Consider the following 55,534-nt stretch of genomic DNA (forward strand, 5'->3'; position numbering starts at 1 on the left):
ACGCCGCGATCTTCGCGGGCGTGGTCTCCGGCAGCGGCACGCTGCGCCAGGAAGGCACCGGCACCACCGTGCTGACCGGCGCCAACACCTACACCGGCGGCACCACCATCACCGCCGGTACCTTGCAGCTCGGCAACGGCGGCACCACCGGCAGCATCCTCGGCAATGTCGCCAATGCCGGCACGCTGGCCTTCAACCGCAGCGACACCGTGACCTTCGCGGGCGTCGTCTCCGGCACCGGCGGCGTGCGCCAGGACGGCACCGGCACCACGGTGCTGACCGGCGCCAACACCTATAGCGGCCGCACCCAGGTGAATGCCGGCATCCTGCGCGCCGGCGCCACGAACACCTTCAGCCCGGCCTCCGCGGTCAATGTCGCGGCCGGCGCCGAGCTCGACCTCGCCGGCTTCGACCAGACCGTCGCGGGGCTCACCAATGCCGGCCTGGTCTCGCTGCGCGGCGCGCCGGGCACCCGGCTGACGGTCGCCGGCAACTACGCGGGGCAGGGCGGCATCCTGTCGCTCAACACCTTCCTCGGCGGCGACAATTCGGCCTCCGACCGGCTGGTGATCCAGGGCGGCACCGCGACCGGCGACACGCGCGTCCGCATCACCAATATCGGCGGCCCCGGCGCGGAGACCACCGAAGGCATCCGGGTGGTGCAGGTCGCCAATGGCGGCACCACGACGGCGGGCGCCTTCCGGCTCGACACCCGCGTCGCCGCCGGCGCCTTCGAGTACCAGCTCTTCCGCGGCGGCAGCAGCTCCAGCGACGACTGGTTCCTGCGCTCCTTCTCGCCGCCCGGGACCCCGCTCTACCGTCCCGAGGTCGCGCTCTACGCGCCGATCGCGGCGATCGGTCGGCAGATGGGCCTCGCGACCCTCGGCACCCTGCATGAGCGCGTCGGCGAGGAGGAGAATATCCGCGACCTCGCCGGCGGCAGCGCCTATGGCAACGGCGCCTGGGCCCGCGTCTTCGGGGAGCGCCGGCGCGACCGCTGGAACGGCACCGTCGATGCCAGCGCGGTCGGCAACCTGGTCGGGCTGCAAGCCGGCTTCGACATCCTCCGCACCCAGCCCTATGCCGGCGGCCACCGCGACCATGTCGGCGTCTATGTCGCCTATACCGACTACAACGCACCGAACGTCTCCGGCGTCGCGCTTGCTCAGCAGCAGCGCGTTGGGCGGTTGCTGATGAGCGGCCCGGCGGTCGGTGCCTATTGGACGCATTTCGGGCCGAGCGGCTGGTATGTCGACGCGGTGTTCCAGGCCAATTGGTTCGATGTGATGGCGGCCTCCGACACCAATGGCCGGATGCACACCAGCGGCGTCGGCTATACGGCGTCACTGGAAGCGGGCTACCCGATCCGCTTCGGCCAGGGTTGGCAGATCGAGCCGCAGGCCCAGGTTATCTGGCAGGGCGTCTCCGTGGACCGCACGCGTGACACCTTCTCGCCCGTCGATTGGGACGAAGGAACCGCGGTGACCGGCCGCCTCGGTGCGCGGCTGCAATACACGGCGCGCGACGCGCGCACGCTGTGGCAGCCCTATGCCAAGGTGAACCTGTGGCACGCCTTCTCGGGCACCGACCGGGTCAGCTTCGGCAGCGGCGCGCCGATCGACAACCGCTACGGCGACACCGCGCTCGAAGTCGGCGGCGGCGTCACCGCGCGGGTCAACCAGACCACCAGCTTCTACGCCCATGCCGATTACCGCTGGTCGCTCGACAGCGGGCGCGCCCGCCAGAACGTGGTCCAGGCGTCCGTCGGTATCCGCTTCAACTGGTAGCAGGCGATCGGCGAACGGCCTCCGGTGGGGGCCGTTCGCCTGGGCGGCCTCTCTTCCGCCGCCCTTCCGGTCGCATCGCTCGGACGAGCAGGCCCGGAGGAACAACGCGTCATGACCGAAGCGCGCTCACTGATCTACGACCTCGGCGTCCATCGCGGCGAGGACACGGAATTCTATCTGAAGAAAGGCTTCCGCGTCGTTGCCGTCGAAGCGGATCCGGATTTTTGCCGGGCGGCGGCGGCGAAGTTCGCCGGCCCGGTCGCGGAGGGGCGGCTCGTCATCGTCAACAAGGCGATCGCTCCGCGGCGCGGCCGCATCACCTTTTTCGTGAACCAGGCCGTTCCGGTCTGGAGCACCGCGGATCCCGACTGGGCGGCGCGCAACCAGCGCCTCGGCGCCCCCTCGACGGCGATCACCGTCGATGCCGTGCCGCTCAGCGACCTGATGGCCGAATTCGGCGAGGCCCATTACGTCAAGATCGACATCGAGGGGATGGATCGCACCGCGCTGCAATCCATCGGGGCCACGGCGGCGCGGCCCGACTACATCTCGATCGAATCCGAGAAGGTCTCCTTCGCGAAGCTGCGCGAGGAGTTCGAGACCTTCCTCGAGCTCGGCTATGACCGCTTCAAGATCGTGCCCCAGCATCTGGTCCCGCGGCAGCATCCGCCGGATCCGCCGCTGGAAGGGAGCCGTGCCGAGCATGCCTTCACCAAGGGCGCGAGCGGCCTCTTCGGGGAGGAGGCGCCGGGCCGCTGGATGACCGCGGATGAGGCGATCCAGACCTACAAGCGCATCTTCCTGCTCTATCACCTCGCCGGTGACGAACCGCTCATCCGGAGCTGGATCCTGCTGAAGCTGTTGCGCAAGTTCGGCCTCGGCCGGCGCTGGTACGACACCCACGCAAAGCGCGCGGATCTCGTGGCTGAGCGGTGATGGATCGGGCCGCGATCTCGGACATCATCCAAGGTCACGATTTGCTTACCAAAAATTAAACTTCAAGCAGATGTAACGTCCGTTCCTCATTTCCGCCGGCCTGGGCGTGGCAGGGTCGGCTCGCGCCGGGTGGCCCCACGTCGCCACCCACAGCGTGTCCGTCCCCGTCCGGGGCGCGGGCTGGCCGGGGATTGCAGCATCATGACCTTCCGGAAACGCCCGCCTGCCGGTGGCGCGATGGGTCGTGCCTGCGCGGGGAGGGTTTCTTCATGGTCACGACCACGGGCGCCGCGGTCGCCGCGCCGATCCTCGACATGCTGGTCCGCGAGGGCGCGGCGTCGCGCAGCATCGACCTGACGCAGGTCTTCGGCTTTGACGATCTCACCTTCACCGTCGAGACCTCGAATGGCGAGGTGATCAAGGACGCGCGCATCGACGCCAATGGCGTGCTGACGCTCGACTTCGATGCGCTCGGCCATGCCGATATCCGCGTGAAGGCGACGAATGCCGCCGGCGAGGTCGCCGAGGATTATTTCCGCGTCCGCGTCGCCGGCGAGAATGCCTATACGATCGCGGTCCTGCCCGACACCCAGGACTACACCGATGCGAGCCTGACCAACGGCCCGCCCGAGACCTTCTACGCGATGACGGAATGGCTGGTCGCGAACAAGGAAGCGCACAACATCCAGTTCGTCGTGCATGTCGGTGACATCACGCAGAACAACCTCGCCTCCGAATGGGTGGTGGCGGAGCGCGCGCTGCGCACCCTCGACGGCGAAATCCCCTACTCCCTGCTGCCCGGCAACCACGACCAAGCGCTGGGCGGCAGCGCTGCCGATCACAGCTCGGTCTTCCTCGACAGCCTGTTCTCGCCGGAAAAGCAGCGCGCCACCAATCCCGGCACCTTCGGCGGTGTCTATGACCAGGAGCCGGACAGCAGCCGCAACAACTACCACACCTTCACCGCGCCGGACGGCACCAAGTGGCTGGTGCTGTCGCTGGAATTCGGGCCGCGCGACGACGTCATTCGCTGGGCCGGCGACGTCATCGAGCAGCATCTCGACCACCGCGTCATCCTCAACTCGCATTCGCTGACGAGCTTCGCCGGCCGTCAGGACCCGCTCGCGGCACCGGTCTATGACGAAGGCGCCGGCTATGACTACGGCATGGGCCGCGACCCGCAGGGTGCGAATGACGGCGAGACGATCCATCGCGAGCTGGTGGCGAAATATCCGAACGTCGCCTTCACCTTCTCCGGCCATATCTTCGGCGACGGCGCCGAGACCGATGTCACCACGTCGCAGCACGGCACCCAGACCTTCGAGATGCTGGTCAACTACCAGAACGGCATCTCGACCGAGATCACCGGCAATGGCGACGAGGCGCTCGGCACCCGCGGCGGCAATGGCGCGATCCGCCTGGTCGTGATCGACCCCGAGAACGACACGGTCTCGACCGAGACCTATTTCGTCGCTCTCGGCGACTATCTCGACGGCTACCGCGTCAAGGAGGAGCTCGACCGCGAGGGGCTCACCGGGCCCTATCGCGGCCATCAGGAGGTCTTCGAGAATGTCGACCTGTCGACGCCGGCGCTGCGCGCCCAGGCCGATGCCGGCGACGACCTGACCGCGGTGGCCGCACCCGGCGCCGACAAGGCGGCGATCCGGCTCGACGCGACCGACTCGCTCAACCCGAAGGACGAGACGCTGACCTATCGCTGGCTCGATGCCGGCGGCCGCGAGATCGCGACCGGCGCGACGCCGACCGTCCAGCTCAGCCAGGGGCCGCATGTGCTGACCCTGGTCGCGTTCGACAGCCAGGGCCGCAGCACGAGCGATGAAGTGCGCGTCACCGTCACCGGCGATCGCACCCTGCTGGTCGAGGATTTCGATGACGGCGTGGCAGACGGCTTCGCGCGCCCGGCATCCGAGGAACTCGTGACCGTCGGCACCGCGGCGGAGTTCGGCATCCCCGCGCTGCCGGGCGGCACCGACGGCGTGCTCGAGGTGCCGGCCTTCGGCCCGACGGAATCGCTGCTGCTCAGCCCGAATCTCGGCGCGCCGGTCGGCACGCTGGTGCGCTCCTATTCGCTCGTCTTCGACATCCTGGTGCCAGCCGGGCAGGGGAGCTGGACCTCGCTCATCCAGACCGATACCGGCAATGCGAGCGACGGCGAGCTGTTCATCCGCAACAACGGCAATGGCACCGGCGGCATCGGCATCGGCGGCAACTATCCGGGCGCTTTCCAGTACGGGCAGTGGCAGCGCGTCGCCTTCACCTTCGCCGAGCAGCCCGACGGCTCGGTCACCCTGACGAAATACATCGAGGGGGCGAAGGTCGGCAGCCAGACGGTCTCCGGCGACCGCTTCGCCCTCGATGTCGGCCGCGGCGCGCTGCTCTTCTCCGACGAAAGTGGCGAGACGTCGAAGCTCTATGCCTCCAGCGTGCTGGTCACCGACAAGGTCTACACCGAGGCCGAGATCGCGACGCTCGGCGGTGCCAAGGCCGGTGGCATCGCGGCGATGCCGCCGACCCCGCTCTCGACCCAGTTCGATTTCTCGAACGGCTCGCTAGCGCCGAGCTTCGGCACCGCGTCGCTCGGCGCGGGCGGCGGCGGGGATCTCGGCAGCTTTCTGGTCAAGGGCACGGTCTTCTCGCGGCCGGATGGCGGCGCCGGGCTCGAAGCGCCGGAAGGCGCGCTCTATGACCAGTCCGACGCCGAGGACAACCTGCTCGTCTATGGCGAGGAGGCGGCGCTCGGCTGGAAGGACTACGTCCTCGACGCCACGCTGAAGTCGATGGACAATGACGAGATCGGCCTGGTCTTCTACTTCCAGGACATCGACAACCACTACCGCTTCACGCTGAACGGCGAGACCAATGAGCGGAAGCTGGTCAAGGTCTCGGGTGGCGTCGAGACGGTCCTCGCCTCGGACGCGTCTGGCTACCGCTTCAACACCAATCTCGAAGCTCGGATCGCGGTGGTCGATGGCGAGATCACGGTGCTGCTCGATGGGCGCGACGTCTTCGGCGGCCCGGTGATCGATGCGACCGATCCGCTGGAAGGCGGTACCATCGGCGTGATCTCGAGCGAGCAGCGCAGCTCGGTCTTCGACAATATCCACGTCACCGAGGTCGCGCTGACCGCGGTCGCCGGCGCTGACCAGCGCATTACCGACTTTGACGGCGATGGCTCGGTGCGCGTGCTGCTCGATGCCGGCTCCAGTTTCGGCCCGGACGCGATCGTCAAATACCGCTGGAGTGTCGACGGCAAGGTGGTGGCGACCGGCGCCGAGGCCGAGATCCGGCTCAAGACCGGCACCGAGCAGGTCGCGCTGACCGTGACCGACGCCGCCGGCAAATCCGCGACGGATGTGGTCGAGATCGAGGCCGTGGCGCAGGCGGATGTGCTGCTGCGCGAGGGCTTCGGCTCGGCCCGCGCACTGCAGGACTGGACCATCGTCGATGAGGGCGAGACCGACGGACTCGGGGCTGACGGCACCCGCTCGAACTGGGTCATCACCCGCGACGGGCTGACCCAGACCTCCGACCTGCAGAGCCGCCAGCTCACCTGGAACGGTGCCAGCAACCCGGATCTCTGGCAGCGCGGCTGGAGTCCGCTCGGTGACGGCGTCAACGTGCTGCGCAAGGGCACCTATGCGGTCTACGACGACCCCGAGGCGGCGTCCTGGACCGACTACTCGGTCGAGATGAATGTAAAGACCGCCGACAATGACGCGCTGGGTCTGCTCTTCCACTATCAGGACGAGAACAACTACTACAAGCTGGAGCTCGACGCCGAGGGTGTGCTGAACCGCAATCCCGGCGATCCCGCGAAGGGCAGCTTCTTCCATCTGATCCGCATGAAGGACGGTGTCGAGGAGCTGCTCGGCCAGGTGCCGCGCCGCTACGAGACCGGCGAGAGCTTCAACCTCCGGCTGGACATCGATGACGGCCGCATCCAGGCCTTCATCGACGGCGAGGCGATCTTCTCCGGCCCCATCACCGACCATGGGCTCGAGGCCGGTACCATCGCGCTCTATTCCTGGGGCAGCGAAGGCGTCTCCTTCGACGATGTCACGGTACTGAACCTCGCCGAGGTGGTGCCGGACTTCGTCTATTCGCATGGCATGGGTCAGGATGGGCCGATCGCGACTGAAGCGCAGGTCGATGGCTTCATCGATATCGACCGCGACGCCAGGGTCGCGGGCCAGGAGGTCACGCTGGTCGAGCAGACCGGCACCTGGAACGCGATCAAGAACATCCGCTTCGACGCCGCTGCCTATGAAGCCGGCATGGACACCAACTACGTGTTCATGAACTTCGTCGATGCCCGCCTCGACTTCAGCCAGGCCGAGGAGGACCTCGCCGTCACTGTGGTCGGCCTGAAGCGTGGCACGATCAGCGGCGGCGCTGGCGATGACGCGATCACCGTCGTCGCTCACAGCAATGACGGCAATGCCGGCACCGAGATCGTCATCGACGGCCTCGGTGGCGATGACGCGATCGAGGTGACCTCGGCCAAGGCTTCGACCCTCGACAACAAGCTGCTCGCCGACAATGACGTGCGCGGCAATGGTCGGCTCTGGAACAAGCAGTATGACGGCCACTTCACCAAGGCGGTGGTCGATGGCGGTGAGGGCGACGACGAGATCGTCGCGCGTGACGCCGTGACGCTGCAGGCCGATGGCGGCGCGGGCGATGACGCGATCGAAGGTGGGGCTGGCGATGACGTCCTCATCGGCGGCGCGGATTCGGATGTCCTGACCGGTGGCGCCGGCCGCGACCGCTTCGTCTTCGATGCCACCTCCGGCGTGGATGCGATCACCGATTTCAGGGCCGGCCGCGGGTTTGGCGACGTGATCGAGTTCCAGGGCCTGTTCGGCAGCTTCCAGGAACTGCGCGCCACGGCGCACCAGACCGCCGCAGGGGTCGTCATCGAAAGCGAGGACTTCAGCCTCCTGCTCGAAGACGTGCGCCTGTCGCGGCTCGTCGAGGATGATTTCATCTTCGGCTGACGCGATCGCGGCGGCGCCATCGGCGTGTGAGGCGAAGGGCGGCATCCTGGGTGCCGCCCTTCCGCATTCAGGGCCGGAGGATCACTCAATCGACATAGCCGAACGCCACGCCGGGCTCGGCCGCGGTCTCCACCCAGACGCTCTTGGTCTGGGTATAGGCGAGCAGCGCCTCGCGGCCGGAGGAACGGCCGAAGCCGCTCCGCCCGAAGCCGCCGAAGGGCGAGGCGACGTTGATCGTCTTGTAGCTGTTGATCCAGAAGGTGCCGGCGCGCACTGCGGCCGCCACGCGATGCGCGCGGCCGACATCCTGCGTCCAGACCGCGCCGGCGAGGCCGTAGGGCGTCGCATTGGCCAGCGCGACGGCCTCCTCCTCCGTGTCGAAAGGCAGCACGGCGAGGACAGGTCCGAAGATCTCCTCGCGCGCGATGGCCGCGTCCGGCGCCACGCCGTCGAGAATGGTGGGCGCGTAGAAGAAGCCGCCGGTGCCACGGAGCGCCTCGGGGCAGCCGCCGCCGGTCGCGATCCGCGCGCCGGCCGCGGCCGCCGCCGCGACCATGCCGCCGATTCTGTCGAATTGCCGGCGATTGTTGATCGGGCCGATCTGGGTCCGCGGATCGGTCGGCTGGCCGAAGGGGATCAGCGCCGCGACCTGGGCCAGCCGTTCCACGAACTCCGCATGGATGGCGCGCTCGACCAGCAGACGGGACCCCGCGACGCAGCTCTGCCCGGCACCGCCGAAGATCGCCGCCTGCGCGCCGAGCAGCGCCCGGCGAGGATCGGCATCGGCGAAGACGATATTGGCCGATTTGCCGCCAAGCTCGAGGATGCTCGGCACGATGTTGCGCGCGGTGGATGCTGCGATCTGCGCGCCGGTCTCGGCCGAGCCCACGAAGACCACGAGGCGGGTGTCGCGATGCCCGACCGCGGCGGCGCCGGCGGTCGGGCCGGCGCCGGCCAGCACCGAGACCAGCCCGCGCGGCATGCCCGCCGCCTGGTCGGAGAGCGCGGCCAGCGCCAGCGAGGTGAGGGGCGTCAGCTCCGAGGGTTTCAGCACCACCGCATTGCCGGCTGCGATCGCCGGCGCGATCTGCCAGCCGGCGGTGAAGATCGGCGCATTCCAGGGGGTGATCTGCACCACCGTGCCGAAGGGCTCGGGGCGCGTGTAGTTCAGGTGGCTGGTCGGCACCGGGATCACGTCGCCATGCAGCTTGTCGGCCCAGCCGGCATAGTATTCGAACATCTCCGCGACCTTCGCGACCTCGCCCCTCGTGTCGCGGATCGGCTTGCCGGCGGAGAGCGTCTCCAGCTCCGCCAGCGCATCGGCATGCTGCCGCACCAGGCGCGCCACGTCCCAGATCGCGCGGCCGCGCGCGGCGGCGGTCATCGCCCACCAGGCGCGCTGCGCAGGGCCGGCCGCCGCCATCGCCGCATCGACCACCGCGGCATCCGCATCGGCGAAGCTCAGGATCACGCGGCCATCCGCAGGATTGACCAGGTCCAGCATGGCCCCGCCGCCCGGCAGGATCGCGCCGGCGACGAGGCTGCCGACCCGGCCGCCGGGCAGCAGCGCGGCCAGCAATTCAGCGATGCGGGCGGCGGCATCGGTGCGGGGGGCGCCATCGGGCATCGCGGTCATCCTTGCTGCGCGCGGTAATCGGCCATGCGGGTGAAGTCGTCGCCATCGGCGATGCGGTCGCGCGTCTCGGCCCAGAGCCGTGCGACATGGGCGGAAAGCGGCAGCTCGCTGCCGGTCGCCGCCGCGAGCTCCAGCGCCAGGCGCACATCCTTGCGCATCAGCCCGGCGGAGAAGCCGCTGTCGAAGCTGCCCGGGAGGATCCAGCGCGGCATCATCACCTCGCTGATCGCGCTGCGGCCGGTCGCGGCATTGACGACGCGAAGCGCATCTTCCGCGGCGAGGCCCGCGGCTTCCGAGAGCCGCATCGCCTCGCCGGTCGTGATCAGATGCGCGGCGACCAGCAGGTTGTTGACGAGCTTGGCGATATTGCCGGCGCCGGAGGGGCCGACATGCACTGCCTTGGCCGAGAGCGCCGCGATCACCGGCGCGGCGAGAGCGAGATCCGCGTCGCTGCCGCCGATCATCATGGTCAGCGTGCCCTCCGCGGCGCCGATGGGGCCGCCGCTGACGGGGGCATCGAGCAGGCCGTGTCCTGCCGAGGCGAGCCGCGCCGCGAGCCGGCGCGAGGTGCCGGGGTCGGAGGTCGAGGTGTCGATCACCACCACCTTGCGGTCGGCGCGTTCCAGCAGCCCGCCCGATGCCGTCACCACCGCTTCGACATCGCGGGCGAGGGGCAGGGAGAAGACCAGCGCATCGGCGCCCTGAAGCACATCCATCAGGCTCTCGCGGAAGCCGATGCCGGCGGCTTCCGCCGCGCCGCGCCGCGCTGCGTCGATGTCGTGGCCAAGCACCGTAAAGCCGGCCCGCGCCAGCGTCGCCGCCATGCCGAGCCCCATATTGCCGAGGCCGACGACGCCGACCGTGCCGATATCCATCCCGTGCCTGCCGCTGCTGCAACCTTGCTCAGGATCGGGGCCGGCAAGCGTTGCGAACAAGCAGGGATTTAAGAACAGTGCGTTGCCGCACCGGCAACGGCATCAATGGGCAGCGCCGAAGGCCAGCAGCCGCGCACCGAGCCAGGCCGCCATCCGTTCCGCAGCTTCCGGCAGGGTGCGGCCGGCCTTCACGACCAGATGCGCGGCGGCATGCGACAGGAGCGGATCGACCAAGCGGATCGCGGCCAGCCGGCCTTCCCGCAGTTCCGGCGCGGCGGCGAATTCGGGAAGAAAGGCGACGCCCATGCCGGCCAGCACGAAGCGCCGCTGCAGCTCGAAGGATCCGGTCTCCAGGCGCATCGTGAGCCGGAAGCCGCCATCCGCTTCGACGCGGCTCAGCATCTGCCGGACGCCATGCCCGGGCGGCAGCAGCGCCGCGGGGAGTGCCGCGAAAGCCTTGAGCCGGGCAGAGCGGCGCGCGCGGGCGAGCGAGTGATCCGGCAACAGGATTGCGGCCAGCGATTGACGGACCATGGCGGCTGAACGCAGTCCGGGCCGGGATGCAGGGTTGTAGGCAAGGCCGAGATCTGCATCGCCTTCCGCCACCGCGTCCAGGATCCCCTCCGTCGTGCCCAGCGTAACCTTGCAGGCGATCCCGGGATGGGCCGCGGTGAAGCCGGCAAGCCCGTTGTCGAGCAGGTCCGTCAGGAAGCCGCCGCCGCAGCAGAGCCGGACGGTGCCGTCCTCCGCGCCGCGCAGCCGGCGCAGCCGATCCTCCAGCAGCGCCGCGTCATCTTCCTGCCGTTCCGCATGCGCGGCGACGATGCGCCCGGCCTCGGTCGGCACCACGCCGCGCGGCAACCGCTCCAGCAGGGGGCTGCCGCAATCGAGCTCCAGCTCGGCGATCTGCCGGCTGACGGCGGAGGCCGCGACATGGAGCGCCTCCGCCGCGCCGCGGATCGACCCGGCACGGATCACGGCGAGGAAGTAGCGGAGCCTGCGGTCGGTCATCGACGGGGAGACTGTCCCGGCGCGACCCGCGCCGCAACGGGCAGCACCCATCCGTTCTTCGATCGCGCCGGAGCGGCGCGCGGCTCGGATCCTCAGTTGGGCGTCACCCGGTAGGCACGCTCCACCTCCCCGGCGACCTGGCCGCCGCCGCGGAGGATGCGGTCGCGCAGGCCGGTCAGCGCCGCGATCCAGCTCCGCTGCTGCGGGATCTTCCCGAAGGTGGCCACCAGGATGTCGCGCGCCCGGGAGACGCCGCGCGTGTAGAATGCCGGTTTGCCGCCGATGTATTCGAAGCCGAATTCGCGCGCCCCGTATTCGGGCAAGGTACCGTTCTCCGGCGTCTCGATCGCCTGGACGACGAAGTAGGTTTCGGGCCGCGACGTCGCGGTCCCGAAGCCGGGGGATTGCTGGACGGTCATGACGGTGCCGTTGTCCGGGCCGATCAGGTTGATGTCGTAGATATCGCCGATGCTGGGCGGCTGGCCGCGGCTGCGCCGCGAGAAGAGATTGATGGCGTTGAAGCTGCCATGGCTCACTGCGTCATTCGGGCTGTCGGCGAAATGCTCGATGATCTGCTCCGGCGTTTCACCCGATGGCATCCGGGCGACGAGGATCCGGTATTCGTCGCAGATGGTGGAGTAGGCGCCGCCGGAGAGAGGCTGCGCGCTGGCGCCGGCGGCGGCGAGGTGGCGCATGATGCCTTGATCGGCGAGCCAGGCTTCCCCGGAGAGCCGCGCCCAGCTTTCTTCCTTGGTGGACATGGAACTTCCCTGTGTGGAGTGCGTGTTCCGAAAATCGGCCGCATCGGCAGCGTGGCATCGCGGGTTCATCGCCGCTGTTCCGTGCGGAACAGATCATCGGCACATGTCGCTGCGCGAGAGGCAGCACCGCCCTGTGTGGCGCAACGGGCGTCGTTCCATGGCAGATTGGCCTTCTGGCAAGCCGCCGCGTGAGAGCGGCGTGCGCCGCATCGGGAGAGCGCCATGACCGCCGAGCAGCCCATCGAGTTCTGGTTCGACTTCGCCTCACCCTATGCCTGGCTGGCCTCGGCGCAAATCGATGCGCTGGGCGCGCGCTGCGGCCGGGCGGTGGTCTGGCGGCCGATGCTGCTCGGCGTGGTGTTCCGCGAGACCGGCATGACGCCGCTCGCCGATCAGCCGATGCGCGGCGCCTATGCGCGGCGCGACGTGGCGCGGCTGGCGCATCGCCTCGGGCTGCCCTTCGCCACGGTCTTCGCGCCGGTCGGCGTCTCCCTCACCCTGGGCCGGATCTTCTACGCGATCGCCGAGGCCGCACCGGCGGAGACGCCGCGTTTTGCACGCGCGGCCTTCGAGGCGAGCTTCGGGCGTGGCGAAGATCTGTCGGATGTGGCGGCGGCGCGCGCCTTCGCCCGGCGGCTGGGGCCCGCGGCGGGTGAGGCCGCGGAGGCCTCCGAAGCGCAGGCGGCGCGGGTCGGGCTGCGCGAGGCGACGGCAGAGGCGATCCGCCGCGGCATCTTCGGCGCGCCTTTCTTCCTGGTCGGCGATGAGCCCTTCTGGGGCCAGGATCGGATGCCGCTGCTGGAGAGCTGGCTCAAGGGGGAGTGAGGCGCTGGATGTCCGGCGGCGTCATCCGCAGCCCGGCGACGGTCTCCTGCTCGGGCCGGCTGAGGAGAGGCGCCGCGGCATCCCCGGCCTGGAGGACGATGTTGCGGCGGAGCGTCGCGGCGCTGTTGATGCCGCCGCCATGCAGCACCTTCGGATGGATCAGCACGAGGTCGCCCGGCTCGCAGCAGGCGAGGACCGCATCACCCGGAGCCGGCGGGGCAGCGCGGCCCGCCGCGAAGAGCACGCGCGCCTCCGCATCCCCGATGCGGTGGGAGCCGGGGATGAAGGCAGTGGCGCCGCCTGCTTCCGTCATGCCGTCGAGGCAGAGCATGGCGCGCAGGAAGCGCGAGCTCTCCGGGCAGGCGTAGCGGTTGGGAAAGTCGCGGTGCCAGCCGATCGCGCGCCCGAAGCCCGGATGCTTGATGGTGACGTTCATGAAATGCGCCACCACCGCGCGCGCGCCGAGCGCCTCCTGCACCGCGGCCAGGATCCCGGCCTCGCCGAGGAGGGTGAGGAAGATCGAATCGAAGGCCGGCGGATCGCCCAGGATGAAGATCGCATCGCCGACCGCCGCCGCGGTGGCGCCGCCGCGGTTCTCCGCGGGCAGATCGCGTTCGAAGGTGAGGCGCTCGAGGAGGGGCGGCGGCAGATCGGGAACCGAAGCCTGCACCCGCTCCACCGCGCGACGGAGCGCCAGGATGCGGGCTGGCGGCACCGCCCCGCGGACCACGCAGAAGCCATCCCGCGCATAGGTAGCCCTCTCCGACATCGCCATGGCCTGAAGCCTCCCATTTCCTGACATGCTGCGGGGGCGGCGGCGGTCCCTTGAACATCCTTGACCATGTCCTGATATGGGCATAGTCCAAATCGGATCAGAAGGAGCCACCGATGTCCCGGGCCTCAGCCGCCAGGCGCCCGCAGGTCGCCCCCGGTCCCGACAGGCTGGACCGGAGCCGCTTCGCGCCGGAGAACCGCAAGCGCCTGAGCGCGCCGGGGCTCCGGACCTTCCTGGCGATCGCCGATCTCTGGGGCCTGGATGAGACGGAGCGCCGGCTGGTGCTGGGCTTCCCGTCGCGCTCGACCTTCCACAACTGGAGCAAGGTCGCGCGGGAGCATGGGGCGCTGACGCTCGATGTCGACGTGCTGACGCGCATCTCCGCCATTCTCGGCATCCACCAGGCGCTCGGTGTTCTGCATGGCAGCGAGCGGGACGGGGTGGCCTGGCTACGGGCGCCGCATGGCGCGGCGATCTTCGGCGGCAGGCCGCCGCTCGACCTCGTCACCAGCGGCACCCAGGACGGGCTCATGGCGGTGCGGCGTTTCCTCGATGCGGCGCGCGGCGGCATCTACATGGAACCCAATGCGGCGGACCGGGATTTCCGACCCTACCGGGACGAGGACCTGGTCATCCTCTGATGGCAGATGCCTTCGCTGCGGCGCCGGCGCCCAGCCACCGGCTGATTCCTTCCCAGTTCCCGCCGATCGGCCTCTTCGACACGGTGGCGACGGCGGCCGACCTCGAAGCCGTCATGGATCTCGCGGGTTGGACGAATGACCGCCTGGTGGCGGAGCGGATCCAGCGGCTGCCGCAGGCGGAGTGGGTCTATGGCCGCGCCAATGCCAGCATCGTCATGGCGAGCTTCCTGCATGTCGCGCCGGGCGGTGCCCGCTTCAACGGCCCCGAGCTCGGCGCCTGGTATGCCGGCGCCGCGCTGCCGACCGCAGCCTTCGAAGTCGCGCACCATCTCCGGCGGGAAGCGGTGGCGCGCGCGCTGCCGTCGCTGCGCCGGACCTACCGGACCTACACGGCGGACCTCGCCGGATCCTATCTCGACATCCGCGGGCAGCAGGCGCTGCGGGCCGATGTCTATGCGCCGGACAGCTACGCCGCGTCCCAGGCGCTGGGCGAGGCCGTGCGCGCTTCGGGCGGTGCGGGCATCCTCTATGACAGCGTCCGCCATCAGGGCGGCACCAACATCGTCGCCCACCGCCCGCGGAACATCCTCAACATCGCCCAGGCCGATCACTGGGACGTCGCGGTCGAAGCCGCCACGCCCAGGGTCGCACTGCGGAAGCTTTGAGCGGCGGCGGCGCTATTTGCCCGGCCGCTCACGTCCCGGCCGCGTCACCGCGACCAGCGCCGAGGCGGGCTCCGGTCCGACGCGCCGCATCCGGTGCGGCAGGTGGCCCGGGAACTGCGCGCAATCGCCGGCGCCGAGGACGAAGCCGCGATCGGCGAAGCGCATCTCGATCGTGCCGCTCAGCACGAAAAGCAGCTCCTCGCCGGAATGGATGGCGGCGGCGCTTTCGGGTGGGAATTCCGCGGCGGGGTGGATCACGAAGGCCTCCAACGCGGCGCCCGCCCGGCTCAGCATCTGGAAGGCATGGCCCAGCGCGTCACCCGGCACCGCGGGGCGCTCCGGCGCCCGCATGACATGAACGGCATGCTCCGCCACCCGTTCCCCGAAGAGCTCGGCGGCGGGCACGCCGAGCGCCTCCGACAGCCGCAGCAGCGTCGCGATCGATGGCGCCTTCAGGCCGCGCTCCAGCCGCGACAGATAGCCTTTGTCGATGCCGGCCGCCTCGGCCAGGACATCGAGCGTGAGGCCTCGGCCCAGGCGTAGCACCCGCAGCCGCGCGCCGAGGCCGGCGACGGCGCCGGGCGCCCGGACGGCGGCCCCTGCAGCCTTCACGCCTCGACCACCAGCCGGGCGGAGGCGCAATGGGCGACGCAGGCCATCAGATGCGTCGCACGGCGCGCGGCGGGCAGGACCAGGTCGCGATGGATCGGCTCGCCCTCCAGCCAGCGGATCTCGCAGGCGCCGCAGATGCCGCCCTCGCAGGATGAGTCCACATTCGCCCCCATGCGCCTGAGCGCGGCCAGCATGCTCTCGCCGGCTGCCACCTCGACCGACTCGCCAGTGGCCGCACGGACCAGCAGATAGGGCCGGGCATCGGGATCGGGGGGAAGGGCCGGCGGGACGAAATGCTCCATTCGCGCCGCGCCGGCGGGCCAGGCGATGGTCGCGGCCGCGAAGCCCTCCAGCATCGCCGGCGGTCCGCAGCAATAGGCCTGGATGCCGGCGCGATGCGGCCCGAGCAGCGTCGCGAGGTCGGGGCGGGGAGCGCTCAGCGTGTCGTGCAGCACCACCCGCCCGAGCGCCGCCCAGGGCGCGAGGTCATCGCCGCAGGGCGGCGGGCCGCCCCGATGCAGCACATGCAGCACCCACGACCGGCCGGCCCGTTCCAGCATCGGCGCCATAGACAGGAACGGTGTCACGCCGATGCCGCCCGCGATCATCACGTGATGCGTCGCCGCTTCCTCGAGCGGGAAGGTGCAGCGGGGCATCGCGCTCGCGACCATGTCGCCGGGCCGCAGCGCTTCATGCAGCCAGGCGCTGCCGCCGCGGGACGTCGCCTCCCGCCGCACCGCGATCACCCAGCGATCCTCCTCGGCCGGATCGCCGCAGAGGCTGTAGGCGCGCGGGCCGACGCCCGGCACCTGCAGGTCGAGATGGGCGCCCGGCCTGACCCGCGGCAGGCGCCAGCCATCCGGGTCCTGCAGGGTCAAGCGGCGGATGCCGGGCCCGGCCTCCGCCGCGGCGACGACGCGGAGCGTGATGTGCCGCGGCAAGGCAGCGCTACTCCGGGCGGATGGCGTCGCCGACGCGCACCGTCCCGCCTTCCAGGATGCGGCAGTTCAGCCCGGAGCGGTGGACCATCGGGTTGAAGACCTCGCGCCCCAGGATCTCCTCGATATGGCGGCAGGGGATGGAGAGGCGGGTGGCCTCGACCAGGCAGGGGCCGATGCGGAAGCGCTGCCCGACCAGCCAGTTGAGCGGCACGCCGCGGGTCGTGATGTTGCGCCGATGCTCCTCCGGCAGCAGCTCGATCTTGTAGTCGCGGCGGATCGCCTCCAGCGCCTCCGCCTCGAACAGCGTCACCTGGCGGCCTTCCTCGGGCTTCTCCGAATAGAAGCCCTGCTCGACGCCGATCCGGTAGCGGTCGCCGACAATGCCCTCGCCCGCCACCAGCGCGATGCTCTCCTGGCCCTGCATGGGCAGGAAGGCGCGCGGGGTGATGTGGAGATGGGCGACAAGGCCATTCCAGCCCGGGGCGGTCGGCATGGGTCTGCTCCAGAGTTGGGCAACAAGTTGCCTTTTGGGACAAATGTCGTCATGCGCTGTTGAACATAACGCCTGCTTTCAGGATATTCTCAATCGATGGGTTGGGCAACAGCTCCGGCACGGCGCTTGCTTCTGTTGCCGCGCGGCCTGCAGCAGACCCGGCCGCGCAACAGCGAAAAGGCCCCGTGATGTCCGAAATCCCGATCCCGGCGCCCCGCACCTCTCGCCGCCGGCTCATCGCCGGATTGGCAGGCGCGGGCATGCTGGCGCGGCCGGCCCTGGCCCAGGCCTACCCGGTCCGGCCCATCCGCCTGATCGTCGGCTTCGGTGCCGGCGGGATCAGCGACCTGATCGCCCGCATCGTGGCGGAGAGCGCGGGCAGCGTGCTCGGCCAGCCCGTGGTGGTGGAGAACCGCACCGGCGCCGGCGGCAACATCGCCTTCGAAGCGGCGGCGCGCGCGGCACCCGACGGTTATACCCTGCTGGTCGCGGGCGTCAGCACGCTGACGGTGAACCCAGTCCTCATCCCGACCAGCAGCTTCGACGCGGGGCGTGACCTCGTCACCATCGGGCCCTTGGCGACGACGCCGCATGTCCTGGTGGTGCGTCCCGGCCTCGCCGCGGATCTCAGCGCGTTCATCGCCAGGGCGCGCGCCGCCGATGGCGACATGACCTGGAGCACGGCCGGCGTTGGCACCTCGCCGCACCAGACCATGCTGCTGACCCAATCGCTGGCGGATCTCCGCTTCACGCCCGTCCACTACCGCTCCGGCGCTGCCGGCGTGCAGGCGGTGCTCACCGGGGAGGTGCAGGTGACGGCGGAGGCGACCGCGGTGGTGGCCGAGCACATCCGTGCCGGCACGCTGCGGGCATTGGCCGCGGCCGCGCCGGCCAGGCTCGCGCTGCTGCCCGACACGCCGACCGCGGCGGAAGCGGCGGGCCTGCCTGGCCTGACCAATGGCTCCACCATCGGCCTCGCCGCGCCGCGCGGCATCCCGGATGCGATCCGAGACCGCCTGGCCGCGGCGTTCCGGGAGGCCCTGGAACGCCCGGCGCTGCTGGAGCGCCTGGCCCAGCAGGGCACGCTGCCGCTCCGCGGCGATGCCGCGAGCTTCGACGCCCATGTGGAGGAGGAGCGCGCCCGCTGGCGGCCGCTTCTTGTGGGCCTGTCGGCGAACTAGCCGGGCGCGGTGCTGCGCAGCCGCGCGGCCTTCATCGTCATCTCCTCGGAGATCCGCTCGAGCAAGGGCTCGAGATCGGTGTGCGGCTCGTGATGGTCATGCGGCGTCGCCTCGACCGCGGCGCGCCGCGCGGCGCGCTCGCCGCTCTGTTCGGTGCCAGGCATGCTGGACTCCTCGAAATTCCGCGGCCCGAGATGGCCGCATCGGGGAGTTGGGCATGCGCCGCCGCGATGCCTCCTTCCGGGATGCGGCCCCAGCCATGCTCGCGGCGCGCCTGTGCAAGCCTGGGACCGATGCCATGGGTGGCGCGCAGCGCCCTGCGCTAGGTCAGCCTCTTCCGCCGCTCCAGCTCGGCCTCGGAGGGAGTCTCAGGCGCGAAGGATCCGGTCCTGACCTCACCCGCACGCGCATAGCTCGCGATCAGCACGCCGCTTGGCGAGGTCGTCGCCTTCGAGAGGGTGAAGGCCGCCGGCATCGTGCCATCGCCGAACAGACGCTTCCCGCGGCCGACATCGCGGATCGACTTTCTGCGGCGGAAGCACTGGCGCACGCATAATCCGCTGGATTGCCTGCCGCCGCCGGCAGCAGTATGGACGTCCTGCCACCCATGAAGGAAAGGAGGGCTGCGCGATGACGTTCTTTCGCCACTACCGGCAGCGCGGCCCCGTTCACGCCCTGCGGAGATCTCCGCAGGGCTGACCCGAAGCGGTCGCTGATCCGCCTCTCCCTGGTCTGTCCCTGTCGGTGATGCGCGCCGAGCCTCGCGGCTCCGGCGCTTGGCTATCGTGGCAATCACCGCTCGCGCCCCGCCGATATCCGCGTCTTCGGGCACCCGGTGTGCCGCCACGCGCGAGGGGTGCCAGTCCGGGCAGACCAGAGAACGACCATGGCTTCGATCACCCTCAAGGATCTCGGCGTCGCATTGGGCGCGCCGCTGTTCTCCGACCTCACCCTCTCCATCGCGGCCGGCGACCGGCTCGGCATCGTCGCCGCCAATGGCCGGGGCAAGTCCACGCTGCTCCGCTGCATCGCCGGCACGCTCGACCCGACGACCGGCGACATCACCCGCTCGCGCGGCCTCCGGGTCGGCCATGTCGAGCAGGAGATCCCCGCAGCCCTCGCCGCCATCCCCTTCCGCGACGCGGTCCGCGGCGCATTGCCCGCGGATCTCGCCGGGAGCGAGGGATGGCGGGTCGATCTCGTGCTCGACGGGCTCGCGGTGCCCGAGGCGCTGCGCGACCGGCCGATCGCCGCGCTGAGCGGGGGCTGGCAGCGGCTGGCCATGCTCGCCCGCGCCTCCGTGACGGATCCGGATGTGCTGCTGCTCGACGAGCCGACCAACCATCTCGACCTCGCCCGCATCGCCCAGCTCGAGGGCTGGATCAATGCGCTGCCGCGCGAGGTGCCGGTGGTGATCGCGAGCCACGACCGCGCCTTCCTGGACGCGACGACCAACCGGACGCTGTTCCTGCGCCCGGAGCGATCCGTCGTCTTCGCGCTCTTCTATGCCCGGGCGCGGGCGGCGTTGGCGGAGGCCGACGCCGCCGAGGCGCGCCGTTACCAGAAGGACATGAAGACGGCGCAGCAACTGCGCCGCCAGGCCGCCAAGCTCAACAACATCGGGATCAACTCGGGCAGCGACCTGCTGACCGTGAAGACCAGTCAGCTCAGGCAACGCGCGGAGCGGTTGGAGGATGCGGCGCGGCCCGCCCATCAGGAGCGATCGGCGGGCACCATCCGGCTCTCCAACCGCGGCACGCATGCCAAGGTCCTGATCACCCTCGCCGATGCGCCGGTGACGACGCCGGATGGCACGCTGCTGCTCCGCACCGGCAAGCGCTTCATCCACCAGGGCGACCGCATCGTCCTGCTCGGCCGCAACGGCGTCGGCAAGTCACGCCTGGTTGCGCTGATCCGGGCTGCCATCGAAGCACCGGACATGACGGGCGATGCCGTCAAGGCCACGCCGTCACTGGTGCTCGGCCACAGCGACCAGGCGCTGTCCGGCCTGGCCGATCGCGATACGCCGCTGGCCACGCTCTGCCGGCGCTTCCCGCTCGGCGAGCAGCGTGCCCATGCCTTGCTGGCGGGTGCGGGGATCGCGATCGAGAAGCAGTCGGCACCGATCGGCAGGCTCTCGGGCGGGCAGAAGGCGCGGCTCGCGATGCTGGTGCTGCGCCTGACCGAGCCGAATTTCCATCTGCTCGATGAGCCGACCAACCACCTCGACATCGACGGGCAGGAGGCGCTGGAGGCGGAGCTGATGGCGCAGGAGGCGAGCTGCCTGCTGGTGTCGCACGATCGCAGCTTCGTCCGGGCGGTCGGCAACCGCTTCTGGTTGATCGAGAACCGGCGCCTCACCGAGGTCGATGGGCCGGAGGATTTCTTCGCCGCCGTGGCCGAAGTGGCAGGGTGATGCCCTGCCGGCGCGGCCTCGCGGACGGAGGCATCAATCGGCGGCGAGCCGCGTCTGGACCGGCTTCGGCAGGATCGCCTTGACGCTGGTATCGACGATGATGAATTGCGGCCCGGGCGCCGCCAGCAACGCGGCGATGTCAGGCACCTCCGCCAGCGTCCGGATGCGCGTCACGGCAAGGCCATAGGCGCGGCCGATCAGCTCCAGGTCGGGATTCGTGAAGCTGGTGCCATTCACCCGCCCGGGATATTCCCGCTCCTGATGCAGGCGGATGGAGCCGTAGGTCCCGTTCTCGGAGACCACGACCTTCAGCGGCAGCCCGCGCTCCAGCGCGACGGCGAGCTCGCTGCCGGTCATGAGCAACCCGCCATCGCCGACGAAGCAGATGACCGGCCGCTCCGGCGCGCGCAGCGCCGCCGCGACGGCCGCGGGCACGCCGAAGCCCATCGCGCCGGAGATCGGCGCGAGGAGGCGCTGCGGCGGCCGGAACTCGATCACCCGGTAGACCGGCGCGCCGAAGGTGCCGGCATCCACGGTGACGATCGCATCGTCGGGCAGCGCCTTGCCGATCGAGGACACGACCTCTTCGAAAGGGATGCCGTCGTCGACGTCGAAGCGGCGCGGCGCGGCGATTGCGCGGCGTTGCTCCGACAGGGCATCGATCCAGCCCGTGCGGTCCGGCAGCGCAGCAGGCGGCGCGCTGACCGTCGCGAACAGCGCGTCGGGGCCGCAGGCGATGGCGAGGTCGCAGCCGAAATGGGTGCCGAGCACGCCGTGATCGGCATGCACATGCACCAGCCGCTGGGCCGGCCTGACCAGGCGGGGAAAGCTGTATCCCTGCGTGGTGATATCCGACAGCCTCGCACCGAGGACGAGGATGAGGTCGGCCTGCCGCAGCACCGCCATCTGCGCCTCGGGATTGGCCAGGCCCATGTCGCCGGCATAGAGCCGGTGCGCGTTCGGCAGCAGGTCCTGGCGCCGGAAGGAGACGACGGCGGGCAGGTTCCAGGTCTCGAGGAAATCGAGGAGTTGCCGCCGGCCGTCGTCGCCGGCGATCGCGCTGCCCGCGATGACGAGCGGCCGCTCAGCCTGCGTCAGCATGCCGCGCAGCGCGGCGAGCGAGGCCGCGTCGGGGGCGGCGGCGATCGGGGCCTGCGGGCGCACCGGTTCCGCCGTGCAGTCGGCGGTCAGGATGTCCTCGGGCACCGCGATCACGACCGGGCCGGGAACCCCGCTGGTGGCGGTCTGGATGGCCCGCAGCACCGTCTCCGCGGCGCGCTCGGGATCGGTGATCTCCGCCGTCCATTTGGCGATGGAGCCGAACATCGCCTTGTAGTCGATCTCCTGAAAGGCATCGCGCCGGACGTCCCTGGCCGCGACCTGGCCAACGATCAGGATGAAGGGGATGCCATCCTGCTGCGCTGTATGGACGGCGATCGCCGCATTGGACGCGCCGGGCCCGCGGCTGACGCAGGCGATCCCCGGCCGCCCCGTCAGGCGCGCATCGGCGAGCGCCATGAAGCCGGCCCCGGACTCGTGCCGGCACACCACGGTGTCGATGTCGGAGCGGCCATGGAGCGCGTCGAGGAGGCCCAGATAGCTCTCGCCCGGGACACAGAAGACGCGGTCGATGGCGTGCGCGGCGAGGGAATCGACGATGAGCTCGGCGACGGTCATGGTGCTTCCGGTATGGTTTCCCGGATGATGCGCGTGGCGGAGATCACCGTCAGCCCGGCCATTCCTCTATCAGATATTCCTTGCCGGCATGGGCGGGGTCAGGCGCCGACGAGGTCGAGGCTGTCCGCCTCCGCGGCGTCGATCTTGCCCGACAGGCGCCCATCGGCCAGCGCCCGCCGCGTCTCGTCCCGGATGGTGCGCGCCAGCTCCCGCATCGCCCGGGTGGTCGGGCGCTGCAGCGAGAAGGCCAGCATGAAGTCCTGCCGCAGCCCGGGGTCCACGAGCCGGCGGACGCCGAACTCGGCCTTGTCGAGATCAGGCTTGATGACGCCGTAGGGCAGGATCGTGAAGCCATGCCCCGCCAGGATGAGCTTCTTGAGCGCGCTGAGGGCATCGACCTCGACCCTGATGTCGAGGTCGAGCGACAGGCGCCGGCACGCGGCATCCAGCGCGCGGCGCAGCCCATGATTCTGCCCGACCAGCAGCAGGGGAATGCCGGACAGCCCGGCTGTCGGAAAGCTCGCCGCATCCTGCGCCAGCGCGTCCACCTCCCGCCGGCGGCCGAACAGGAACAGGTCCATGGTCATCAGGTAGTCCATCCGGATGTAGGGGGATCGCCGGGCATTGTTGATGACGGCCATGTCGATCCTGCCGGAAGCCAGCCATTCGTTGATGAAGCCGGAAAGCCCGTCGACCAGGTGCAGCTTCACATGCGGGAACTGCGCGGAGAACTGCGTGACCAGCTCCGCCCCGATCGCTTCGCTGAAGGATGGCGGCATGCCTACGGAGATCTCGCCGGCCGGAATGGCGGAGGCATCGCGCAGGTCGGACTTCGCCTGGGTCAGGTCCCTGATGATCGGCGCGACCACCGCCTGGAACTGCTCCCCCTCCCGCGTGAGGCGCGCGCCGCGGCCGTGGCGATAGAAGAGCTGGGTGCTGAGCTCATCCTCGAGCTGGCGCATCTGGCGGCTGAGCGCGGGCTGGGCGACGCCGACCAGGGTCGCCGCCTTGGAGAAGGAGCCGCTCTCGATGACTGCGAGAAAGTACTCGAGCTGGCGAAGTTCCATGGGCGACTGTCCGCCGTATCCATTCCCCGATCCCCGCACCATAGTCCCGCGGCGTCCGGGCACAACGCGGGATATGCCGCGGCGGCATGGGCCAGCGCGTAAAACCCCGTTGCAAGCCGTGACTCGGATCGGCAGGGCGCCGATGCCTATAGGGGTGCGCCACAGCCACGGATGCGCAGTTCCCGATGTCCCCACTACTACACCTGTCGCATAGCTTCACTCCCGTGGCGTTGATCCCGGTCTCGGCATTGATCCCGGGCTTGCCGGGCTGAGGTCCCGCCAGCGGCAGCGCCGGGTGCGCGGCCGCCAGCGGAACCATCATGGAACCGGCCCATCACCTCCTCCTGCTGGGCGGCTTCCTCGGCCTGCTCGGCATCGCCGCGGGCCTGGTCTCGGCCCGCCTCGGCACGCCGGTGCTGCTCGCCTTCCTGGCGCTCGGCATGCTCGCCGGGAAGGGCGGACCGGGCGGCATCGTCTTCGACGATTTCCGCGCCGCCTATCTGATCGGCAGTGCGGCGCTCGCGATCATCCTGTTCGAAGGTGGGCTCAAGACGCGGCGCGCCACGCTGCGGCTGGTGCTCTGGCCGGCGCTGGCGCTCGCCACGGCCGGCGTCGCGATCATCGCCGTCCTGGTCGCCGCGTTCTTCGTCCTGGTCCTCTTTCTCCTGTCCGCCTCGCCGCCCTGGCCGCATCCGGTCTGGGCGCTGGCGCTGCTGATCGGCGCCGCCGTCGCGCCGACCGATGCCGCGGCGGTGTCATTGATGCTACGCCGCGCCCGGGTGGTGGTGCCCGAGCGTGTCACCGCCGTGCTCGAAGTGGAATCCGGCCTCAATGATCCGGTGGCGGTCTTCCTGACCATGCTGGTCACCCATTGGCTGCTCTCGCCCGGCGGCATGACCGCGGGCCAGGGCGCGCTGCTGCTGGTGCAGGAGATGGCGGGCGGCGCGATCATGGGGATCGCGGGCGGCCGTGCGCTGCTCTTCGCGCTGCGCCGGATCAGGGTCGAGGCCGCGCTCTGCCCGGCGCTGGCCCTCATGGGCGCGCTCGCCCTCTTCGGCGCCGCGCAGAGTGCCGGGGCCAGCGGCTTCCTGGCCGTCTATCTCGCGGGCGTCGTCATCGGCAATGGCGGGCTCGGTGCCCGCGCCGGCGTGGAGCATTTCTTCGAAGCCTTCGGCTGGCTCGCGCAGATCGTGCTGTTCCTGATGTTCGGCCTGCTCGCCACGCCGCAGGAGATCCTGCCCTCATCCCTGGTCGGGCTCATCGCCATCGTGGCCGCCGGGCTGCTCGCGCGATCCGTCGCCTGTTCGGCCTGCCTGCTGCCCTTCGGCTTCACGCTCCGTGAGACCGCCTTCGCGTCCTGGGTCGGGCTGCGCGGCGCGGTGCCGATCTACCTGACGACGATCCCGCTCCTGGCAGGGGTCGAGGGCGCGCATATCCTGTTCGAGCCGACCTTCGCGATCGTCGTCATCTCCCTGCTCGCCCAGGGCTGGACGATCGCCCCGGTCGCCCGCCTGCTCGGCTTTCCGCGCGGTGCGGACCGACGGTCGCAGGCGCCGGCGCCGGATCCCCCGCCGGCGGTCAGGCGACGCGGATGATCCGCCGGCCGGGCGGCGGCCCTTCGCCGTGGCCCCGGATGAAGGCGAGCGCCTCCTCGGCCGGGCATGGCCGGCCGATCAGATAGCCCTGCACCTCGGTGCAGCCGCAATGGCGGATGGTCGCGAGCTGCTCGGGCGTCTCGACGCCCTCGGCCGTCGTCTCGATGGCGAGGCTGGCACCGAGATCGGCGATCGCGCGGATGATCGCGGCATTGTCCTTGTTGCGGTCGAGATCGGCGATGAAGGAGCGGTCGATCTTGATCTTGTCGAAGGGAAAGGACCGCAGGTAGCTGAGCGAGGAGTAGCCGACGCCGAAATCATCCATGGCGATGCGGATGCCAAGCGCACGCAGATCGTGCAGCTCCGCGGTGGTCGCCTCGTCATTGCCCAGGAGGACGGCCTCGGTGATCTCGAGCTCGAGGCGGCCTGGCGCCAGGCCGGCGGCGTCCAGTGCGGCCTTCACCATGTCGGCGAAGCCGCGGCCGCGGAGCTGGACCGGCGACAGGTTGACCGAAATCCGGATCGCCTCGGGCCAGCGCGCGGCCTCCCTGAAGGCCTGGTGCAGCACCCATTCGCCGATCGGCAGGATCAGGCCGGTCTCCTCGGCAACCGGGATGAACTGTGCCGGCGGCACCGGCCCGCGCCGCGGATGCGACCAGCGCAGCAGCGCTTCGAAGCCGGTCAATGCCTGGTTCGAGGCACGCACCTGTGGCTGGAAGACCAGATGGAACTCGCCGGCGGGCAGGGCCTGGCGCAGGTCGAGCTCCAGCGCGCGGCGCGCCTCGACGCGGGCGCTCATGTCCGGATCGAAGAAGCGGTAGGCGCCGCGCCCTTCGGACTTCGCCTTGTAGAGCGCGAGGTCGGCGCATTTCATCAGATGGTCGGCGGTGCTGCCGTCGGCGGGCGCCATGGCGATGCCGATGCTGAGCCCGGTGCTGACCTCGTGCCCGTCGATCATGAAGGATGCGTCCATGACGCGCACCATGCGCTCGGCCAGGGCCTCGACCGCCTGGGAATGCGTCGCGGACAGCAGGATGGCGAATTCGTCGCCGCCGAGCCGGGCGATGGTGCCTTCCGGCCCGATCGCCGCGTTGAGTCGGTCCGAGACCGCGCGGAGCAGCTTGTCGCCGACGGGGTGGCCGAGCGTGTCGTTGATCGCCTTGAAGCGATCGAGGTCGAGGCAGAGCACGGCCATCGGCTCGCCGGTCGCCATCGCCTGGGTCAGCCCCTCGGCCATCCTGTCGCGGAACAGCGTGCGGTTCGGCAGATTGGTCAGGGCGTCGTGATGCGCCATGTGCGCGATGCGCTGCTCCGCCCTGCGGCGCAGCGTGACGTCCTCATGCATGACCACCCAGCCGCCATGCGCCATGGTCTCGTAGACGATCTCGATGGTGCGGCCATCCGGGAGCTCGCGATAGGTGATGCGCTCGCCGGCCTCGAGGTGCCGGATATAGCCCGCGACGATGGCGTCAGGATCCACCCCGACATAGTTGCCGAGCGCGATGCTGTGCGCGACGATGTCACGCATGGCGGCGCCGGGCTTCACCACCTCCGGCGACAGGCCGTAGAGGTCGAGATAGCGCCTGTTGCAGACGAGGAGGTTCAGATCCTCGTCGAACATGGCCAGCCCATGGGCCATGTTGTTCAGCGCCGCGTCGAAGCGGCGATGCTGCTCGTGCAACGCTTCGTCCGCGCGCTCCTGCTCGGTGACGTCCTCATGGATGGCGACCCAGCCGCCATGCTCCATCGGTTCGTAGGTCGCCTTGAAGATGCGATCGTGCACGAAGCGGCGATAGGAGACCGGCTGCGCCGGCCGCAGGCCGGCGCGCAGGCGGGCGACACGCAGTTCGGCTGAATCCGCACCGAGATTCCCGAGCGTCGCGCTGTGCTCGAGGATCTCGCGCATGCTGGCGCCCGGCTTCACCACCTCGGGCGAGAGGCCGTACATGTCGAGATAGCGCCTGTTGCAGACGAGGAGGTTCAGCGCCTCGTCGAACATGGCCAGTCCCAGGATCAGGTTGTTGAGGGCGGCGTCGAAGCGGCGATGCTGCTCGCGCAGCTCCCTGGCCGCGCGCTCCTGCTCGGTGATGTCCTCATGGACGGCGACCCAGCCGCCATGCGGCATCGGCTCGTAAAGGAGTTTGATGACGCGGTCGCGAAGGACGCGCTGGAAGGAGACCGGCCTCCCCGGGCGCAGGCGGGCGCGCAGCTCCGCCAGACGATCGTCGACGGAGAGGTGATGGGGGTTGCCGAGCCCGACGCTGTATTCGACCAGATCGCGCACGCCGATCCCCGGCTTCACGACGTCCGGCGAGAAGCCGTAGTGTTCGAGGTACCGCTTGTTGCAGACGATGAGATTCAGGTCCTCGTCGAACATGACCAGGCCGTGGGTCATGTTGTTGAGGGCGGCATCGAAGCGGCGATGCTGCTCGTGGAGCTCAGACGCGACGGCCCCGCGCGCGGCCTCCATGCGGCGAAGCTCGGTCACGTCTTCGAAGGTGCCGACCGAGCCGCCGTCCGGCATCGGTGACAGAAGCGCCCGGACCGTCCGGCCGTCGCCGAGGACATAGTCGTAGGTGCTGGGTTCGCCTCGCGACAGCGCTGCCAGGCGACGGCGCATCAGCTCATCGGCGGTCCTTCCCGGATAGTTGCCGATGGCGATACCGTGCTCGAAGACCTCGCGCAGCGTGATGCCGGGCTTCACCACCGCCGGGTCGGCGCGGAAGATACTGGCATAGAGCGCGTTGCAGACGATCAGGCGATCCTCGGCATCGAACATGCTGAAGCCCTGCGACATGCTGTCGAGGGCGGCGTCGAAGCGACGCTGCTGTTCGCGCAGATCCTCCGCCACCTGCTCGCGTTCGGTGATGTCCTCGTTGGTGACGACCCATCCACCACCGCTCATCGGACGATTGCGGGTGAGCACAAAGCGGCCATCGGCCAAGTGGCGGACGTAGTCGGCGTCGCTGCCTGCCAGCAGCCTGGCGCGCACATCCTGATAGAGCTGCCCGGCCGTGCGACCAGGGGGCAGGCCGCGCTCGAAGTAGTTTTGGACCACGCCGAACAGGGAGATTCCGGGCCTTACCACGGCCGGATCGAGACCCAGGCAATCGAGGTACTGCCGGTTGCACACGACCAGACGCTCATCGCCATCGTAGATGGCGAGGCCATGCGACATGCTGTCGAGCGCCAGGCGAAAGCGCGCGACCTGCTCGTTCAACTCCAGGTCCAGCCGATGCTGTTCGGTGACATCCTCGAAGATCGCGACCCAGCCGCCATCCGCGGTCGGCCGATAGCTGGCCGTGACGATGCGGCCATTGGCGAGCGACTGGCGTTCGCTGAAGGCGGCGCCAAGGGCGATCTGGCCGGCGCGGCGGCGCCAGGCTTCGTCGGCCGACTGGCCAGGAAAATTGCCGAGCTCGACGCCGTGGCGCAGCAGGTCGTGCAGCGGCAGGCCGACGCGGACCACGGCGCGCGAGAAGCCGAGGAGATCGAGCAGGCGCTGGTTGAACAGTGCGATGCGGAGATCGGCGTCGAAGACGCAGAGGCCATGGGCGACGGCGTCGAGAGCGGTCTCATAGAGTTCGAGCGGCGTCCGGTGTGGCCTGCCACGCTCAGGATCCACCTGGTCCCCCTCGGTATCCGCCATCCGCCACTCCGATCGCCTGCCGCCGTTCCGTTGGCGTCCTTCGCGGCCATCCTGGCCTATGCGTGCATCGCCGCCGCGCCCGGCAAGTCGAACGCCTCCCGTCCGCGTCGGGATCCGGCGCATCGTCCTTCCTGTTCCGGAAAGAAACAAGCGCCCTGCGGGATCGGCCATGGCGGCCCCGGTGGACTTCCCTCGGGAGGCCATGCCTCACCGGAGAAACTGCGGCCAATCCTCTAACCCGGGGGTTAAGCGGGCCGAGGGGCCAGGCTGGAACGGCCCGGCACCGGCCCCCGGTATACATCACGCTGCGAGTCGGGTCGGTGAAGGGGAGGGCGGGCGGCATGCCCCTTCCCGCCGGCTCATCCCCGGCGCGAAGCCGACCCCGGGGTGGTCCGCCTGACCCCGTCCGCGATCCGGCCGGCGAGATCCTCGATCAGGCGGGTCATCGCGGCCACCACCTCCGCATCCCCCTGGCCCGCCAGCGGCGCGGTGAGGGACACGCTCTCACCCGCCAGCGTGTCGCGCGCGGCGCCATCCAGCACGCGCCAGCGCCCGACCAGCACGACGACCCCGTTGCTGCGCGGCTCGAAGCTCTGGATCTCGGCCAGGACCTGGCGCGCCGGCCGCTCCGCCGGCACCGTGGTGGCGACCACGAGGCCCGGCAGGCGCCGGGTGAGCTCCGCCGCCATGGCCCGGGTGACGCCGGCCGAGAGCCGCTCCGCCCAACGGCCGGTCGTGCTCGGCGCCACGACATTGCCGTCGCGGCGGAGCTGGATGTCGGAGGTGTCGAGATAATCCGGCACGAGCACCGGCTTCACCTCCACGACCGGCCGTCCGGCCAGCGGCACCGTGGCGCTGCTGTCCGACGCCGGCGTGCCGAGCACATAGGTCACCGGCGGCGGGCCGGAGGAGCAGGCGGCGAGTGTGACGCCCGCCGCGCCCAGCATCGCCAGCGTCACCGCGCGCCGTCCCGGCCGCATCGCGATCGCCCTCATCGTGCATCCCTCCCTCTCAGGATTGCGCTCGGGTCGCGTTCGACCGTGCGTGCGAAGCCGCGCAGCGAACTGGCGGTGGCGGCGAGGTCGCGGATCGCCGCCTCCAGATCGCCGCGGAACGCCGAGCGCGGCGTCGTCAGGCTGTTCAGCGACGTGATCATCGTATCAGCCTGGCGCGCCGCCCGGTCCGCGGCGCCGAGCACCCGGGCAAGCTCCTCGCCGCGCGCGCCGAGTTGCTGCCGGGCATCGGCCATCAGGCCGTCGATCTCCTGCAGGCTGCGCGACGCATCGGCCTGCAGCCGGGCGATTGCCTGGCCGGAGGTGTCGAGCGTGCGGTCGGCGGAATCGGCGACCCGCCTGACGCTGTCCAGCACGGGGCCGAGGTCCCGGTCGAGCCGGTTCGCGAGCTGCTCGATCGCGGCCAGCGCCCGCTGCCCGGTCTGCACCGCGTCTCGCACCGGCACATCGGCCAGCGTGTCGCGCAGGCGGTCCAGGTCCGAGGGGATGGCCGGGATCTGTGGCAGGCCGCCCGTATCCGCCACCTGCTCCGCCGGCGTGCCGGGTCGGAAATCGAGGTCGATGCGGAGTTGGCCGGTGACGAAGCTCTGCGAATTGAGCTGCGCCCGGAGTCCGGCGGCGACCAGCCGCTCCAGGCTGAGCTGTTCGCGCTGGACGCCGTCGAGCACGACCTGGCCTTCCTGCAGCTCGATGGTGACCGGGATCCGTGCATGGCCGTCGGCGGCGAGGTGCAGCGCCACGCGCTGCACCGAGCCGACGCGGACGCCGCGGAAGGTGACGGGCGCACCGATGTCGAGGCCCGCGACCGATCCTTCGAAGAAGACGACGGCACGGGTCTTGGCTTCGAACACGCGCGCCCCCCCGAAAGACATGATGGCGATGACGACGAGCGCCAGCCCGCCGAGCACGAAGCCGCCGATGGCGGCGGGTCTGGCGGCCATTCAGGCTTTCTCCTTCTGGTCGGTGGATCCGGGCCGCTCGCGCGCCATGAAGGCGCGTACGGTCGGGTGGTCGCAATGGTCGCGAAGATCCCGCGGCGAGCCATGCGCGATCGCCGTCCGCGTCTCGGCATCGAGGAAGACGCCATCATCGCAAATCGTGAAGAGGCTCGGCAGCTCATGGCTGACGATGACGACCGTGGCGCCGAGCCCGTCGCGGAGTTCGAGGATCAGGTCGTCGAGCCGCTTCGAGGTGATGGGATCGAGCCCGGCGGAAGGCTCGTCGAAGAACAGGATGCCGGGATCGAGCGCCAACGCGCGCGCCAGGCCCGCGCGCTTGCGCATGCCGCCCGAGAGCTCGGAGGGCATGCGCTGCCCGGCGGCGCCCATGCCGACCAGCGAGAGCTTCAGCCGCACCAGCGTGTCGATCGATGCGGCATCGAGGCTCGTGAACATCTGCAGCGGCAGCGCGACATTCTCGGCGACGGTCATCGAACTCCAGAGCGCGCCGTTCTGGAACAGCACGCCGAAGCGGCGCCCGATCTCGCTGCGGCGCGCGTCGTCGGCGGACCAATAGTCCTCGTCATCCACCAGCACGGTCCCGGCGGCCGGGCGCAGCAGGCCGACCATCGCCTTCAGCACCGTGCTCTTGCCGCAGCCGCTGCCGCCCATCACCGCGAAGATCGATCCGTTGCGGACCGAGAAGCCGAGGTCGCGCTGGATGACCCGCTCGCCGAAGGCAAGCCGCAGCCCGTCGACACGCAGCCGGTCGTCATCCTTCTGATCCTGGGCCATGCGTCAGAACTTCAGCGCATCGGCGCAGACGGCGAAGATCGCATCGAGCGCGATGACCCCGATGATGCCGGCGACCACCGCGCTGGTCGCGGCGCGGCCGACATCGGCGGCGCTGCGCCCTGCCTTCAGCCCGATATGGCAGCCGGCCAGCGCCACCAGCGCGCCGAAGGTGATGCTCTTGACCAAGCCGAACAGGAACTGCTTGCCGGCGATCGCCTGCTGGGTCTCCACGAGATAGGCGGTGGCGGTGAGATCGAGCGTCGCCATGCCGACCACCAGCCCGCCGAACAATCCGATCGCGCAGGCATAGAGGTAGAGCAGCGGCATCATCAGCACCAACGCCAGGACCCGCGGCAGCACGAGGTAGTCGTTGGTCGGGATGCCGAGCGCCTGCAGCGCGTCGATCTCCTCATTGCCCTGCATGGTCGCGATATGTGCGGCATAGGCGCCGCCGGTGCGCCCGGCCATGACGATCGCCGTCATGACAGCCGCCATCTCACGCACCATGGCGATACCGACGAGGTCGGCGACATAGATCTCCGCGCCGAAGCGGCGGAGCTGGACGGCGCCGACGAAGGCCAGGATGCCGCCGACCAGGCCATTGACGATCGCGACGATGGCGAGCGCACCGGGCCCGGCTTCGCGGATGAGCTGCCAGACATCGGTCGCGCGCATCCGGGCCCGTCCGCCGAGTGCCGCGCCGCCGCGCAGCAGCGTCTCGCCGATCAGCGCGGCGACCGCGACCACCTCGGCCCAGGCGGCGATCGCCCGGTTGCCGACCAGCGTGAGGAAGCCGGTCCGCGGCGGGGTGGTGCCGGCGGCGGCCGCGCCACTCTCCGCCGCGAGGGTGAGCAGCCGGCGCGCGGCGTCGGGAAGGCCGGCCTCGTCCAGTTCCAGCCGCTGCGTGCCGGGTGCGGCGACGGCTTCGCGGAGCGCGCGCAGGAAGGCGACGAAGGCGCTGTCCCAACGGCCGAGGCCGCTGGCATCGAAGCGCAGCCGCGCCGCGCCATCGGCTTCGGCCAGCACCTGGCGCACCGCGGCGGCATCGCGCAGCCCGGTCTCGCGGGCGATCCAGTCGCCGGTCAGGCGCAGCTCGGCCTCCGGGCCGCGGCGTTCGAGCCGCCAGGCGGCGGGGAGGGGCGGGGCCGCAGCGGTCATCGGGCAGACTCCGTCGCAAGGGGGGCGGCACGCAGCGAGGCCAGGAAGGACCGCACTGTTTCGGCGCCTTCGACGGCGAGCCGGGCCTCCGAACCATGCAGCCAGATATGCAGCAGCCCGACCAGCAGCGCATGCAGCGCCAGCGCCGCCGCTTCCGGCCGCCAGGCCTGCGCGAGGGTGCCGGCCGCGGCGGCGCGTTCGAAGATCCGGATGAATTCGGCGCGCATGCTCTCATCGGAACGTCGCTGCCGGTCGAGGGCGGGCGCCATGTCCCCGGTATACTCGCACCGTAGCAGCAGCACCGTGAGCATGCGGCGGAGCTCCGTATCGGCTTCGACCAGCGCCAGCGCCGCGACCAGGGCACGGGTCAGCGCGGCCAGCGGGTCGGGGCCGTCATAGGCGGCAACACCCGCCAGCACCTGATCGCTGAACAGCCGGGCCCGCCGGTCGATCGCCATGAAGAGATCGAGCTTGTTGCGGAAATGCCAATAGACGGCCCCGCGCGTGACGCCGGCGGCACGCGCCACCTCCTCGAGCGTTGCCCGTGCGACGCCGCGTTCGAGGAAGACCTGTATGGCGGCGCCCAACACCACCGCCTGGGTCTGCTCGGCCTCCTGCCTGGTGCGGCGCGCCATCTCTGTCCGATTGGAATTCGCTTGGTCACATACATTCACGAATGTATGGTCGCAAGGCGGCGGAAGGCGGCTCGCGGTTTCGTGGGCCGGCGTTAGCGGAAAATTCAGGAATCCCCGGCGAGCGTCCACTCGCCGCAAAGCGGGTATGCCCGATGGTACTGGACGTCTTCCGCAGTTCAGGTTCCGCGCTCGAGCGGGTTGGAACCTGTGACCTCCGTGCTTTCTCCGGCAGGTTCTTCGAGGTGCTGTACGAACCGGCCAATGTCGGCACCGGTCCGCGGCGGCCGGTCGAGGCGCATGCCTTCGCGGTCATCGACCTGCGCGACGAACATGGCGCGCGCACCGGCCTGCTGGCGCAGGACCAGGCGAACCCGAGCGTCCTGCCCGGCTGGCGCGCTGCGTAGAGCGCCCCAAGGTTCGGACGCCGCGGCTCCTTCAGCCGGGCGTCGCCGCCGGATGCGCCTGCAGGAAGGCGAGCAGCGCCTCCCGGAACTGCGGCGTCGCGGGTGCGCTGGAATGGCTGGCACCGGGAATGGTGACGAGGCTGAGCGCGGGCATCGCCGCCTTCAGCCGTTCGAAATCGCGCAGATAGGGATCGGCCGTGCCGACGATGCCGAGCACCGGCATGGGCAGCGCGGCCAGGCGCTCGACCGCGACCACCTGGTCGGGGTTGGACCGGCGCACGGCGGCGAGCGCGCGCGGATCCTGGCCGGCCAGGCGGCGCGCCGAATCAGCCCGGATCTCCTCATCGGTCGGCGGCGGCCGGTCGCGCGGCCAGAGGCGCAGGAATTGCGAGCGGAGCAGCCCCTGGTCCATCTCGGCTGATTCGATATCGACGCGGCGCTGATCCTCCTCCGTCCAGCCGAGGCGGCCGGCGGCACCGCCCAAGGTCAAGGTCAGGAAGCGCTGCGGCTCCAGCGTTGCGAGCTGGGCGACGATATGGGCACCCATGGAATAGCCGACGATGTGCGCCTGGCGGATGTCGAGATGGTCCATCAGCCGGGTGACGTCGCGCCCCATCTCCGGCCCGTAGAGCGCCCGGTCATGCGGCTTGCCGCTCGCGCCGTGGCCCCGGGCATCGATCGCGATCGTCCGGTAGCGCGCGGCGATCGCCGGGAAGACGCCCGGCGCGACCCATCCTCGATCGATGTTGCTGCCATAGCCATGCAGGAGGATGACGGGCTCGCCGCTGCCCTCCTCGATGAAGCGGATGGGGACGCCTGCGCTGTCGAAGCGTCGGTCCTCGGCGGCGTGCAGAAGGGCCGGGAACAGGATGCTGCCGATGGCGAGGGTGCCCAGGCTGCGGCGTTGCATGGTCGTCTTCTCCCGATGGATTGAGGGAGCATGGCGCATTCCGCGCTGGCGATCCCTTCACGCCGCCGTGCCGAGCCGGGCGCGCAAAAACTTCTCCAGCCGGTCCGCCGTGCCTGGCAGCACGCTGCCGCGCCGGCGCACCAGGCCGATCTGGCGGATGATCTCGGGTGCCGTCAGTTCCAGCGCGACGATGCCGGGATTGGCCGCGGCGGCGACCGCCATGCGCGGCAGCACCGCGAGGCCGAGCCCGGCGGCGACGCAGGCGACGGCGGTCGCCATGTGATGCACCTCATGCCGCCAGTCCGGCGTGAAGGGCAGGCCGGCGGTCGCGGCATCGACGAGGGTCCGGTTGCCGGACTGGCGATGGATGGCGATCAGCCGCTCCCCCGCGAGCTCCGCCCAGGCGACACGGGCCCGCCCGGCCAGGCGGTGGCCGGCAGGGCAGACCAACAGCATCGGCTCGCTCAGCAGCGGCTCCGCCACCAGGTCGCCGATCGCGGGGCGGATGAGGGTGAGCGCCAGGTCGGCCCGGCCCTCGCGCAGCGCGGCCTCGATCTCGGTCGCCGAACCGTCCAGCAGCCGCAGCGAGACATGCGGGCGGCTCGCGCAGAATTCCGTCAGCAGCGCCGGCAGCAGGCTGCCGGCGAGCGTCGGCAGCACGGCGAGCACCACCTCCTCACGCCGGCGGAAGCGGCGGGCGCGCACGCGGTCGAGGCAGAGCTCCATCTCGCGCAGCAGCCGCTCGGCATCCGGCAGCAAGGTGGCGCCGGCCTTGGTCAGCGCGACGCTGCGGGTGGTGCGGGTCAGCAGCGTCTCGCCGAGCGATCGTTCCAGCCCCTGCAGCCGGCGGGAGATCGCGGTCTGCGACAGGCCGAGCCGCTCGGCCGCGCGGCGGAAGCCGCCGGCCTGGGCGATGGCGACGAAGGCTTCGAGGCCGAGCACATCCATTGGCGGAGGGTAGGATTGATGTAGGTGACGCATCAATCCCGCCCGTCATTGCATTGGACGGGATGCCCGGCGGCGCCGAGCATTGCTAGGAATCAAGCGGAGGAAACGCATGCCGAGCGATGCCATGGCGGCCGAGGCCATGCTGCCGGACTGGATCGGCCGCTGGCGCGAGAGCGAGGACGAGCTGACGCGCCCGGCCATGCGGCGCCTCGCTGCCATGTTGGACCGCGAGGGTGTGGCGCTCGCATCCGGCGCCGCGGTGCCGCCGCACTGGGCCGCGGTGCTGTTCGACGATGCCGCGCCCCAGGGCCGGCTCGGGCCCGATGGCCATCCGCTGAAGGGCGACTTCCTGCCGCCAGTGCCGCTGCCGCGGCGCATGCTGGGCGGGCGGCGCCTGACCTATCACGCGCCGCCCCGCATCGGCGACCTGCTGCGCCGGCGGTCCGAGATCACCGCGATCACGCCGAAGACCGGCAAGTCCGGCAGGCTGGTTTTCGTGACCCTCCGCCACAGCGTCACCGGCCCCGAGGGCCTGGTCTCGGTCGAGGAGCAGGACATCGCCTACCGCGAGGCGGCCGCCCCGGGACAGAAGCCGGCGGCACCGGAGGCGGCCGGGCCGGCGCGCGCGGCGGAGTGGACGGACGCCTTCGCACCCGATCCGGTGCTGCTGTTCCGCTACTCGGCGCTGACCTTCAACGGCCATCGCATCCACTACGACGCCGATTATGCGCGTGGGGAGGAGGGCTATCCGGCGCTGGTGGTCAATGGCGGCCTCACCACGCTGATGCTGCTCGAAGCCGCGTCCCGGCGCGCCGGCGGCCGGCCTCTTCTGCGCTATGCGGCGCGGACGGTGCGGCCGCTGTTCTGCGGCCGCGCGGCGACGCTGAACGGCGCGGGGGCCGCGCTCTGGGCGGCGGATGCCGAAGGTGCGCTCGCGCTCACGATCGAAGCGGCGTTCGCGGCATGACGACGGGTCCTCTCGCCGGCATCCGGGTGCTGGATCTCAGCTCGGTCGTGGTCGGGCCGGTGGCGACGGCGGTGCTGGCCGAGCAGGGCGCCGAGGTGATCAAGCTTGAAAGCCCCGAGGGTGACCTGCTGCGCAAGCTCGGCGGCGGTGCGCGGCGCCCTGGCATGTCCGGCAAGTTCCTCAACTTCAACCGCGGCAAGCGCTCGATCTGCCTCGACGTGAAGCGGCCGGCGGCGCGCGCGGCGCTGCACCGGATCGCCGCCGGCGTCGACGTCGTGGTCACCAATATCCGGCCCGAGGCGCAGAAGCGCATGGGCGTCGACGCCGCGGCACTGACCGCGCTGTCGCCGCGGCTGATCCATTGCTCGATCACCGGCTTCGGCACCAACGGCCCTTACGCGGGCAAGCCCGCCTACGACACGGTCATCCAGGGCGTCTCCGGCGTCGCGGCCAGCTTCCTGCCCTCGAACCAGGGTGAACCGCGCTACGTGCCGATGCTGATCAGCGACCATGTCTGCGGCCTGGTCGCGGCGCAGATGATCGGCTTCGCGCTGTACCGGCGCGAGAAGACCGGGCGCGGCGAGGCGATCGAGGTGCCGATGTTCGAGAACATGGCGGCCTTCGTCATGATGGAGCATCTCGGCCCCGTCACCTTCCGCCCCGCCGTCGGGCCGGTCGGCGACCAGCGGGTGATGAGCCCGGAGGCGCGGCCGATCGCGACCGCCGATGGCTATGTCTGCCTCTCCGCCAATACCGATGCGCAGGCGCATGGTTTCTTCGACGCGATCGGGCGGCCGGAGCTGAAGACCGATCCGCGCTTCGCGACCGTCATGGCGCGGACGCGGAACACGAAGGACTACTTCGCCCTGCGCGCGGCGGCGCTGGCCGAGAAGACCACCGCCGAATGGCTCGTGATCTTCGAGGCGCTCGACGTGCCGGCCATGCCCTACAACACCATCGAGGGCCTGCTGGACGACCCGCATCTGCGGGCGGTCGGCATGATCAGCGAGGCCGAGCACCCGAGCGAGGGCGCGATCTGGGCAATCGGTGCGCCGAACAGCTTCTCCGGCGGCAATGCGCCGCCGGCCGGGCCTTCGCCCCTGCTCGGCCAGGATGGCGTCGCGGTGCTGCGGGAAGCCGGACTCGACGACGATGCGATCGATGCCTTGCGGCGCGACGGCGCGCTGATCGAGACCGCCCAGGAGGAAACCCCATGATCACTCTCCCGAGGCGCGGGCTGATCGGCGCCGTGGCCGTATTGCCGCTGGCTCGGCCATATCTGGCGCGCGCCGCCACCTGGCCAGAGAAGCCGGTGCGCTTCGTGGTGCCCTTCACCCCCGGCGGTTCCACCGACATCCTGGCGCGCGCCATGGCGCAGGGGCTGGCGGAGCATTTCGGCCAGCCCTTCATCATCGACAACCGCGCCGGCGCCGGCGGCACGGTCGGATCGGAGATGGTCGCCCGTGCGGCGCCCGACGGCCACACCATCATGATGGGCCATATCGGCACCTTGGCGGTGAACCCGGCGATCTACCCCAACCTGCCCTTCGACACCGTCACTTCCTTCCAGCCGATCGTGCTGGTGGCGAAGGTCGCGAACATCCTGGTGGTCAATCCCCGCGCCGCCGATGTCAGGGACGCGCAGGGGCTGATCGCGCTGGCCCGCGCACGGAACGGCGAGCTGACCTTCGGCTCCGGCGGCAACGGCAGTGCCGCGCATATCGCCGTGGTCGCCTTCCAGCTCGCGACGGGCATCGCCCTGACCCATGTGCCCTATCGCGGCACCGGGCCGATGATGACCGATCTGATGGCCGGGCAGATCGCCATGACCATGACCGGCGGCCCGCCCATCCTGCCGCCGGTCCGGGCCGGGACGCTGCGCGCGCTCGCTGTCTCCAGCCTGCAGCGCCTGGCCTCCGAGCCCGCCATCCCTACGCTCGACGAGCAGGGGGTGGCGGGGTTCGAGGCCCTGCAATGGTACGGCATCGTCGGCCCCGCCAACATGCCGCGGGAGATCGTCGACCGGCTGAACGCCGCCAGCGCCCGCATCCTGCAGGAGCCGCTGTTGCAGTCCCGCCTTGCGACCGAAGGCGCCGAGGCGGCGCCCGGCACGCCGGAGAGCTTCGGCGCCTTCATCCGGAGCGAGCGCGACCGTTGGGGGGATGTGATCCGGCGCGCGGGCGTTAGGGCCGACTGAGGGCTCGTACCGGCCCTATTTGCAATTGAGAGTCATTATCATAAAAGCCCCTGCGAGCCGGAAGAGCCGGCGGCGTGGCATCGCGGGGATCGGGTATGACGGGATTGGGCGCGGAACGGCCGGCAGGGGCGCTGCTGGCGGCACTGGTTTTCGCTGGTCTGGCCATGCCGTCCAAAGCCCAGGAAGCGGCGGCCCCCGCGGCGGGCGGCGTCACCCTGCCGCAGATCGAGGTCTCGGGCGCCGCGGCCACCGCGACCGCGCCGGTCGCGGGCTATGTCGCGCCGGTGGCCGCCAGCGGCACCAAGACCGACACGCCGCTGATCGAGACCCCGCAATCCATCACCGTCATCACCCGCGACCGCATCGACGCCCAGGCCGTGCGCAGCGTCGAGGAGGCGCTGCGCTACACGCCGGGCGTGACGGCTGAGCTCTCCGGCTTCGATCCGCGCTTCGACGGCGTCCGCATCCGCGGCTTCGACGCGCGGCCGAGCCAGTATCTGGACGGGCTCCGGCTGCTGCGCCAGTTCGGCCCGACCTCCATCGAGCAATATGGGCTGGAGCGCATCGAGGTGGTGCGCGGCCCCGCCTCCGTCCTCTATGGCCAGACCGTGCCGGGCGGGTTGATCGACCTGGTCAGCAAGCGCCCGACCCGCACGCCCTTCGGGGAGGTGAACCTCTCGGCTGGCAGCCACAACCGCTTCCAGGGGGCCTTCGACCTTGGCGGGCCGGCGAATGCCGACGGCACCGTGCTCTACCGCATGACCGGCCTGATCCGGGACAGCGATACCCAGATCGACCATGTCAGGGACAACCGGTACTTCATCGCGCCCGCCGTCACCTGGCAGCCGACCGAGGACACCTCGCTGACCCTGCTGGCGCGGTACCAATACGATCAGACCACCTCGCCGATCGGCCTGCCGGCGATCGGCACGCTGCTGCCCAACCGCAACGGCAGCATCGCCCGCAGCCGCTATGCCGGCGAGCCCGGCTTCAACCGGTCGGACGTCACGCTGTTCAGCATCGGCTGGGATTTCCGCCACCGCTTCGACGATGTCTGGAGCATCCGGCAGAATGCGCGCTACCTGAACAACCGCGTCGCCTATGAGACCATGTACGGCTCGGCGCTCTCGGCCGACCAGGCCACGCTGTCGCGCGGCGCCCTCCTGCAGCGCGAGAGCTCCGACACCGTCAATATCGACACCACGGCGCAGGCGCGCTTCGCGACCGGGCCGGTGTCGCACACCCTGCTGCTCGGCGCCGACTACCGGCAGTACTGGGGCAACTACCAGAGCTGGTTCGGGCGCGCGTCCTCGCTGAACCTGTTCAGCCCCAACTACGGCGCCGTCATCGCGGATCCGCGCGCGGCGCCGGTGATCGCGACCAACCGCGACGACCGGCTGGTGCAATTCGGCCTCTACGCGCAGGACCAGATCCGCTTCGGCAATTGGCTGCTGACCCTCGGCGCGCGGCAGGACTGGGCGCAGACCATCCAGACCAGCCAGCTCACCGGCGCGCGCAGCAGTGCCAATGACAGCGCCGTCACCGGCCGCGTGGCGCTGATGTACCTCTTCCCCTTCGGCCTCTCGCCCTATGTCTCTTACGCCACCTCCTTCGATCCGGTGGTGGGTGCCGCGGCGCCGCAGCGGGGCGGCGGCGGCTTCGAGCCGACGCGGGGCGAGCAATATGAGGCGGGCCTGCGCTACCAGCCGCCGGGCTCGAACAGCCTGATCTCCGCCGCCATCTTCGACCTGCGGCAGACCAATGTCTCGACGCGCGACCCGACCTATACCGCCTTCCAGGTGCAGACCGGCGAGATCCGCGTGCGCGGCCTGGAGCTGGAGGCGCTGGCCAGCCTGGCCGAGGGGCTGAACCTCATCGCCTCCTACACCTATCTGGACGGCGAGATCACCCGGGCGAATGACGGCACGCGCGGCAACCGCCCGGCGCTGGTGCCGCAGCATACCGCGAGCCTCTGGGGAGAATACCGCTTTCAGGAAGGCAGCCGGCTGCAGGGCCTCAGCGTCGGGGCAGGCGTGCGCCATGTGGGTGCGCTCTATGGCGACAATGCCAATCTCTACCGATCCCCCTCGGTGACGCTGGCGGATGCCTCGATCGGCTATCAGATCGGCCGCTATAGGCTGACGCTGAACGCCTCGAACATCTTCAACAAGGAGTATGTCGCCTCCTGCACCGGCGCCTTCTACTGCTACTACGGCACCGGCCGGACGGTGATCGGCAGCATCGCCTACCGCTGGTAGCGCGCTGCGGCGCGGCCGGCCGGCGCAATTTATACATTAGCGAATGATTCAGGATCCCCGGGGCAAGTTTCCTCGACTGCAATCCTGGTGTGGGTCCGATGGAACTGGACGTCTTCCGCAGCGCTGGTGCCGAGCTCGAGCGGGTCGGGACCTGCGACATCCGCTACTTCTCCTCCAAGTTTTTCGAGGTGCTGCACCAGCCGGAGGCTGTCGAGCCCGGCCCACGACGGCCGATGGAGGCGCATGGCTTCGCGGTGATCGACCTCCGCGACGAATGCGGCACGCGGACGGGCCTTCTGGCCCAGGACCAGGCGAACCCGAGCGTCCTTCCGGGCTGGCGCGCCGCCTGAACCCTGCGTCGGATCGCGCGATCCGGGCTCGTCGCAGTGCCTACTCCACCCGGATCCCGGCGTCGCGGATCAGCGTCCCCATCGCCGCATGGTCCCGTGCCAGCGCCGCCGCGAAGGCGTCGGGCGTATTGCCGACCACCTCATAGCCCAGCCCCTCCAGCCGCTCCCGCACGGCCGGCACCGCCAGCGTCTCGCGCAGCGCCGCGTTCAGCCGCGCGACCGCCGCGGGCGGCGTGCCGCCCGGTGCCAGGAATGCGCCCCAGGTGAAGAAGGCATAGCCGGGCACGCCCGCCTCGGCGATCGTCGGCGCGTCGGGGAAGGTGTCGATCCGCGCCGGGCCGGCGGTGCCGAGCAGGCGGAGCTGGCCGCTGCGGATGAAGGCGTTCGGGGTCGGCAGGCCGAAGAAGCCGAAGGGCACCTCGCCGGCGGTGACCGCGGTCAGCGCCGGCGTCGCGCCGCGGTAGGAGATGTGGTTCATCCGGATGCCCGCCATGCGCAGGAACATCTCCATGGCGATGTGCTGCGGGCTGCCGGCGCCGCCGGAGGCATAGTCGATCGCGCCCGGGCGCGCGCGCGCTGCCTCGATCAGCCCGGCGATGTCGGTGGCGGGGGCGGAGGGATGCGCGACCAGCGCCCAGCGGATGCGCACGATCTGCCCGATCGGCGCCAGGTCCCTCAACGGGTCGTAGCCGGCATTCGGGTCGAGGTTGGGCAGCATCGTCAGCACCGCGTCATTGACCGCGAGCAGCGTGTACCCGTCCGGCGTGGCGCGTGCCCCGGCGCGCATCCCGATCATGCCGGAGGCCCCGGTCTGGTTCTCGATCAGCAGGCGCTGGCCGAGCGTCTCGCTCATCCGGTCGGCCACGATCCGGACCACGACATCGACCGCGCTGCCGGCCGCGAGCGGCATGATCACGCGGATCGGGCGATCCGGATAGCCGGTCTGGGCCGCGGCGCCGCCGGCGCATGCGGCCATCATCAGCGCGAGAAGCCATCGGCGCATCGCGTCCCCCTTGCGCGTCAATCGCGCGATTCAACAAAGGGCTGGAGCATGGTCCGTGAGCGCAAGCGGGCGGATCATGCTCCAGCGCCGCGGCGTCTCCGCGCCGCGATCTTCCTGACGCTGCAGGACATCGCCGCGGGCCGTCAGCTGTCAAGCAGGCCGCGCGGGGCAGTCCTGTCCGGGCGGGATCAGCCCCGGCCGCGCCGCCCCCGCGGCAGGCTCGCGGTGAGGATCGCCTCGGGCGGCAGCGCCACATGGATGCGCGGCTTCACGCCGATTTCCGAGGCGAGCTGGCGCGCGTCGAGGACGACGTCGCCGTCGACGGTGTGCAGCTCGACCGCCGAGATCGACGGCAGCCCGATGATGGCGCGCGCCCGTTCGAGGGCGGTGTCCCTGGTGTTGAAGCGCTCGATCCGGAACCGCTGACGGGGCGAGGTCAGCAAGCCCATCTCACGCTCCGCACGCTCGACATAAGCAAGGGTATACATCCGTACACTCCAGGCGCGGCACCCGGTCGCGGTCCTTAATTGGGCAAGGGAACATGCGAGCCTGGAAGAATTGGTAAACGGTCTCTCAGCCGCGCCCGAGCGGGGGCCGGCGCATGCGGCGCACCGCCTCGGCGAGCTGCGCCGCGAACAAGGCCGCCAGCACGCCGCCCGCGCCCTGCTCGGGCGTCAGCGCGGCGAAGGTGAAGCGGATGGGGGGCGCGAAGCGCCGCAGCACGATGCCCGGGCGCGGCTGATGCGCGGCGAAAGGGTCGATCAGCGCGACGCCCAGCCCTTCGCCGACATAGGCGAGGGCGGTCGCGGAGTAGAGCACTTCCAGCCGGATCCGCGGCCGCACCGCCTGGGTCGCGAACATGGCCTCGATCGCCTGGCGCAGCGGGCTGGCGCCGCCAGGCAGGATGAAGTCGGCACCCTGCAGGTCGGACGGCGTCACCGCCCGCCGCCGCGCCAGCGGATGGTCGGCCGGGCAGGCGCAGACGATATCGGTCGCCGGCAGCGGCGCGATGGCGACCCCGGGCAAGGGTCCCGGCGGGGTGGCGAGGCCGAGATCGGTCTGCCGCGCCGCCACCGCCTGGCAGATCTCGGCCGAGGAGCCGGTGTCGACGATGACCGACACATCCGGCCGCGCGGCCAGGAAGCGGCGCATGACCGGCCCGAGGAAGCCCGCCGCCAGCGCCGGCATGGCCGCGACATGCAGCCGGCCGGCGCGGAATTCGCGGAGCGCCCGGGCCGCGTCGCGCAGGCGCTCCGCCGAGGCCTGATGCCGGTCGACCTCGTGCAGCAGCAGGCGCGCCGCCTCGTTGGGCAGCAGTGCGCGGCCGCGGCGTTCGAACAGCGCCATGCCGAGCTCGGCCTCGAACTCCGCGATGAGGCGGCTGACCGCCGGCTGGGAGCGGCCGAGCTGCTCCGCCGCCGCGGTGACGGTCCCGGTCCGCATCACCGTGCGAAAGGCCTGGAGCTGCCGGGGGTTGAGCAGCCGGTCCATGCGCGGGCTTATCCATAAAATGCATATGAGCAGCCGGCGAACCTATTGGACGCGCAGCACGTGGCGCAAGGATCATGCGGCGACTGCATGAGGAACCGCATGCCCGACATCATCGGCGACGCCGTGGACCGCCTGATCACCGTGGAGCTGCGCAACCGCGCCATGAACCACGGCATCATCCCCGGCATCTACCAGGCTGCGCGCGCGGAGGGCGGCGGCCGCCCGCTGACCGCCCGCGCGGCGGAGGCGCTGGTCGCCGCGGTCCGCCCCGGCGATCCCGTGCTGCTGGTCTGCGGCGCCGGCTACCCGCCGGAGATGCCGAACGGCGAAAGCGACGGCCCACCCGGCGTCGCCGTGCTCGCCCGCGCCCTGTTCTGGGGGTTGAAGGCGGTGCCGGTCTTCGTGCAGGAGGCGCATCACGCCCCGCCGGTCGTGGCGTCCTCCCAGGCGGCGGGCATCATGGTGCGCGACTGGGACCTGGTGCGGGAGCGACGCTTCGGCGCCGCGCGCTTCGATGCGCCGACCGACCAGGCGGCGGTCCGCGACTGGGCGCGCGAGCTGATCGCGCGGCTGCGCCCGAAGGCGATCATCGCCGTCGAGCGGCTGGGGCCGAACGAGCGCGGCGTTGTGCAGTATTCCACCGGCTACCGGCCGGAGACGGCGGTCGACCTCGCGCCGCTCTTCGCGGCCTGCGCCGAGGCCGGGGTGCTCAGCATCGGCATCGGCGACAACGGCAACGAGATCGGCTTCGGGCGGATCTTCGACTTCCTCGCCGATTTCCACCCCTATGGCCGCAACCGCTCGCCGCACGCGCATGGCGGCGCCTGCACCACGGTCGCGACCGATATCCTGCTGCCGACCTCCGTCTCCAACTGGGGCTGCATCGGGCTCGCGGCGGTGCTCGCCTTCCTGCTGCGCGATCCGGAGGTGCTGCACACGCCGGAGATGGAAGGCCGGATCATCCGCGCCTGCCTCGACGCCGGTGGGTGGGAGGCGCGCTACTGCACGACGCGCTTCCTGGTGGACGGCATGGTCGGCGAGACCTCCATGTCCATGGTCCAGATCCTGGCCGAGATGGTGCGGCTTAACCTCGCCGCCCCCGATCGCGGGCCGGCGCATTGACGGGCAGGGGGACGATGCGCATCCCGCGGCGCGGACTGCTCGCCCTGGCCGCTGGGCTGCCAGCGACGGCGGCGCGGGCCCAGGCCTTTCCGACGCGGCCGGTCACCATCATCGTCCCCTATGCGGCCGGCGGCGGCGCCGACATCACGGCGCGGCTGCTGGCGCAGCGCATGACACCGCGCCTCGGCCAGCCGGTGGTGGTCGAGAACCGCGCTGGCGCCAACGGCGTGCTGGGTGCGGAGGCGGTGGCGCGTGCCGCCCCCGACGGCCATACGCTCGGCATGGTGGTCAGCTCGCACGTCATCAACAAGGCGGTGATGCCGGCGCTGCCCTTCGACCCCGTCGCCGATTTCGCCCCGGTGATGCTGGCCGCGCGCACGGAGCTCGCGCTGGTCGCGGCACCGGCCCCCGGCGTGACGAGCCTGGCGGACCTCATCGCGCGGATCCGCGCCCGACCCGGCGACTACGCCTATGCCTCGCCCGGTGCGGGCAGCAACGTGCATGTCTTCCTCGAATGGTTCGCGCGCCGCGCCGGGCTGCAGATGCTGCATGTGCCCTATCGCGGCAGCGCCGCCGCCCATGCCGACCTGATCGCCGGCCGCGTCGCCTTCACCCTCGACACCTATGCCGCGGTGCGCCCGCATGTGGAGGCGGGGCGCCTTGCACTGCTCGCCTTCGGCGGACCGCAGCGCTACGCGGGCCGGCAGGAGGTGCCGACCATCGCGGAGGCGGCCGGCATCCCGGGCTATGCGGCCTTCTCCTGGTCCGCGCTGCTGGCGCCGCGTGGCACGCCGGCCGGTGTGGTGGCGCGCCTGAACGCGGGGGCCGCGCGCGCCCTGGGGGAGGCCGAGGTGCGCGACCGCCTCGCGACACTCGGCGCGGAGGCTGCCGGCGGCCCGCCGGAGGAGCTGCGCGCCTTGATGGAAGGCGAGGCGCTGCAATTCGGCGCCCTGGTTCGCGAGCTGGGGATCCGCAGCGATGGCTGAGCTTATATCGAGCCTCAATCGCCGGGCGCGGGCCATCCGGCCCGCTTGGCTTCGCCGGACTACCGGCGGCTCCCATTCGGGCGCTCGGCACGAGTCAAATGCTCGTGCCGTTGGTATTGCCCGCCGTGTCCTGCTGGGCACCGCCGCCGCGCTCGCGGGCGGCCGCGCCCGGGCGCAATCCTACCCCGATCGTCCGCTGCGCCTGATCGTGCCCTGGGCGCCGGGCGGCAGCACCGATGTGCTGGCGCGGCTGGTCGCGGTACCGGTGGGGGAGGCGCTGGGCCAGCCCGTCATCGTCGACAACCGTCCGGGCGCCAGCGGCACCATCGGCCATGCCTCGGTCGCGCGCGCCGCACCCGATGGCCACACCGTGCTGATGGCGACCAACAGCACCTTCGCGATCGCGCCCTACCTGTTGCCGTCGCTGCCCTATGCGCATGACGAGGCCTTCGCGCCGGTCGCCCTGCTGGCCGAGACGCCGCTGGTGCTGGCGGTGAAGCGCGGCGGGCCGGCGAGCCTCGCCGCGCTTCTGGCCGAAGCGCGGGCGCGGCCGGAGGCGCTGACCTTCGCCAGTGGCGGCATCGGCGTGACCAGCCACATGGCCGCCGAGCTGCTGATGGCGCTGGCCGGCATTTCGCTGACCCATGTGCCCTATCGCGGCGGTGGGCCGGCGGCGCAGGCGTTGGCGGCGGGGGAGGTGACCATGGCCTTCCTCGATCCGACGGTCGCCAAGCCGTTGGCCGATGGCGGGCAGGTCGGCATGATCGGCACCACCGGGTCGCGCCGCTTCCCGAGCCTGCCCGAGCTGCCGACCATCGAGGAGACCGGCTTGCCCCGCTACGTCACCATCACCTCCTACGGCCTCTTCGTGCCGCGGGCGACGCCGGCGCCGATCATCGCCCGAATTGCCGGCGCCGCCATGGCGGTGCTCGACCGGCCGGGCTTCCGGGAAGACATGGCCGGGCGCGGCATCTCGGTCCGCGCCGAGGGCGCGGAGGCGCTCGCCGCCCATGTGCGCGAGGAGAATGCGCGCTGGAGCGAGGTCATCCGCACTCGCCACATCAGGATGCATTGAGCCATGCAGGTCGCAGTTCTCGGCAGCGGTCCGGTCGGGCGCGCCACCGCCGGCGTGCTCGCCGGACAAGGCCATGCGGTGCGCCTGGTCCGGCCGCGCGGCGCGGCGCCCGAACGCGCGCTGCCGCTGCGCTTCCAGGGCGCGCTGGAGGCCAGCATCGTGATCCCCTTCGCCGAGGGCATGGACGCGATTGGTGATGCGGAAGCGGTGGTCCTCGCGATACCCGCAACCGCCTATGGCGATGTGCTGCCGGCCCTCGTGCGGCTGGCGCGGCCGGGGACGAGCATCGTCTTTGGGGGCGCGCTCTCGCTCGCGCCGCTCTGGCTGGCGCGGCGGGTGGCGGCGGGTGTTCCGGTCATCGCCTGGGGCACGACGCTCGCCACCGCCTCGCTTCTCGATGGCGATGCGGTGCGCGTCGGCACCATCCGCGCGCGCTTCGACATCGCGCCGCTGCCCCCGGCCGATCCCGCGGCGGCGCTCGCGCTCTGCGGCGCGCTGTTCGGCGACCGCTTCGACCTCGCGGCCGGTGGCGTGCTGGCGAGCGCGCTCTCCAACGTCAACCCGATCGCCCATGCCGTGCAGGTGATGGGCAACCTGTCCCGCATCGACCGGCAGGAGGCCTGGCCGCTCTTTGGCTGCTTCACCGAGAGCGTCGCCGCGATCTGCACCGCCCTGGATGCCGAGCGGATGGCGATCGCGGCCGCCTTCGGCGTCCCGGTGCGCTCGATCGAGACGCATTACCACCTCTCCTACCATGTGCCGCTCGGGCCGCTCGCGGTGACGGTGGCGGCGATGGAGGCGCGTGGCCTCGGCCCCAACGGCCCGACCACGCTGCGCCACCGCTATGTCGAGGAGGACATGCCCTTCGGCCTCGCCTTCCTCGAAGCGCTGGGCCGCGCGGCTGACGTGGCGACGCCGGCGCTGTCGGGGGCGCTCACCCTGCTCGGGGCCGCTGTGAGGCAGGATCTGCGGGCGCCGAACTGGCTGGTCGGCGCGCTCGGACTGGACCGGGCCGACCCCGCGGCGCTCGGCATCCAGGGGTGACGCCGCCGCCGGAGGCGGGGCGGCTGACGACCACACCCGCCCTGCCGCGGAAGGCCTGGCATCCCGCGTATCTTTTGTCATCGCCCATCCGTCTCTGACGTCGGTAGGGCCGGGATCCGCCGCGGCCCGCGAAACCCGATGGAGGGCTGACATGACCCGGATCGAGATCATCGGCATCCCGATCTCCAACTATGTGCGGGTGATCCGCATGGCCTGCGAGGAGAAGGGGATCGCCTATGCGTTGACGCCGGCCCTGCCGCAGACGCCGGAGGTGCTGGCCATCCACCCCTTCGGGAAGATCCCCGTGCTGCGGCACGGCGATGTCGAGCTCTGCGAGAGCAAGGCGATCGCGACCTATCTCGACAAGGTCTTCCCCGGGAACCCGTTGCTGCCGGCCGAGCCGCTGCCGGCGGCGCGGGTGGAGCAATGGGTGTCGATGACCAACACGGTGATCGACCGGACCATGATCCGCGAATACGTGCTCAGCTACGTCTTTCCCAAGGGGACGGGCGGCGAGCCTGATCGCCGGATCATCGACGCGGCGCTCCCTGCGCTCCAGCGCCAGGTCGCGGTGCTCGATCAGGCCGTTGCGGCGACGGGGTATCTGGTGGGTGGCCGCTTCACCTTCGCCGACATCAATGTGATGCCGATCCTGGCCGGGATTCAGCGATATCCCGAAGGGCGCCAGGCGATGGCGGATGCCAGGGCGCTGACCGCCTATTTCCAGCGGCACGCCCAACGTCCCAGCTTCCTGGCGACGGTGCCGCCGGCATGAGCCGCGGCGGCGGACCGCTGAGGGGAAGGATGCAGCCGCGACCCGATCCGACGGGGATCTTCGACCTGCGCTACAAGGCCTTCCTGGAAACAGTGTCGCATCTGCGCACGCGTCTGCACCACTATTGCGCGCGCATGACGGGCTCGGCGCTCGACGGCGAGGACGCGATGCAGGAAGCGCTCTTCGAAGCCTATCGGAAGATCGAGGCGCTGGAGGATCCAGGCGCGCTCCGCGCCTGGCTGTTCCGCATCGCCCATAACCGCTGCATCGACATGCTGCGGAAGCGTGCCGCGCGCGAGCGTGCAGAGATGGCCTATGCGGAGGAGGATGTCGCGCTGCCGGTCGAGCCGGCGGGCGCCGGCCACGCCATCGAGCGGCTGGTCGTCCACCTGCCGCCCAAGGAGCGCGCTTCCGTGCTGCTCAAGGATGTGTTCGATCATTCGCTCGAGGAGATCGCGGACCTCGTTGGCTCGACGGCGGGGGGCGTCAAGGCGGCGCTGAGCCGCGGCCGCGCGAAGCTGGCCGCGCTGCCGGCGGAGCCAGCCGCCGTTCCCGAAATCCGGCGTGATCCTGATCTGGAGAAGCTGCTCCGCCACTATGTCGCGCTGTTCAACCGCCGCGACTGGGACGGCGTCAGGGCCTTGATCAGCGCCGACGCGCAGTTGCGGGTCGCGGATTGCTTCAAGGGCCGGCTGGCGGACTCGCCCTATTTCTCCGAATACGCGAAGCTGGGGATGGCCTGGCGGCTGGCGGTCGGCGCGATCGACGGCGAGCCCGTCGTGATCGTGCTCAAGCCGGGGCGGGATGGCTGGGAACCGGCCTACCCGGTGCGCATCCAGGCACGTGACGGGATCATCGACGGGATCAGCGACTATTATCCCTGTCCCTGGATGATGCCCGCGGCGGATATCATCCTCCTCGCGGAGCCTGAGCCCGAGAGGTCGCCATGACCGAGCCCGATTCCTTCGCCGCTGCCCTTATCAGCGAGGGGCCGCATGCGGCGCTGCCGCCCGAGAGCCGGATCTTCGCCCCTTTCATCGGCAGCTGGGACCTGGTCGTGTCCTGGTTCGACGCCAGCGGGGCGTTGAGCCGCCGCCAGGATGGCGAATGGCACTTCGCCTGGATCCTCGAGGGGCGGGCGATCCAGGATGTCTGGATCGTGCCGCCGCGGCGTGCGCGCGTCGCGGCATCGGATCTCTACGAATACGGCACGAGCCTGCGCTTCTTCGACCCGGCGATCGATGCCTGGCAATCGACCTGGATCGGGCCGATGCACCGCGTGGTGCGGAGCTTCATCGCGCACCGCGCCGGGGACCAGGTCGTGCTGGAGACCGTGGAAGGCACGTCGCCGCGCATGCGCTGGTCCTTCGCCGACATCGCTGCCGACGCCTTCACCTGGCGCAACGAGGCCTGGAAGGATGGCGCCTGGCGGCTGCAGCAGGCCTTCGAAGCCCGGCGCCGCCGCGCCTGACCCGTCGCGTGTCAGGCCGCCGGAGAGCGGTGCTGCAGGAAGAAGCGCAGCATCTCCCGCGAGGCGTCCGGACCCAGCGGATCGGTGAAGGTGCCGGCACTGCTGCCGCCGGACCAGGCGTGCCCGCCGCCATGGACGACCCATTGCTCGAACACCGGCCGTCCGGCTGCATCCAGATGGGTGGTGCGGGTGAAGGCATGCCCGCCGTCCGGGGCCCGCCCGCGCTGCACTTCGACGCGGAGGCCGGCGGCCATGCGGGCATCGGCCGCGCCCGCCTGGATGATGACCTGATCGCCATTGCGCGGATGCACGACACGGTCCCGGTCGGCATGGAAGACGATGGTGGGCAGGATGCGCCGGCCTTCGGCGGGCACCGGGGCGTAGACGCGGCGCGGCACCGGCGCGCCCCGGCGCATGGCGGCGAGGGCCGAGCCCAGGTCGTGGGCGGCGCCGCAGGCGAGGCCGGAATGCACGCCGATCGCGGCGTAGAGATCGGGGTAGGCATTGCCCATGATGGCCGCCGCCGCGCCGCCCGCGGACAGCCCCGCGACATAGACCCGGCGCGGATCCACCGCATGGTCGCGGATGATCTGCCGCGTGATCCCCGCGATCAACCCGGCTTCCCCCTGGTCCCGCCGCTGGTCCGACGGGCTGTACCAGTTCCAGCATTTCTGGGCATTGGCGGCCTGGCTCTGCGCGGGATAGGCGACCAGGCAGGCGAGCTGCTCCGCGAAGGCGTTCATCCGCGTGCCGGCGGCGAAGTCGTCGGGCGATTGCGTGCAGCCATGCAGCATGACGATCAGCGGCATCCGTCGGCCGTGGCCGCGGCTGGGGATATAGAGCTTGTAGTCGCGGTGTCCGGCGCCGCTGCCGTGGCTCTCCGACAGGATGCGGGCGCCGTCGGGCAGCGTGCCCTCCGATGGCGTGGGCCCGGGAGGGCCGCCGATCCGCAGGCCACCGAGCCGGAGCCGGCCGATCCATCCGCGCGCCACCGTCCCCGCCAGCAGGCTGAGCCGGGCGAGGCGCGCGCTGCCGGGACGCATGCTGTCCATGTCCACGCCTTCGATCCGTGCTGGCGGGCTGCCGACGCGGCGCCCGTCCCCCTGGTTCCCATCTGGAATGCATGAAGACGGCGGCGGAGGCGATAGCCCCGGCGAAGCGGATGTGATTGCGGAGCGCCTTCGGCGCCGCACGGAAAGCGAGGCGGGGTCTGGCGGGCTTCTCCGGACGAGCGCCCGAAGCCTGGCACCCAGTCTTCCGCCGTCCTAGGGTCGCGGGGCCGGCCCTGCTGTCCTGCTCTGCCTTCCGGCCCGGCGAGAGGGTGATCATGGTCAGCGATGACGACGATCTTGGGGATGCGCGCAGCCGCGAGGCGAACCGGAGCTTCAGGCCCCGGATGGAGCGTGGCAAATCGGAGAACCCGGCTTTCGCTTATGCGCCCCGTTGGGCGCCAACCGGCAATTGGCGCATGTCGTGGTTCGACCGTGTGGTTGTTGCATTCGGGATCGGGATCATTCTGATGGTCCTGGGCATGTGGGCTTTCGGCGCGATCTCCTGACCGCAACGACCGCCGGGCGCTGATTTGCCGTGCAGTATGACTCGTATTCGGAACGATAATAGGTTAGCCTCCTCCGGCGATAGCGGCGAGGCGATCCATGTATCTCGACGTTCCCTTCGTCACCCAGCTTGGTATCGGCGGCAACGCCAACCTGAACGACCCGACGGGCTGCTGGTACGCCAGCGCCTGCATGATCGGGTTCTCCTATGAGGCTGGGCCGCGGCTCGGCGTGCCCGAGCTCTATTCCCGTCCGATCGTGCAGCCGGATGGCAGCCATGCCATCGGGCACTGGAACATCACCGGCGGCTGGCTCCCGGTCTTCAAGCGCAACGAGCACCTGACCGAGCTCGCCGGCGGCATGCCCGCGACCGAGGTAGCGCTCGCGGCGGCGTTGAAGCGCTTCGGGCCCTTCTTCTTCGGCTGGCTCAAGACCGCCAATGGCAGCACCTATGGCCATGCCTCGGTGATCATCGGCGTCCGCGGCGGCAACGTGATCTACCACGACCCGGAGAACGCACCGCGCAGCGAGGCGGCGATCGCGACCTTCACCGGGCGCCTCGCCCCGGGCTGGCCGCTGCTCCGCCGCGACGCACCGGAACTCAGCTACATGGTGCGCCAGATCGCCTGACCGAGGGGCTTGATCCAGAGCTCCGACAGCCAGCTCAGATGGGCGCGGCAGGGGCCGGCCAGGCCTTGCCGATGGAGGTCAGATCGATCGGGCCGTGGCGCCCTTCCTGCGCAGCCTCGACATCCCAGGCCTCGACGCTGGCATCGACGCCGATGATCTGCTTGACGCGGTGCATCCGCCTGATCTCGCGCTCACGCGCTTCGGCGCTCGTCCAGAGATAGAAGGCCGCGAAGCCATCAGGGTCGATCCTCGAGAGCCAGACCTTCTGGAACAGCCCATCGATCGACCGGTAATGGTCCCAGGATTCCTCGGTGATGTAGCGCCGGAGTTCACCGAGCAGCTCCGGCGGCTTCCCGGCGAGATCCCACTTCAGCAGCAGCGCGAACATGCCGACCTCCTGCAGCCTTCCGACCCCCGCGGCAGACCGGACCGCATCCGGGGCGCCGATCGGCAGGCATCGCGATGACAAGCCGTGCAACCGCGGCGAGGTTCCGTGGTTGCCTCGGAAGGCGATCAAACACCCAGGAGAATGTTACCGGCCGGGGCGGCGCTGGCGTCGCGATCCCCCGATCCGCTCCTGGCGAGGGATGGGAGGAAGAGTGGACTCGGTGGTCGATCCCCATGCGATCTCGGATCTCGGGATATTCCTGCGCCTTGGCACGGCGGCGCTGCTCGGCATGGCGCTCGGCCTGGACCGGGAGATGCGCGGCCTCGCCGCCGGCATCCGGACGCATGGGCTGATCGCGCTGAGCGCTGCCGCCGTGATGGTGTCCGGTCTCCTCCTCTATGCGGCGGTGCGGACAGGACACGGCGATGCGGATCCGCTCCGTGTCGCCCAGGGCATCTTCCAGGCGATCGGCTTCATCGGTGCCGGGCTCGTCTTCGCGCGGCATGGCGACGTCCACAACGTGACGAGCGCCGCGAGCATCACGCTCGCGACCGCCATCGGAATCGCGGCGGGGGCCGGTCAGTACAAGCTGACCGCGATCGCGACCGGCCTCGGCATCCTGATGCTGAGCGTGGTGCGCGTGATGGAGCGCCTGATCCCGGGCAGCAGCAAGACCAGGAAGGAATAGGGCAGATCCTCAGCCGAAGGCCCCTGCGGCGCGGAGCCGCGCGATCTCCTCGGCCTCCAGCCAGCCCTCCAGCACCGCTTCCGCCTCCGCGGGATCGGCGGCCTGCGGGGGGCTCGGGATGTCCGGCACGGTACGGCTGAAGCGGGGCGCGGGGGCGGGCTGCACCACGCCATCCACCTCGATATAGGTGCCGCGCGCGCGCATATGCGGATGCCGCGTCGCCTCCTCCATGGTGAGCACCGGCGCGACGCAGGCATCGGTGCCCTCGAGCAGCGCGCACCAGGCATCGCGCGTGCGGGTCAGGAAGATGGCGGCGAGCCGCGCCCGTGCCTCCGGCCACCGCGCCCGGTCCGGCTGGGGTGGAAATTCCGCCGCGTCGATGCCGAGGATCCGCAGCAACTCGCCATGGAAGCGGCCTTCGATCGGCGCCACGGAGATCCAGCGCCCATCGGCGCAGGCGTAGCAATCATAGAAGGGGGCGCCGGAATCGAGCAGGTTGGTGCCGCGCTCCGGGTTCAGCATTCCGGCCGCGAGCAGGCCGTGGAAGCCGGTCATCAGATGCGCGGTGCCGTCGACGATGGCGGCATCGACCACCTGGCCCTGGCCGGAGCCGCGCGCTGCGATGATCGCGGCCAGGATGCCGAGGGCGAGGTAGAGCGCGCCGCCGGCATAGTCGCCGACCAGGTTGAGCGGCGGCGCCGGCGCCTGACCGGCGCGGCCGATGCTGGCGAGCGCCCCGGTCAGCGCGATGTAGTTGAGGTCGTGCCCCGCCGCCGGCGCGAGCGGGCCCTGCTGCCCCCAGCCGGTCATGCGGCCGTAGATCAGCCGCGGATTGCGCGCGAGGCAGTCATCGGGGCCGAGGCCAAGCCGCTCGGTGACGCCGGGTCGGAAGCCTTCGATCAACGCATCCGATCGCGCCACCAGGCGCAGCGTGAGATCGCGCGCCTCCGGTCGTTTCAGATCGAGCGCGATGGCCCGGCGCCCGCGAAGCACGGGGTTGTATTGCAGCGGCCGCGGGATACCGAGCTCCGGTGGCTCGGGACGGTCGATGCGCAGCACCGTCGCGCCGAGATCGGCGAGCAGCATGGCACAGAAGGGTCCAGGGCCGATCCCGGCCAGCTCGAGTATCTTGATTCCCGCCAGCGGTCCCATGTGCGCTCCATTCATTCCGTCAGGTGGCGTCTGCCGGCAGGATCAGCGCACCGCAGGCCGCCAGCGCGTCGATCTCCGCCTCGCTGAAGCCGGCTTCGGCCAGCACCGCGCGCCCGTCCTGGCCGAGCGCCGGCGCGGGGCCGGTGATCTGCCCGGGGGTGCGGGAGAACCAAGCGGGCATGCCCGGGAAACGCACCTTGCCGAAGGCGGTCTCCTGCTCGATGAAGAAGCCGACCGCCTCCAGATGCGGGTCGCGCAGCAGGTCCGCGGTCTCGTTCACCGGTGCGGCCGGGATCTCCGCCGCGGTGCAGCGCGCCAGCCAATCGGCGGTCGTGCGGTCGAGCAGCGTCTCCGCGAGATGCCCATAGACCTCACTGACATGCGGCGCGCGGTCCTTCAGCGTCGCGTAGCGCGGGTCACGCATCCAGGCCGGCTGCCCGGCCGCCTCGTAGAAGGCGCGCCATTGCTTGTCGGTGTAGACCAGCATCGCGATCCAGCCATCCGCGGTACGGTAGGGGCGGCGGTTGGGGGAGGCCGCGCGGCCATAGACCGGCTCGCCCTTCGGCGGATCAAAGAGCGCGCCGTTGATGTGGTCGGTCAGCACGAAATTGGCCATGGTCTCGAACATGCCGACCTCGATCTCCTGCCCCTCACCGGTGCGAGCGCGGTGCAGCAGCGCCATCAGCACGGCGTAGAGCGCGGTGAGGCCGGAGACCTTGTCCGCCACCAATGTCGCGGAATAGGAGGGCGTGCCGAGCATCCGCCCCTGCAGCGACGCCATGCCGGACATTGCCTGGATGGTGTCGTCATAGGCCGGCCCCTTGGCATAGGGGCCGCGGCGCGAGAAGCCGTAGACATTGGCATAGATGATGCGCGGATTGACCGCGGCGAGATCGGCATAGGTCAGGCCGAGCCGCGCCATGGCATCCGCGCGCATGGCGTGGATGAAGACATCGGCACGCGCCGCCAGGCGCAGCAGCGCGGCGCGGCCTTCCTCCCGCTTCAGGTCCAGCGCCAGG

52 protein-coding genes (1 of these 52 cut by a window edge) are annotated in these 55,534 nt (G+C 70.7%); 25 read left to right on the forward strand and 27 right to left on the reverse strand.

Annotation, left to right across the window (positions count from 1 at the left end; all coding sequences use genetic code 11):
• The 3 genes from GXW71_RS18745 to GXW71_RS35215 all read left to right on the forward strand — a co-directional run.
• The coding region (locus tag GXW71_RS18745; RefSeq protein WP_211854085.1) for an autotransporter family protein at positions 1-1,787 on the forward strand (1,787 nt) is incomplete at its 5' end.
• A gap of 111 nt (positions 1,788-1,898) precedes the next feature.
• Positions 1,899-2,723 carry an FkbM family methyltransferase gene (locus GXW71_RS18750; RefSeq protein ID WP_211854086.1) on the forward strand — a complete coding sequence of 275 codons (825 nt, stop codon included), beginning with the start codon at positions 1,899-1,901 and terminating at the stop codon, positions 2,721-2,723.
• 269 nt (positions 2,724-2,992) lie between these two features.
• Positions 2,993-7,741, forward strand: a complete 4,749-nt coding sequence (locus GXW71_RS35215; protein WP_281417386.1) for a metallophosphoesterase — start codon at positions 2,993-2,995, stop codon at positions 7,739-7,741.
• Between the two features lie 85 nt (positions 7,742-7,826).
• Here GXW71_RS35215 and GXW71_RS18760 read toward each other — a convergent pair whose 3' ends face one another.
• The 4 genes from GXW71_RS18760 to GXW71_RS18775 all read right to left on the reverse strand — a co-directional run bounded on the left by GXW71_RS18760 (position 7,827) and on the right by GXW71_RS18775 (position 12,024).
• Positions 7,827-9,368 (reverse strand): aldehyde dehydrogenase family protein, encoded by a 1,542-nt coding sequence (locus GXW71_RS18760; protein ID WP_211854087.1) that lies wholly within the window; start codon positions 9,366-9,368, stop codon positions 7,827-7,829.
• Between the two features lie 5 nt (positions 9,369-9,373).
• Entirely contained in the window at positions 9,374-10,252 is an 879-nt protein-coding gene (locus GXW71_RS18765; protein ID WP_211854088.1) for an NAD(P)-dependent oxidoreductase, read from the reverse strand.
• Positions 10,253-10,354: 102 nt separating this feature from the next.
• Positions 10,355-11,263 (reverse strand): LysR family transcriptional regulator, encoded by a 909-nt coding sequence (locus tag GXW71_RS18770; protein WP_211854089.1) that lies wholly within the window; start codon positions 11,261-11,263, stop codon positions 10,355-10,357.
• A gap of 92 nt (positions 11,264-11,355) precedes the next feature.
• Complete coding sequence (locus GXW71_RS18775) at positions 11,356-12,024, reverse strand: hypothetical protein (RefSeq protein ID WP_211854090.1); 669 nt, start codon at positions 12,022-12,024, stop codon at positions 11,356-11,358.
• A gap of 222 nt (positions 12,025-12,246) precedes the next feature.
• On the opposite strand from GXW71_RS18775, the gene GXW71_RS18780 reads away from it, so the two are divergent.
• On the forward strand, positions 12,247-12,849 hold the full coding sequence (locus tag GXW71_RS18780) for a 2-hydroxychromene-2-carboxylate isomerase (protein ID WP_211854091.1): 603 nt from the start codon (positions 12,247-12,249) through the stop codon (positions 12,847-12,849).
• Here GXW71_RS18780 and GXW71_RS18785 read toward each other — a convergent pair.
• Complete coding sequence (locus tag GXW71_RS18785) at positions 12,836-13,624, reverse strand: phytanoyl-CoA dioxygenase family protein (RefSeq protein ID WP_211854092.1); 789 nt, start codon at positions 13,622-13,624, stop codon at positions 12,836-12,838. The two genes, GXW71_RS18780 and GXW71_RS18785, sit on opposite strands and share 14 nt — an antisense overlap.
• Positions 13,625-13,737: 113 nt before the next feature.
• Here GXW71_RS18785 and GXW71_RS18790 point away from each other — a divergent pair, with 113 nt between their 5' ends.
• Together GXW71_RS18790 and GXW71_RS18795 are read left to right on the forward strand one after the other, a co-directional pair.
• A complete protein-coding gene (locus GXW71_RS18790) occupies positions 13,738-14,265 on the forward strand; it encodes an MbcA/ParS/Xre antitoxin family protein (RefSeq protein WP_211854093.1) in 528 nt (175 codons plus the stop codon).
• Positions 14,265-14,930, forward strand: coding sequence for an RES family NAD+ phosphorylase (locus GXW71_RS18795; protein WP_211854094.1), 666 nt, complete (start codon positions 14,265-14,267; stop codon positions 14,928-14,930). The genes GXW71_RS18790 and GXW71_RS18795 overlap by 1 nt, the downstream gene beginning before the upstream one ends.
• 12 nt (positions 14,931-14,942) lie before the next feature.
• On the opposite strand, the gene GXW71_RS18800 is transcribed toward GXW71_RS18795, so the two are convergent.
• From GXW71_RS18800 to GXW71_RS18810, 3 genes are read right to left on the reverse strand one after another with little or no spacing between them, the layout of a single operon-like run.
• Positions 14,943-15,542, reverse strand: a complete 600-nt coding sequence (locus tag GXW71_RS18800) for a helix-turn-helix domain-containing protein (protein ID WP_211854095.1) — start codon at positions 15,540-15,542, stop codon at positions 14,943-14,945.
• Positions 15,539-16,483 carry a PDR/VanB family oxidoreductase gene (locus GXW71_RS18805; RefSeq protein WP_211854096.1) on the reverse strand — a complete coding sequence of 315 codons (945 nt, stop codon included), beginning with the start codon at positions 16,481-16,483 and terminating at the stop codon, positions 15,539-15,541. Before GXW71_RS18805 ends, GXW71_RS18800 begins: the two co-directional genes overlap by 4 nt.
• Positions 16,484-16,490: 7 nt before the next feature.
• Positions 16,491-16,976, reverse strand: a complete 486-nt coding sequence (locus tag GXW71_RS18810; RefSeq protein WP_211854097.1) for an MOSC domain-containing protein — start codon at positions 16,974-16,976, stop codon at positions 16,491-16,493.
• A gap of 188 nt (positions 16,977-17,164) precedes the next feature.
• Between GXW71_RS18810 and GXW71_RS18815 the strand changes: the two genes are divergently transcribed.
• A complete protein-coding gene (locus GXW71_RS18815) occupies positions 17,165-18,157 on the forward strand; it encodes a Bug family tripartite tricarboxylate transporter substrate binding protein (protein WP_211854098.1) in 993 nt (330 codons plus the stop codon).
• Here the strand turns inward: GXW71_RS18815 and GXW71_RS18820 are convergent.
• Both GXW71_RS18820 and GXW71_RS18825 read right to left on the reverse strand, forming a co-directional pair.
• On the reverse strand, positions 18,154-18,321 hold the full coding sequence (locus GXW71_RS18820; protein WP_211854099.1) for a hypothetical protein: 168 nt from the start codon (positions 18,319-18,321) through the stop codon (positions 18,154-18,156). The two genes, GXW71_RS18815 and GXW71_RS18820, sit on opposite strands and share 4 nt — an antisense overlap.
• Positions 18,322-18,479: 158 nt before the next feature.
• A complete protein-coding gene (locus GXW71_RS18825) occupies positions 18,480-18,707 on the reverse strand; it encodes a hypothetical protein (protein WP_211854100.1) in 228 nt (75 codons plus the stop codon).
• Between the two features lie 336 nt (positions 18,708-19,043).
• Between GXW71_RS18825 and GXW71_RS18830 the strand changes: the two genes are divergently transcribed.
• Positions 19,044-20,573 (forward strand): ABC-F family ATP-binding cassette domain-containing protein, encoded by a 1,530-nt coding sequence (locus GXW71_RS18830; protein WP_211854101.1) that lies wholly within the window; start codon positions 19,044-19,046, stop codon positions 20,571-20,573.
• 33 nt (positions 20,574-20,606) lie between these two features.
• Here GXW71_RS18830 and GXW71_RS18835 read toward each other — a convergent pair whose 3' ends face one another.
• Positions 20,607-22,250, reverse strand: coding sequence for a thiamine pyrophosphate-binding protein (locus GXW71_RS18835; RefSeq protein WP_211854102.1), 1,644 nt, complete (start codon positions 22,248-22,250; stop codon positions 20,607-20,609).
• Between the two features lie 98 nt (positions 22,251-22,348).
• Positions 22,349-23,317 (reverse strand): LysR family transcriptional regulator, encoded by a 969-nt coding sequence (locus GXW71_RS18840; RefSeq protein WP_211854103.1) that lies wholly within the window; start codon positions 23,315-23,317, stop codon positions 22,349-22,351.
• Between the two features lie 320 nt (positions 23,318-23,637).
• Here GXW71_RS18840 and GXW71_RS18845 point away from each other — a divergent pair, with 320 nt between their 5' ends.
• Positions 23,638-24,912 carry a potassium/proton antiporter gene (locus tag GXW71_RS18845; protein ID WP_211854104.1) on the forward strand — a complete coding sequence of 425 codons (1,275 nt, stop codon included), beginning with the start codon at positions 23,638-23,640 and terminating at the stop codon, positions 24,910-24,912.
• Here GXW71_RS18845 and GXW71_RS18850 read toward each other — a convergent pair.
• From GXW71_RS18850 to GXW71_RS18875, 6 genes are all read right to left on the reverse strand, one after another.
• Positions 24,896-28,561, reverse strand: coding sequence for a PAS-domain containing protein (locus GXW71_RS18850; protein WP_211854105.1), 3,666 nt, complete (start codon positions 28,559-28,561; stop codon positions 24,896-24,898). The two genes, GXW71_RS18845 and GXW71_RS18850, sit on opposite strands and share 17 nt — an antisense overlap.
• A 359-nt stretch (positions 28,562-28,920) precedes the next feature.
• On the reverse strand, positions 28,921-29,556 hold the full coding sequence (locus tag GXW71_RS18855) for a PqiC family protein (RefSeq protein WP_246526697.1): 636 nt from the start codon (positions 29,554-29,556) through the stop codon (positions 28,921-28,923).
• Entirely contained in the window at positions 29,553-30,515 is a 963-nt protein-coding gene (locus tag GXW71_RS18860; protein ID WP_211854106.1) for an MlaD family protein, read from the reverse strand. Before GXW71_RS18860 ends, GXW71_RS18855 begins: the two co-directional genes overlap by 4 nt.
• A complete protein-coding gene (locus tag GXW71_RS18865) occupies positions 30,516-31,307 on the reverse strand; it encodes an ABC transporter ATP-binding protein (protein ID WP_211854107.1) in 792 nt (263 codons plus the stop codon).
• A 3-nt stretch (positions 31,308-31,310) separates the two neighbouring features.
• Positions 31,311-32,465, reverse strand: coding sequence for an ABC transporter permease (locus GXW71_RS18870; RefSeq protein WP_211854108.1), 1,155 nt, complete (start codon positions 32,463-32,465; stop codon positions 31,311-31,313).
• The gene (locus GXW71_RS18875; protein WP_211854109.1) at positions 32,462-33,100 is read right to left on the reverse strand and encodes a TetR family transcriptional regulator; all 639 of its coding nucleotides are present in this window, start codon (positions 33,098-33,100) and stop codon (positions 32,462-32,464) included. The genes GXW71_RS18870 and GXW71_RS18875 overlap by 4 nt, the downstream gene beginning before the upstream one ends.
• Before the next feature lie 242 nt (positions 33,101-33,342).
• Between GXW71_RS18875 and GXW71_RS18880 the strand changes: the two genes are divergently transcribed.
• Positions 33,343-33,504 carry a hypothetical protein gene (locus tag GXW71_RS18880; protein WP_211854110.1) on the forward strand — a complete coding sequence of 54 codons (162 nt, stop codon included), beginning with the start codon at positions 33,343-33,345 and terminating at the stop codon, positions 33,502-33,504.
• A gap of 31 nt (positions 33,505-33,535) precedes the next feature.
• Here the strand turns inward: GXW71_RS18880 and GXW71_RS18885 are convergent, their stop codons facing one another.
• Positions 33,536-34,414, reverse strand: a complete 879-nt coding sequence (locus GXW71_RS18885) for an alpha/beta fold hydrolase (RefSeq protein ID WP_211854111.1) — start codon at positions 34,412-34,414, stop codon at positions 33,536-33,538.
• 57 nt (positions 34,415-34,471) lie between these two features.
• The gene (locus GXW71_RS18890; protein WP_211854112.1) at positions 34,472-35,395 is read right to left on the reverse strand and encodes a LysR family transcriptional regulator; all 924 of its coding nucleotides are present in this window, start codon (positions 35,393-35,395) and stop codon (positions 34,472-34,474) included.
• 76 nt (positions 35,396-35,471) lie between these two features.
• Between GXW71_RS18890 and GXW71_RS18895 the strand changes: the two genes are divergently transcribed.
• The 5 genes from GXW71_RS18895 to GXW71_RS18915 all read left to right on the forward strand — a co-directional run bounded on the left by GXW71_RS18895 (position 35,472) and on the right by GXW71_RS18915 (position 41,134).
• Positions 35,472-36,329: an FAS1-like dehydratase domain-containing protein gene (locus GXW71_RS18895; protein ID WP_246526698.1), complete on the forward strand. Its 858-nt coding sequence runs from the start codon at positions 35,472-35,474 to the stop codon at positions 36,327-36,329.
• Positions 36,326-37,546, forward strand: coding sequence for a CaiB/BaiF CoA transferase family protein (locus tag GXW71_RS18900; protein WP_211854113.1), 1,221 nt, complete (start codon positions 36,326-36,328; stop codon positions 37,544-37,546). The genes GXW71_RS18895 and GXW71_RS18900 overlap by 4 nt, the downstream gene beginning before the upstream one ends.
• Positions 37,543-38,526 (forward strand): Bug family tripartite tricarboxylate transporter substrate binding protein, encoded by a 984-nt coding sequence (locus tag GXW71_RS18905; RefSeq protein WP_211854114.1) that lies wholly within the window; start codon positions 37,543-37,545, stop codon positions 38,524-38,526. The genes GXW71_RS18900 and GXW71_RS18905 overlap by 4 nt, the downstream gene beginning before the upstream one ends.
• Positions 38,527-38,621: 95 nt before the next feature.
• Entirely contained in the window at positions 38,622-40,784 is a 2,163-nt protein-coding gene (locus GXW71_RS18910) for a TonB-dependent siderophore receptor (RefSeq protein WP_246526699.1), read from the forward strand.
• Between the two features lie 98 nt (positions 40,785-40,882).
• A complete protein-coding gene (locus tag GXW71_RS18915) occupies positions 40,883-41,134 on the forward strand; it encodes a hypothetical protein (protein ID WP_211854115.1) in 252 nt (83 codons plus the stop codon).
• A 40-nt stretch (positions 41,135-41,174) separates the two neighbouring features.
• Here GXW71_RS18915 and GXW71_RS18920 read toward each other — a convergent pair whose 3' ends face one another.
• From GXW71_RS18920 to GXW71_RS18930, 3 genes are all read right to left on the reverse strand, one after another.
• On the reverse strand, positions 41,175-42,137 hold the full coding sequence (locus GXW71_RS18920) for a Bug family tripartite tricarboxylate transporter substrate binding protein (protein ID WP_211854116.1): 963 nt from the start codon (positions 42,135-42,137) through the stop codon (positions 41,175-41,177).
• Between the two features lie 188 nt (positions 42,138-42,325).
• The gene (locus GXW71_RS18925; protein WP_211854117.1) at positions 42,326-42,586 is read right to left on the reverse strand and encodes a hypothetical protein; all 261 of its coding nucleotides are present in this window, start codon (positions 42,584-42,586) and stop codon (positions 42,326-42,328) included.
• Between the two features lie 124 nt (positions 42,587-42,710).
• The gene (locus GXW71_RS18930) at positions 42,711-43,628 is read right to left on the reverse strand and encodes a LysR family transcriptional regulator (protein WP_211854118.1); all 918 of its coding nucleotides are present in this window, start codon (positions 43,626-43,628) and stop codon (positions 42,711-42,713) included.
• A gap of 99 nt (positions 43,629-43,727) precedes the next feature.
• Between GXW71_RS18930 and GXW71_RS18935 the strand changes: the two genes are divergently transcribed.
• The 7 genes from GXW71_RS18935 to GXW71_RS18965 all read left to right on the forward strand — a co-directional run bounded on the left by GXW71_RS18935 (position 43,728) and on the right by GXW71_RS18965 (position 50,101).
• A complete protein-coding gene (locus tag GXW71_RS18935; RefSeq protein WP_211854119.1) occupies positions 43,728-44,750 on the forward strand; it encodes a glutamate cyclase domain-containing protein in 1,023 nt (340 codons plus the stop codon).
• 14 nt (positions 44,751-44,764) lie between these two features.
• Positions 44,765-45,736 (forward strand): tripartite tricarboxylate transporter substrate binding protein, encoded by a 972-nt coding sequence (locus tag GXW71_RS18940; RefSeq protein ID WP_211854120.1) that lies wholly within the window; start codon positions 44,765-44,767, stop codon positions 45,734-45,736.
• Positions 45,729-46,811, forward strand: coding sequence for a Bug family tripartite tricarboxylate transporter substrate binding protein (locus tag GXW71_RS18945; protein ID WP_211854121.1), 1,083 nt, complete (start codon positions 45,729-45,731; stop codon positions 46,809-46,811). Before GXW71_RS18940 ends, GXW71_RS18945 begins: the two co-directional genes overlap by 8 nt.
• A 3-nt stretch (positions 46,812-46,814) precedes the next feature.
• A complete protein-coding gene (locus GXW71_RS18950; RefSeq protein ID WP_211854122.1) occupies positions 46,815-47,855 on the forward strand; it encodes an NAD/NADP octopine/nopaline dehydrogenase family protein in 1,041 nt (346 codons plus the stop codon).
• Positions 47,856-48,006: 151 nt separating this feature from the next.
• Positions 48,007-48,630: a glutathione S-transferase family protein gene (locus GXW71_RS18955; RefSeq protein ID WP_211854123.1), complete on the forward strand. Its 624-nt coding sequence runs from the start codon at positions 48,007-48,009 to the stop codon at positions 48,628-48,630.
• Between the two features lie 29 nt (positions 48,631-48,659).
• The gene (locus GXW71_RS18960) at positions 48,660-49,580 is read left to right on the forward strand and encodes a sigma-70 family RNA polymerase sigma factor (protein ID WP_211854124.1); all 921 of its coding nucleotides are present in this window, start codon (positions 48,660-48,662) and stop codon (positions 49,578-49,580) included.
• A complete protein-coding gene (locus tag GXW71_RS18965; protein WP_211854125.1) occupies positions 49,577-50,101 on the forward strand; it encodes a hypothetical protein in 525 nt (174 codons plus the stop codon). Before GXW71_RS18960 ends, GXW71_RS18965 begins: the two co-directional genes overlap by 4 nt.
• Positions 50,102-50,112: 11 nt before the next feature.
• Here GXW71_RS18965 and GXW71_RS18970 read toward each other — a convergent pair whose 3' ends face one another.
• The gene (locus GXW71_RS18970; protein WP_211854126.1) at positions 50,113-51,153 is read right to left on the reverse strand and encodes an extracellular catalytic domain type 1 short-chain-length polyhydroxyalkanoate depolymerase; all 1,041 of its coding nucleotides are present in this window, start codon (positions 51,151-51,153) and stop codon (positions 50,113-50,115) included.
• 275 nt (positions 51,154-51,428) lie between these two features.
• On the opposite strand from GXW71_RS18970, the gene GXW71_RS18975 reads away from it, so the two are divergent.
• Positions 51,429-51,659, forward strand: a complete 231-nt coding sequence (locus tag GXW71_RS18975) for a hypothetical protein (protein WP_211854127.1) — start codon at positions 51,429-51,431, stop codon at positions 51,657-51,659.
• A 97-nt stretch (positions 51,660-51,756) separates the two neighbouring features.
• Positions 51,757-52,287 (forward strand): papain-like cysteine protease family protein, encoded by a 531-nt coding sequence (locus GXW71_RS18980; RefSeq protein ID WP_211854128.1) that lies wholly within the window; start codon positions 51,757-51,759, stop codon positions 52,285-52,287.
• A 34-nt stretch (positions 52,288-52,321) separates the two neighbouring features.
• On the opposite strand, the gene GXW71_RS18985 is transcribed toward GXW71_RS18980, so the two are convergent.
• On the reverse strand, positions 52,322-52,675 hold the full coding sequence (locus tag GXW71_RS18985) for a hypothetical protein (RefSeq protein WP_211854129.1): 354 nt from the start codon (positions 52,673-52,675) through the stop codon (positions 52,322-52,324).
• 220 nt (positions 52,676-52,895) lie between these two features.
• Here GXW71_RS18985 and GXW71_RS18990 point away from each other — a divergent pair, with 220 nt between their 5' ends.
• Entirely contained in the window at positions 52,896-53,363 is a 468-nt protein-coding gene (locus GXW71_RS18990) for an MgtC/SapB family protein (RefSeq protein WP_367615795.1), read from the forward strand.
• A gap of 9 nt (positions 53,364-53,372) precedes the next feature.
• Here GXW71_RS18990 and GXW71_RS18995 read toward each other — a convergent pair whose 3' ends face one another.
• Positions 53,373-54,515, reverse strand: a complete 1,143-nt coding sequence (locus GXW71_RS18995; protein ID WP_211854131.1) for a CaiB/BaiF CoA transferase family protein — start codon at positions 54,513-54,515, stop codon at positions 53,373-53,375.
• 19 nt (positions 54,516-54,534) lie between these two features.
• On the reverse strand, positions 54,535-55,534 hold the 3' portion of the coding sequence (locus GXW71_RS19000) for a CaiB/BaiF CoA transferase family protein (protein ID WP_211854132.1). The gene runs 230 nt beyond the window's last position; the window shows 1,000 of its 1,230 coding nt (coding positions 231-1,230); its start codon lies off the right edge, out of view; the stop codon is at positions 54,535-54,537.

It is taken from the genome of Plastoroseomonas hellenica (assembly GCF_018129085.1).
Taxonomy (GTDB): domain Bacteria; phylum Pseudomonadota; class Alphaproteobacteria; order Acetobacterales; family Acetobacteraceae; genus Plastoroseomonas; species Plastoroseomonas hellenica.

What these genes read in the sequence shown, in the direction of transcription:
- GXW71_RS18750 (WP_211854086.1), top strand. Translation starts at nt 1,899, where the DNA reads ATGACCGAAGCGCGCTCACTGATCTACGACCTCGGCGTCCATCGCGGC.
- GXW71_RS35215 (WP_281417386.1), top strand. Translation starts at nt 2,993, where the DNA reads ATGGTCACGACCACGGGCGCCGCGGTCGCCGCGCCGATCCTCGACATG.
- GXW71_RS18760 (WP_211854087.1), bottom strand. Translation starts at nt 9,368, where the DNA reads ATGCCCGATGGCGCCCCCCGCACCGATGCCGCCGCCCGCATCGCTGAA.
- GXW71_RS18765 (WP_211854088.1), bottom strand. Translation starts at nt 10,252, where the DNA reads ATGGATATCGGCACGGTCGGCGTCGTCGGCCTCGGCAATATGGGGCTC.
- GXW71_RS18770 (WP_211854089.1), bottom strand. Translation starts at nt 11,263, where the DNA reads ATGACCGACCGCAGGCTCCGCTACTTCCTCGCCGTGATCCGTGCCGGG.
- GXW71_RS18775 (WP_211854090.1), bottom strand. Translation starts at nt 12,024, where the DNA reads ATGTCCACCAAGGAAGAAAGCTGGGCGCGGCTCTCCGGGGAAGCCTGG.
- GXW71_RS18780 (WP_211854091.1), top strand. Translation starts at nt 12,247, where the DNA reads ATGACCGCCGAGCAGCCCATCGAGTTCTGGTTCGACTTCGCCTCACCC.
- GXW71_RS18785 (WP_211854092.1), bottom strand. Translation starts at nt 13,624, where the DNA reads ATGGCGATGTCGGAGAGGGCTACCTATGCGCGGGATGGCTTCTGCGTG.
- GXW71_RS18790 (WP_211854093.1), top strand. Translation starts at nt 13,738, where the DNA reads ATGTCCCGGGCCTCAGCCGCCAGGCGCCCGCAGGTCGCCCCCGGTCCC.
- GXW71_RS18795 (WP_211854094.1), top strand. Translation starts at nt 14,265, where the DNA reads ATGGCAGATGCCTTCGCTGCGGCGCCGGCGCCCAGCCACCGGCTGATT.
- GXW71_RS18810 (WP_211854097.1), bottom strand. Translation starts at nt 16,976, where the DNA reads ATGCCGACCGCCCCGGGCTGGAATGGCCTTGTCGCCCATCTCCACATC.
- GXW71_RS18815 (WP_211854098.1), top strand. Translation starts at nt 17,165, where the DNA reads ATGTCCGAAATCCCGATCCCGGCGCCCCGCACCTCTCGCCGCCGGCTC.
- GXW71_RS18820 (WP_211854099.1), bottom strand. Translation starts at nt 18,321, where the DNA reads ATGCCTGGCACCGAACAGAGCGGCGAGCGCGCCGCGCGGCGCGCCGCG.
- GXW71_RS18830 (WP_211854101.1), top strand. Translation starts at nt 19,044, where the DNA reads ATGGCTTCGATCACCCTCAAGGATCTCGGCGTCGCATTGGGCGCGCCG.
- GXW71_RS18835 (WP_211854102.1), bottom strand. Translation starts at nt 22,250, where the DNA reads ATGACCGTCGCCGAGCTCATCGTCGATTCCCTCGCCGCGCACGCCATC.
- GXW71_RS18840 (WP_211854103.1), bottom strand. Translation starts at nt 23,317, where the DNA reads ATGGAACTTCGCCAGCTCGAGTACTTTCTCGCAGTCATCGAGAGCGGC.
- GXW71_RS18845 (WP_211854104.1), top strand. Translation starts at nt 23,638, where the DNA reads ATGGAACCGGCCCATCACCTCCTCCTGCTGGGCGGCTTCCTCGGCCTG.
- GXW71_RS18850 (WP_211854105.1), bottom strand. Translation starts at nt 28,561, where the DNA reads ATGGCGGATACCGAGGGGGACCAGGTGGATCCTGAGCGTGGCAGGCCA.
- GXW71_RS18855 (WP_246526697.1), bottom strand. Translation starts at nt 29,556, where the DNA reads ATGAGGGCGATCGCGATGCGGCCGGGACGGCGCGCGGTGACGCTGGCG.
- GXW71_RS18860 (WP_211854106.1), bottom strand. Translation starts at nt 30,515, where the DNA reads ATGGCCGCCAGACCCGCCGCCATCGGCGGCTTCGTGCTCGGCGGGCTG.
- GXW71_RS18865 (WP_211854107.1), bottom strand. Translation starts at nt 31,307, where the DNA reads ATGGCCCAGGATCAGAAGGATGACGACCGGCTGCGTGTCGACGGGCTG.
- GXW71_RS18870 (WP_211854108.1), bottom strand. Translation starts at nt 32,465, where the DNA reads ATGACCGCTGCGGCCCCGCCCCTCCCCGCCGCCTGGCGGCTCGAACGC.
- GXW71_RS18875 (WP_211854109.1), bottom strand. Translation starts at nt 33,100, where the DNA reads ATGGCGCGCCGCACCAGGCAGGAGGCCGAGCAGACCCAGGCGGTGGTG.
- GXW71_RS18885 (WP_211854111.1), bottom strand. Translation starts at nt 34,414, where the DNA reads ATGCAACGCCGCAGCCTGGGCACCCTCGCCATCGGCAGCATCCTGTTC.
- GXW71_RS18890 (WP_211854112.1), bottom strand. Translation starts at nt 35,395, where the DNA reads ATGCGTCACCTACATCAATCCTACCCTCCGCCAATGGATGTGCTCGGC.
- GXW71_RS18895 (WP_246526698.1), top strand. Translation starts at nt 35,472, where the DNA reads ATGCCGAGCGATGCCATGGCGGCCGAGGCCATGCTGCCGGACTGGATC.
- GXW71_RS18900 (WP_211854113.1), top strand. Translation starts at nt 36,326, where the DNA reads ATGACGACGGGTCCTCTCGCCGGCATCCGGGTGCTGGATCTCAGCTCG.
- GXW71_RS18905 (WP_211854114.1), top strand. Translation starts at nt 37,543, where the DNA reads ATGATCACTCTCCCGAGGCGCGGGCTGATCGGCGCCGTGGCCGTATTG.
- GXW71_RS18910 (WP_246526699.1), top strand. Translation starts at nt 38,622, where the DNA reads ATGACGGGATTGGGCGCGGAACGGCCGGCAGGGGCGCTGCTGGCGGCA.
- GXW71_RS18915 (WP_211854115.1), top strand. Translation starts at nt 40,883, where the DNA reads ATGGAACTGGACGTCTTCCGCAGCGCTGGTGCCGAGCTCGAGCGGGTC.
- GXW71_RS18920 (WP_211854116.1), bottom strand. Translation starts at nt 42,137, where the DNA reads ATGCGCCGATGGCTTCTCGCGCTGATGATGGCCGCATGCGCCGGCGGC.
- GXW71_RS18925 (WP_211854117.1), bottom strand. Translation starts at nt 42,586, where the DNA reads ATGGGCTTGCTGACCTCGCCCCGTCAGCGGTTCCGGATCGAGCGCTTC.
- GXW71_RS18930 (WP_211854118.1), bottom strand. Translation starts at nt 43,628, where the DNA reads ATGGACCGGCTGCTCAACCCCCGGCAGCTCCAGGCCTTTCGCACGGTG.
- GXW71_RS18935 (WP_211854119.1), top strand. Translation starts at nt 43,728, where the DNA reads ATGCCCGACATCATCGGCGACGCCGTGGACCGCCTGATCACCGTGGAG.
- GXW71_RS18940 (WP_211854120.1), top strand. Translation starts at nt 44,765, where the DNA reads ATGCGCATCCCGCGGCGCGGACTGCTCGCCCTGGCCGCTGGGCTGCCA.
- GXW71_RS18945 (WP_211854121.1), top strand. Translation starts at nt 45,729, where the DNA reads ATGGCTGAGCTTATATCGAGCCTCAATCGCCGGGCGCGGGCCATCCGG.
- GXW71_RS18950 (WP_211854122.1), top strand. Translation starts at nt 46,815, where the DNA reads ATGCAGGTCGCAGTTCTCGGCAGCGGTCCGGTCGGGCGCGCCACCGCC.
- GXW71_RS18955 (WP_211854123.1), top strand. Translation starts at nt 48,007, where the DNA reads ATGACCCGGATCGAGATCATCGGCATCCCGATCTCCAACTATGTGCGG.
- GXW71_RS18960 (WP_211854124.1), top strand. Translation starts at nt 48,660, where the DNA reads ATGCAGCCGCGACCCGATCCGACGGGGATCTTCGACCTGCGCTACAAG.
- GXW71_RS18965 (WP_211854125.1), top strand. Translation starts at nt 49,577, where the DNA reads ATGACCGAGCCCGATTCCTTCGCCGCTGCCCTTATCAGCGAGGGGCCG.
- GXW71_RS18970 (WP_211854126.1), bottom strand. Translation starts at nt 51,153, where the DNA reads ATGGACAGCATGCGTCCCGGCAGCGCGCGCCTCGCCCGGCTCAGCCTG.
- GXW71_RS18975 (WP_211854127.1), top strand. Translation starts at nt 51,429, where the DNA reads ATGGTCAGCGATGACGACGATCTTGGGGATGCGCGCAGCCGCGAGGCG.
- GXW71_RS18980 (WP_211854128.1), top strand. Translation starts at nt 51,757, where the DNA reads ATGTATCTCGACGTTCCCTTCGTCACCCAGCTTGGTATCGGCGGCAAC.
- GXW71_RS18985 (WP_211854129.1), bottom strand. Translation starts at nt 52,675, where the DNA reads ATGTTCGCGCTGCTGCTGAAGTGGGATCTCGCCGGGAAGCCGCCGGAG.
- GXW71_RS18995 (WP_211854131.1), bottom strand. Translation starts at nt 54,515, where the DNA reads ATGGGACCGCTGGCGGGAATCAAGATACTCGAGCTGGCCGGGATCGGC.